The sequence below is a fragment of the Stenotrophomonas sp. YJH_SMC_80 genome (assembly GCF_059372495.1).
The window spans coordinates 1-57,671 of the sequence record NZ_JCAFVP010000011.1; the positions used below are offsets into that span (position 1 = coordinate 1).

43 protein-coding genes, 10 tRNA genes and 2 pseudogenes are annotated in these 57,671 nt (G+C 61.2%); 14 read left to right on the top strand and 41 right to left on the bottom strand.

The window, feature by feature from the left end; all coding sequences use genetic code 11:
- The 8 genes and pseudogenes from AC5P99_RS16160 to AC5P99_RS16195 all read left to right on the top strand — a co-directional run.
- A partial coding sequence (locus AC5P99_RS16160) for an IS3 family transposase (protein WP_495213347.1) occupies nucleotides 1-113 on the top strand: 113 nt, incomplete at its 5' end.
- 14 nt (nucleotides 114-127) lie between these two features.
- Nucleotides 128-952: a Y-family DNA polymerase gene (locus AC5P99_RS16165; RefSeq protein WP_495213348.1), complete on the top strand. Its 825-nt coding sequence runs from the start codon at nucleotides 128-130 to the stop codon at nucleotides 950-952.
- 107 nt (nucleotides 953-1,059) lie between these two features.
- Nucleotides 1,060-1,898 (top strand): annotated as a pseudogene (locus AC5P99_RS16170) (metallophosphoesterase); the annotation flags it as partial.
- Nucleotides 1,899-2,170: 272 nt separating this feature from the next.
- Complete coding sequence (locus tag AC5P99_RS16175; RefSeq protein WP_099497892.1) at nucleotides 2,171-3,634, top strand: DcaP family trimeric outer membrane transporter; 1,464 nt, start codon at nucleotides 2,171-2,173, stop codon at nucleotides 3,632-3,634.
- 111 nt (nucleotides 3,635-3,745) lie between these two features.
- Nucleotides 3,746-5,095, top strand: a complete 1,350-nt coding sequence (adiC, locus tag AC5P99_RS16180; RefSeq protein ID WP_099497325.1) for an arginine/agmatine antiporter — start codon at nucleotides 3,746-3,748, stop codon at nucleotides 5,093-5,095.
- Between the two features lie 30 nt (nucleotides 5,096-5,125).
- Nucleotides 5,126-7,414, top strand: a complete 2,289-nt coding sequence (locus AC5P99_RS16185) for an Orn/Lys/Arg family decarboxylase (protein WP_062607650.1) — start codon at nucleotides 5,126-5,128, stop codon at nucleotides 7,412-7,414.
- 396 nt (nucleotides 7,415-7,810) lie between these two features.
- Nucleotides 7,811-8,716: a cation diffusion facilitator family transporter gene (locus tag AC5P99_RS16190; protein WP_062607651.1), complete on the top strand. Its 906-nt coding sequence runs from the start codon at nucleotides 7,811-7,813 to the stop codon at nucleotides 8,714-8,716.
- Nucleotides 8,713-10,032, top strand: coding sequence for an amino acid permease (locus AC5P99_RS16195; RefSeq protein WP_081113787.1), 1,320 nt, complete (start codon nucleotides 8,713-8,715; stop codon nucleotides 10,030-10,032). The genes AC5P99_RS16190 and AC5P99_RS16195 overlap by 4 nt, the downstream gene beginning before the upstream one ends.
- A 153-nt stretch (nucleotides 10,033-10,185) precedes the next feature.
- Here AC5P99_RS16195 and AC5P99_RS16200 read toward each other — a convergent pair whose 3' ends face one another.
- The gene (locus AC5P99_RS16200) at nucleotides 10,186-10,596 is read right to left on the bottom strand and encodes a helix-turn-helix domain-containing protein (protein WP_306760625.1); all 411 of its coding nucleotides are present in this window, start codon (nucleotides 10,594-10,596) and stop codon (nucleotides 10,186-10,188) included.
- Between the two features lie 237 nt (nucleotides 10,597-10,833).
- Here AC5P99_RS16200 and AC5P99_RS16205 point away from each other — a divergent pair.
- The 3 genes and pseudogenes from AC5P99_RS16205 to AC5P99_RS16215 form a co-directional block, all read left to right on the top strand.
- Nucleotides 10,834-11,184: pseudogene (locus AC5P99_RS16205) on the top strand (IS3 family transposase); the annotation flags it as partial.
- A 125-nt stretch (nucleotides 11,185-11,309) separates the two neighbouring features.
- Nucleotides 11,310-12,758, top strand: a complete 1,449-nt coding sequence (locus tag AC5P99_RS16210; RefSeq protein WP_495213336.1) for a hypothetical protein — start codon at nucleotides 11,310-11,312, stop codon at nucleotides 12,756-12,758.
- Nucleotides 12,759-13,013: 255 nt separating this feature from the next.
- A complete protein-coding gene (locus AC5P99_RS16215) occupies nucleotides 13,014-13,739 on the top strand; it encodes a MobA/MobL family protein (protein ID WP_495213337.1) in 726 nt (241 codons plus the stop codon).
- 126 nt (nucleotides 13,740-13,865) lie between these two features.
- Here AC5P99_RS16215 and AC5P99_RS16220 read toward each other — a convergent pair whose 3' ends face one another.
- From AC5P99_RS16220 to AC5P99_RS16315, 20 genes are all read right to left on the bottom strand, one after another.
- On the bottom strand, nucleotides 13,866-15,323 hold the full coding sequence (locus AC5P99_RS16220; RefSeq protein WP_495213338.1) for a YfjI family protein: 1,458 nt from the start codon (nucleotides 15,321-15,323) through the stop codon (nucleotides 13,866-13,868).
- Nucleotides 15,320-15,664, bottom strand: a complete 345-nt coding sequence (locus AC5P99_RS16225) for a hypothetical protein (RefSeq protein ID WP_049450092.1) — start codon at nucleotides 15,662-15,664, stop codon at nucleotides 15,320-15,322. Before AC5P99_RS16225 ends, AC5P99_RS16220 begins: the two co-directional genes overlap by 4 nt.
- Nucleotides 15,664-15,969 carry a helix-turn-helix transcriptional regulator gene (locus tag AC5P99_RS16230; protein WP_004146436.1) on the bottom strand — a complete coding sequence of 102 codons (306 nt, stop codon included), beginning with the start codon at nucleotides 15,967-15,969 and terminating at the stop codon, nucleotides 15,664-15,666. The genes AC5P99_RS16225 and AC5P99_RS16230 overlap by 1 nt, the downstream gene beginning before the upstream one ends.
- 319 nt (nucleotides 15,970-16,288) lie before the next feature.
- The gene (locus AC5P99_RS16235) at nucleotides 16,289-17,176 is read right to left on the bottom strand and encodes a recombination directionality factor (RefSeq protein WP_495213339.1); all 888 of its coding nucleotides are present in this window, start codon (nucleotides 17,174-17,176) and stop codon (nucleotides 16,289-16,291) included.
- Nucleotides 17,170-18,159 (bottom strand): YqaJ viral recombinase family nuclease, encoded by a 990-nt coding sequence (locus tag AC5P99_RS16240; protein ID WP_495213340.1) that lies wholly within the window; start codon nucleotides 18,157-18,159, stop codon nucleotides 17,170-17,172. The genes AC5P99_RS16235 and AC5P99_RS16240 overlap by 7 nt, the downstream gene beginning before the upstream one ends.
- Nucleotides 18,160-18,281: 122 nt before the next feature.
- Nucleotides 18,282-18,791, bottom strand: a complete 510-nt coding sequence (locus AC5P99_RS16245) for a JAB domain-containing protein (RefSeq protein WP_495213341.1) — start codon at nucleotides 18,789-18,791, stop codon at nucleotides 18,282-18,284.
- Nucleotides 18,791-19,747, bottom strand: a complete 957-nt coding sequence (locus tag AC5P99_RS16250) for a DUF932 domain-containing protein (protein ID WP_049450099.1) — start codon at nucleotides 19,745-19,747, stop codon at nucleotides 18,791-18,793. Before AC5P99_RS16250 ends, AC5P99_RS16245 begins: the two co-directional genes overlap by 1 nt.
- Nucleotides 19,748-20,088: 341 nt before the next feature.
- On the bottom strand, nucleotides 20,089-22,197 hold the full coding sequence (brxL, locus tag AC5P99_RS16255) for a BREX system Lon protease-like protein BrxL (RefSeq protein ID WP_032968948.1): 2,109 nt from the start codon (nucleotides 22,195-22,197) through the stop codon (nucleotides 20,089-20,091).
- A 5-nt stretch (nucleotides 22,198-22,202) separates the two neighbouring features.
- Complete coding sequence (locus tag AC5P99_RS16260) at nucleotides 22,203-24,728, bottom strand: PglZ domain-containing protein (protein WP_070426727.1); 2,526 nt, start codon at nucleotides 24,726-24,728, stop codon at nucleotides 22,203-22,205.
- Nucleotides 24,725-26,533: a DUF262 domain-containing protein gene (locus AC5P99_RS16265; protein ID WP_049450101.1), complete on the bottom strand. Its 1,809-nt coding sequence runs from the start codon at nucleotides 26,531-26,533 to the stop codon at nucleotides 24,725-24,727. Before AC5P99_RS16265 ends, AC5P99_RS16260 begins: the two co-directional genes overlap by 4 nt.
- Nucleotides 26,530-28,077 (bottom strand): type II restriction endonuclease subunit M, encoded by a 1,548-nt coding sequence (locus tag AC5P99_RS16270; RefSeq protein WP_197584098.1) that lies wholly within the window; start codon nucleotides 28,075-28,077, stop codon nucleotides 26,530-26,532. Before AC5P99_RS16270 ends, AC5P99_RS16265 begins: the two co-directional genes overlap by 4 nt.
- 380 nt (nucleotides 28,078-28,457) lie before the next feature.
- Nucleotides 28,458-30,350, bottom strand: coding sequence for an Eco57I restriction-modification methylase domain-containing protein (locus tag AC5P99_RS16275; protein ID WP_049450105.1), 1,893 nt, complete (start codon nucleotides 30,348-30,350; stop codon nucleotides 28,458-28,460).
- A gap of 13 nt (nucleotides 30,351-30,363) precedes the next feature.
- The gene (locus AC5P99_RS16280; RefSeq protein ID WP_049450106.1) at nucleotides 30,364-31,803 is read right to left on the bottom strand and encodes a DUF7017 domain-containing protein; all 1,440 of its coding nucleotides are present in this window, start codon (nucleotides 31,801-31,803) and stop codon (nucleotides 30,364-30,366) included.
- The gene (locus AC5P99_RS16285) at nucleotides 31,800-33,890 is read right to left on the bottom strand and encodes an ATP-dependent DNA helicase (RefSeq protein ID WP_070426723.1); all 2,091 of its coding nucleotides are present in this window, start codon (nucleotides 33,888-33,890) and stop codon (nucleotides 31,800-31,802) included. Before AC5P99_RS16285 ends, AC5P99_RS16280 begins: the two co-directional genes overlap by 4 nt.
- A 17-nt stretch (nucleotides 33,891-33,907) precedes the next feature.
- A complete protein-coding gene (gene brxC, locus AC5P99_RS16290) occupies nucleotides 33,908-37,537 on the bottom strand; it encodes a BREX system P-loop protein BrxC (protein WP_049450109.1) in 3,630 nt (1,209 codons plus the stop codon).
- A 28-nt stretch (nucleotides 37,538-37,565) separates the two neighbouring features.
- Complete coding sequence (locus AC5P99_RS16295) at nucleotides 37,566-38,141, bottom strand: BREX protein BrxB domain-containing protein (protein WP_049450111.1); 576 nt, start codon at nucleotides 38,139-38,141, stop codon at nucleotides 37,566-37,568.
- The gene (locus tag AC5P99_RS16300; RefSeq protein WP_049450114.1) at nucleotides 38,122-38,910 is read right to left on the bottom strand and encodes a DUF1819 family protein; all 789 of its coding nucleotides are present in this window, start codon (nucleotides 38,908-38,910) and stop codon (nucleotides 38,122-38,124) included. Before AC5P99_RS16300 ends, AC5P99_RS16295 begins: the two co-directional genes overlap by 20 nt.
- Nucleotides 38,911-38,912: 2 nt before the next feature.
- Nucleotides 38,913-39,413: a BrxE family protein gene (locus tag AC5P99_RS16305; RefSeq protein WP_032968954.1), complete on the bottom strand. Its 501-nt coding sequence runs from the start codon at nucleotides 39,411-39,413 to the stop codon at nucleotides 38,913-38,915.
- Between the two features lie 62 nt (nucleotides 39,414-39,475).
- The gene (locus tag AC5P99_RS16310; protein WP_223224815.1) at nucleotides 39,476-40,387 is read right to left on the bottom strand and encodes a BrxR family transcriptional regulator; all 912 of its coding nucleotides are present in this window, start codon (nucleotides 40,385-40,387) and stop codon (nucleotides 39,476-39,478) included.
- 391 nt (nucleotides 40,388-40,778) lie between these two features.
- A tRNA-Ser gene (locus AC5P99_RS16315) sits at nucleotides 40,779-40,869 on the bottom strand.
- Between the two features lie 165 nt (nucleotides 40,870-41,034).
- On the opposite strand from AC5P99_RS16315, the gene AC5P99_RS16320 reads away from it, so the two are divergent.
- Nucleotides 41,035-41,739, top strand: coding sequence for a PP2C family protein-serine/threonine phosphatase (locus AC5P99_RS16320; RefSeq protein ID WP_005408277.1), 705 nt, complete (start codon nucleotides 41,035-41,037; stop codon nucleotides 41,737-41,739).
- Between the two features lie 112 nt (nucleotides 41,740-41,851).
- On the opposite strand, the gene dnaQ is transcribed toward AC5P99_RS16320, so the two are convergent.
- From dnaQ to AC5P99_RS16335, 3 genes are read right to left on the bottom strand one after another with little or no spacing between them, the layout of a single operon-like run.
- Complete coding sequence (gene dnaQ / locus AC5P99_RS16325; RefSeq protein ID WP_005408276.1) at nucleotides 41,852-42,583, bottom strand: DNA polymerase III subunit epsilon; 732 nt, start codon at nucleotides 42,581-42,583, stop codon at nucleotides 41,852-41,854.
- Between the two features lie 4 nt (nucleotides 42,584-42,587).
- Complete coding sequence (gene rnhA, locus AC5P99_RS16330; protein WP_005408275.1) at nucleotides 42,588-43,040, bottom strand: ribonuclease HI; 453 nt, start codon at nucleotides 43,038-43,040, stop codon at nucleotides 42,588-42,590.
- Between the two features lie 13 nt (nucleotides 43,041-43,053).
- Nucleotides 43,054-43,704, bottom strand: coding sequence for a class I SAM-dependent methyltransferase (locus tag AC5P99_RS16335; protein WP_049397081.1), 651 nt, complete (start codon nucleotides 43,702-43,704; stop codon nucleotides 43,054-43,056).
- Nucleotides 43,705-43,715: 11 nt separating this feature from the next.
- Here AC5P99_RS16335 and gloB point away from each other — a divergent pair, with 11 nt between their 5' ends.
- Together gloB and AC5P99_RS16345 are read left to right on the top strand one after the other, a co-directional pair.
- Nucleotides 43,716-44,480, top strand: a complete 765-nt coding sequence (gene gloB / locus AC5P99_RS16340) for a hydroxyacylglutathione hydrolase (RefSeq protein WP_005412427.1) — start codon at nucleotides 43,716-43,718, stop codon at nucleotides 44,478-44,480.
- The gene (locus tag AC5P99_RS16345) at nucleotides 44,477-45,676 is read left to right on the top strand and encodes a lytic transglycosylase domain-containing protein (RefSeq protein ID WP_043033713.1); all 1,200 of its coding nucleotides are present in this window, start codon (nucleotides 44,477-44,479) and stop codon (nucleotides 45,674-45,676) included. Before gloB ends, AC5P99_RS16345 begins: the two co-directional genes overlap by 4 nt.
- Nucleotides 45,677-45,903: 227 nt before the next feature.
- Here AC5P99_RS16345 and AC5P99_RS16350 read toward each other — a convergent pair whose 3' ends face one another.
- From AC5P99_RS16350 to AC5P99_RS16430, 17 genes are all read right to left on the bottom strand, one after another.
- Nucleotides 45,904-47,859 carry a peptidyl-prolyl cis-trans isomerase gene (locus AC5P99_RS16350; RefSeq protein ID WP_005408271.1) on the bottom strand — a complete coding sequence of 652 codons (1,956 nt, stop codon included), beginning with the start codon at nucleotides 47,857-47,859 and terminating at the stop codon, nucleotides 45,904-45,906.
- Between the two features lie 146 nt (nucleotides 47,860-48,005).
- A tRNA-Asp gene (locus tag AC5P99_RS16355) sits at nucleotides 48,006-48,082 on the bottom strand.
- Between the two features lie 106 nt (nucleotides 48,083-48,188).
- Nucleotides 48,189-48,265 (bottom strand) — tRNA-Asp (locus AC5P99_RS16360).
- Nucleotides 48,266-48,350: 85 nt separating this feature from the next.
- A tRNA-Asp gene (locus AC5P99_RS16365) sits at nucleotides 48,351-48,427 on the bottom strand.
- Nucleotides 48,428-48,511: 84 nt separating this feature from the next.
- Nucleotides 48,512-48,588: transfer RNA gene (locus tag AC5P99_RS16370), tRNA-Asp, on the bottom strand.
- Nucleotides 48,589-48,614: 26 nt separating this feature from the next.
- Nucleotides 48,615-48,689, bottom strand: a tRNA-Val gene (locus AC5P99_RS16375).
- Nucleotides 48,690-48,700: 11 nt separating this feature from the next.
- On the bottom strand, nucleotides 48,701-48,973 hold the full coding sequence (locus tag AC5P99_RS16380) for an HU family DNA-binding protein (protein ID WP_005408270.1): 273 nt from the start codon (nucleotides 48,971-48,973) through the stop codon (nucleotides 48,701-48,703).
- A gap of 217 nt (nucleotides 48,974-49,190) precedes the next feature.
- The gene (gene lon, locus AC5P99_RS16385; RefSeq protein WP_088436039.1) at nucleotides 49,191-51,641 is read right to left on the bottom strand and encodes an endopeptidase La; all 2,451 of its coding nucleotides are present in this window, start codon (nucleotides 51,639-51,641) and stop codon (nucleotides 49,191-49,193) included.
- 143 nt (nucleotides 51,642-51,784) lie between these two features.
- Nucleotides 51,785-53,074 carry an ATP-dependent Clp protease ATP-binding subunit ClpX gene (gene clpX, locus AC5P99_RS16390; RefSeq protein WP_004154600.1) on the bottom strand — a complete coding sequence of 430 codons (1,290 nt, stop codon included), beginning with the start codon at nucleotides 53,072-53,074 and terminating at the stop codon, nucleotides 51,785-51,787.
- Between the two features lie 126 nt (nucleotides 53,075-53,200).
- Nucleotides 53,201-53,827, bottom strand: a complete 627-nt coding sequence (gene clpP / locus AC5P99_RS16395) for an ATP-dependent Clp endopeptidase proteolytic subunit ClpP (RefSeq protein ID WP_004146318.1) — start codon at nucleotides 53,825-53,827, stop codon at nucleotides 53,201-53,203.
- A gap of 76 nt (nucleotides 53,828-53,903) precedes the next feature.
- The gene (gene tig / locus AC5P99_RS16400) at nucleotides 53,904-55,199 is read right to left on the bottom strand and encodes a trigger factor (RefSeq protein WP_005408268.1); all 1,296 of its coding nucleotides are present in this window, start codon (nucleotides 55,197-55,199) and stop codon (nucleotides 53,904-53,906) included.
- A gap of 193 nt (nucleotides 55,200-55,392) precedes the next feature.
- A tRNA-Leu gene (locus AC5P99_RS16405) sits at nucleotides 55,393-55,477 on the bottom strand.
- Nucleotides 55,478-55,616: 139 nt separating this feature from the next.
- On the bottom strand, nucleotides 55,617-55,916 hold the full coding sequence (locus AC5P99_RS16410) for a hypothetical protein (RefSeq protein WP_049433212.1): 300 nt from the start codon (nucleotides 55,914-55,916) through the stop codon (nucleotides 55,617-55,619).
- Nucleotides 55,917-56,162: 246 nt separating this feature from the next.
- Nucleotides 56,163-56,238 (bottom strand) — tRNA-Lys (locus AC5P99_RS16415).
- 197 nt (nucleotides 56,239-56,435) lie between these two features.
- Nucleotides 56,436-56,511, bottom strand: a tRNA-Lys gene (locus AC5P99_RS16420).
- Between the two features lie 78 nt (nucleotides 56,512-56,589).
- Nucleotides 56,590-56,666 (bottom strand) — tRNA-His (locus tag AC5P99_RS16425).
- 193 nt (nucleotides 56,667-56,859) lie between these two features.
- The gene (locus AC5P99_RS16430; RefSeq protein WP_088435499.1) at nucleotides 56,860-57,597 is read right to left on the bottom strand and encodes a BPL-N domain-containing protein; all 738 of its coding nucleotides are present in this window, start codon (nucleotides 57,595-57,597) and stop codon (nucleotides 56,860-56,862) included.
- Between the last annotated feature and the right edge of the window lie 74 nt (nucleotides 57,598-57,671).

The window sequence follows — 57,671 nt, forward strand, 5'->3', positions numbered from 1 at the left end:
CGGACGTGTTCGACTACATCGAGATGTTCTACAACCCGATCCGCCGGCATGGTTCCGCTGGCGGCGTGTCACCGGTAGAGTTTGAAAGGCGCTACGCGCAGAGCGGCAACTGAGTGTCTACAGAACTCTGGCCGGTCCACCCACTGTTGTGCTTGGCAATGGCGATGGATGCTGTATCGCCCTGTCGCCAGAGGCGAAGGCCTTGGGATTGAAAATGGGTATGCCCATCTTCCAGGTCCCCAAGGACATCAGAAAGCAAGTCCTCGTCAGGTCAGCCAACTTCGCGCTGTACGGGGATCTGTCAGCCAGGATTGTGACGATTCTTCAGGATCTCTTCCCCAGGGTGGAGATCTATTCGATCGATGAAAATTTCGTCGACCTGGAAGGCCTCAAAGACCCTCTTGCGGCCTGCCTGGAAGCACGCCAACGCATCCTGCAATGGGTGGGCATTCCCTGCTGCGCTGGCCTGGGTGCCACACGCACCCTGGCCAAGGCAGGCAACAAGCTCGCCAAGGACCAGTCCAAGCGTGCCGTCCATGCGGGCTCCTTGGCCGTCTTCCATGCCACCGCACAGAACGTCAACGCTCTGGCCGTCGAGGATGTGTGGGGAGTGGGCAGGCGCTACGCCGAACGCCTGGCAGGCGAAGGGGTAAGAACTGCTGCAGATTTGGCCGCACTCCCCACCGACCATGTTCGTGCGCACTATGGGGTAGTTCTGGCCCGCACCCAAATGGAGCTGCGGGGAATTCCCTGCAGCGATCTGGAACTAGAAGAACCCGAACGCCAGCAACTTTTTCTCGCTAAAAGTTTTGAAACGGCTCCAACCCCGGACACCCCGGACACAGTGCTGTTTCACAGGGGTTTTTTGTGCAGTCCGGGGTTGTTTTTGCCACTTTGCAACCCCGGACCTCGGACTGCATTTCCCGGCTTTCTGCGTACCGGTTCGCATTAGAGAACCATCCTAGACGCCGCTGCCACCATCTCAACCCGCCGCCTGCACGCAACTTCACTCAGCCGCTTGCGCTGCGTCCGCCGACGACGCCTGCGCTGGCGATCCCGCCGGCGGCGCCGCGCATCGTCGCGGTGTCGGACATCCACGGCCAGTACGACCTGCTGGTGCGGCTGCTGCGCGCGCACCGGGTCATCGACGCACAGGATCACTGGACGCTCGGCACCGACACGCTGGTGGTGGCCGGCGACGTGTTCGACCGCGGGCCGCAGGTGACCGAGGCGTTCTGGCTGCTGTACCGCCTGCAGCAGCAGGCCGCGGCCGCCGGTGGCGCGGTGCATTTCGTCCTCGGCAACCACGAGACGATGGTGTTGTACGACGACCTGCGTTACGTCAATCCCAAGGACCTGCGCAGCGCGCAGCTGCTGGGCCGCAGCTACCCCGAGCTGTATGCCGCCGACAGCGTGATCGGGCAGTGGCTGCGCACCCGCCCGGTGCTGCTGCGCGTCGGCGACACGCTGTTCCTGCATGGCGGCATCGCCCCGAAGCGCTGCCACTGGCACTGGATCCGGCGCGCACCAATGCCGCCTACCAGGCCTCGCTGGGGCGCCCGCGCGCCGAGGTCAAGGCCGATCCGGGCACCGCGCCGCTGTATGACGGCAAGACCAGCCCGATCTGGTACCGCGGTTACTTCGACGGGCGCCTGGACACGCCTGGCGTGCAGGGCGTGCTCGATCAGCTCGGCCTGCAGCGCATCGTGGTCGGGCATACCTCGATGCCACACGTCAGCACGTTCCATGACGGCCGCATCATCGCCATCGATGCCGACATGAAGGAAGGCAGCAATGCCGAGCTGCTGTTCATCGAGGACGGCGCGCTCAGCCGCGGCCTGCTCGATGGCTCTCGCGTTCCACTGGCGCAGGGTGTTATTGAGGAATCCACGCACTGAGCCGGCACCGGGCGTCGCATTTTGCGACAGGCCCGGCGCGCCGCACCCGGCACTTTTCCGTCACATATCACTCACACTCTCACTTGCGAACGCCGATCTCAGCAGGACATCCGGGGTTGACCGGCGAACAAGCGCAATCAGCGCACATTTCACGTTTTTTCACGGAGTGATTCACACCTCCGTCATCACTTTTCGGATAATAGGCGGATGCAGACACCGCGACCGGCTTCGACCCGGTTGCGCGTGGTGCTTTTTTCTCCTTGGATCGGGCGATGAAACCACGAACACTTGCCATTGCGATGGCCCTTGCATTGGCACCCGGATGGGCCAGCGCACAGGATTCGGTAGCCACCCTGCGCGAAGAGATCACGCAGGTGCAGAACCATCTGCAGGCCTTGACCGAACGCCTCAACGCGCTGGAGCGCGGACAGGGCACCCAGGCACAGAGCGGTACCCCCGCGCCTGCGACAGCGCCACAAACGGCACCCGCCTCGTCCGTAGTCACCACCCCGCCGGCAGCCGCCGCCACATCGATCGCGCAGCTGTCCCCGTCGCGTTCGGCGGCCACCACGCAATCGGTGCTGCCGCCACGTGATTCGGTCGCCGACCCGTCCACCGCGGCATCCCGACCGGACAATGCGCCCTCCCCCACCGATCCGGAGCTGAAGGGTTTCTTCGCCATCCCCGGCACCGAGACCATGATCCGCCTGGGCGGTTACGCCAAGCTCGATGCGATCGCCGATGGCCGCGCCGCGGGCGACACCGAACAGTTCGTCACCTCCTCCATTCCGGTGGGCGGTCCGCACCGCGACGTCTCGCATTTCGACATGCACGCCAAGCAGACCCGCTTCAGCTTCGAAGCGCGTCGCCCGACCAGCCATGGCAACCTGCGCTTCTACCTGGAGAACGACTTCTTCGGCAGCAGCGACAGCTATCAGTTCCGCCTGCGCCATGCCTACGGACAGCTGGGCAACACCTACGCCGGCTATGGCTACTCCACCTTCATGGATGCCGACTCGCTGCCCGATACGCTGGATTTCGCCGGCCCCGGCGGCGCCGGCTACCTGCTGGTGGCCGGCATCCACCACAGCTTCGCGCTGGGCAAGGGCAACAGCCTGACCATCGCCGCCGAAGACCCGGATGCACAGCTGGCCAACACCGGCGATTCGGACATCAGTGCCGACCGCTTCCCCGACGTCAGCCTGGTCGCACGCATGGAGCGCAACTGGGGGCACCTGCAGCTGGGCGCGGTGGCGCGCAGCCTCGGCTACGACGGCGACGGCCGCAGTGACCGCACCTTCGGCGGCGGCCTGCAGCTGAGCGGCTCGTTCGCCGTCGCCGAGCGCGACCTGCTGCTGTTCGGGCTGCTCGGCGGCAAGGGCATGGGCCGCTACACCGCCGACCTGACCGGTTCGGGCCTGGACGCGGCGATCAATGCCGACGGCCGGCTCAAGGCACTGCCGCTGTACGGCGGCTTCTTCGGCTACACCCACTACTGGTCGGAGATGTGGCGCTCGAACCTGATCTACGGCGAACTGCACATGGACGACGCTGACGCGCTCGCCAATGATGCATTCCGGCGCAGCCGCTATGGCGCGCTGAACCTGATCTGGAGCCCGGCGCCGTCCTGGACGATGGGCATGGAACTGCTCTATGGCCAACAGCAGCTGCAGGACGGACGCAGCGCCGACACCCTGCGCCTGCAGGGCAGCCTGCAATACAGCTTCATCAAGTAACCCAGCCCGCAGGCCGGACCCGCCCTCACCGCCCGGCCGCCAGCAACGCAATCCCACCCACGCCCTTCCCTTCCGGACAGACATCGGCAATGCCGGTGAAAGGAGACACCCATGGCAGGTCAGAAAAAAATCGGCGTAGTCGGCGCGACGTTCCTCGTCGCCGGCAACATGATGGGCTCGGGCGTGTTCCTGCTGCCCGCCAGCCTGGCCAAGATCGGCACCGCCTCGATCTGGGGCTGGCTGATGACCACCGCCGGCGCGCTGCTGCTCGCCTTCGTGTTCGCCAAGCTCGGCAAACTGGCCCCGCAGGCCGGCGGCCCCTACGCCTATGCACGCGACTGGTTCGGCCCGTACATGGGCTTCCAGACCAACACCATCTACTGGTTCGCCAACTGGATCGGCAACGTCGCCATCCCGATCGCGGCGGTCGGCTACTTCAGTTACTTCTTCCCGATCCTGTCCGACCCGATCCCGCGCTGCATCGCGGTGCTGGTGCTGGTATGGGCGTTGAGCTTCGCCAACGTGATCGGCCCGGCGTTCGTCACCCGCGTGCAGACCGTGACCACCAGCTTCGCGCTGATCCCGATCCTGGGTATCGCGATCTTCGGCTGGTTCTTCTTCGACCCGGCCATCTTCAAGGGCGCCTACAACGTCTCGGGTGAGTCCAACTTCGGCGCCATCTCCAGCGCCGCGGCACTGACGCTGTGGGCCTTCATCGGCGTGGAGTCGGCCTCGGTGACCGCCGGCGTGGTCGAGAACCCGGAGAAGAACGTCGCCCGCGCCACGCTGGCCGGCGTGTTCCTGGCGGCGGTGGCCTACATCGCCAGCTCCTCGGTGATCATGGGCATGGTCCCCAACGCCGACCTGCAGGTCTCCGACGCACCGTTCGCGCTGGCCGCGGCCAATGCCGTCGGTGGCTGGGGCGGCGCGCTGGTCAGCCTGTGCGCCTTCATCGGCGCGGCCGGCTCGCTCGGCGGCTGGATCCTGCTGACCGCGCAGAGCGCCAAGGCGGCCTCGGACGACGGCCTGTTCCCGAGCATCTTCAGCAAGATCAACAAAGACGAGGTGCCGGTCAAGGGCGTGCTGATCGTCGCGGTGCTGATGACCCTGGCGGTGCTGATCACCTCGACCTCGAAAACCGCGTCGGCGCAGTTCGACGTGATCACCTCCGCTGCCGTGGTGCTGACCCTGCTGCCCTACATCTACTCGTGCGTGGCCTGCTACTTCGTGGTCGAGCGCTCGCACACGCTGGTCCACACCGGCGCGTTCTGGGTGCTGACCAGCATCACCGTGGTCTATTGCCTGTGGGCGATCTTCGGCTCCTCCGGCAGCATCGTGCAGTACGCCTTCCTGTTCGTACTGTTCATCACCGTCTTCTATCCGTTCTTCAGCGAGGACCGTCGCAAGCAGAAGCTTGCCAAGCTCTCGCCCGTCGCTGCCCCGCGCAGCGCATCGAACTGAATCCCCCGATCGGTAGAAAAGGAAACCACCATGTACTTCAAGTCCCTGGACTATCCCATCGTCATCATCGACGCGGACTACGAGTCGCCGCGCATCAACGGCATCCTGATCCGCGCCCTGGCCGACGAGCTGCGCCACAACGACCAGCGCGTGCTGTGCGGCCTGACCCTGGATGACGCGCGCGCCGGCGCACGCACCTACGTGGCCGCCTCGGCGGTGTTGATCTCCATCGACGGCACCGAGGAGAACGACGACCAGTTCCAGCAGCTGCTCGCCTTCCTGCGCGAGCAGAGCAAGCGCCGCGCCGACCTGCCGGTGTTCCTGTACGGCGACCGCCGCACCATCGAGAAGGTGCCGAGCAAGCTGCTCAAGTACGTGCACGGCTACATCTTCCTGTTCGAGGACACCAAGAGCTTCATCGCCCGCCAGGTGATGCGCGCGGCCGAAGACTACATGGCCACGCTATTGCCGCCGTTCTTCAAGGCGCTGATCCACCACGCCGCCGAGTCCAACTATTCCTGGCATACCCCCGGCCACGCCGGTGGCGTGGCGTTCACCAAGTCGCCGGTGGGCCGTGCGCTGCACCAGTTCTACGGCGAGAACACGCTGCGCAGCGACCTGTCGATCTCGGTACCGGAACTCGGCTCGCTGCTCGACCACACCGGCCCGATCCGCGATGCCGAAACCGAGGCCGCGCGCAACTTCGGCGCCGACCACACCTTCTTCGTCACCAACGGCACCTCCACCGCCAACAAGATCGTCTGGCACGGCACCGTGGCGCGCGGCGACATCGTGTTCGTGGACCGCAACTGCCACAAGTCGCTGCTGCACTCGCTGATCATGACCGGCGGCATCCCGGTGTACTTCACCCCCAGCCGCAACGCGCACGGCATCATCGGCCCGATCAGCCTGGACCAGTTCTCCGGCGAGGCGCTGCAGCGGATGATCCAGGCCAACCCGCTGGCCAGCAAGGCGGCCAAGCCGGGTGCCAAGCCGCGCATCGCGGTGGTCACCAACTCCACCTACGACGGGCTCTGCTACAACGCCGAGAAGATCGCCGACAACCTCGGTACCGCGGTGGACTTCCTGCACTTCGACGAAGCCTGGTACGGCTACGCCGCGTTCCACCCGTTCTACGAGAACCATTACGGCATGGCCAAGGGCAAGCCGCGCGAGCAGGACGCGATCATCTTCACCACCCATTCCACGCACAAGCTGCTGGCCGCGTTCTCGCAGGCATCGATGATCCACGTGCGCAACGCGGCCACCCGCGAGCTGGATGCGGAGCGGTTCAACGAATCGTTCATGATGCACACCTCCACCAGCCCGCATTACGGCATCATCGCCGCGTGCGACGTCGCCTCGAAGATGATGGAAGGCGAGGCCGGCCGCTCGCTGGTGCAGGAAATGCACGATGAAGCCGTCACCTTCCGCCGCGCCATGCTGCATGTCAGCCAGGACCTCGGCCGCGATGACTGGTGGTTCAAGGTATGGCAGCCGGACGGCGTGGAACGCAGCATCGGCCAGGCCGACAGCGACAAGCCGCTGACCACCTCGCGCCCGGACTGGTACCTGCGCCCGGACGCCCATTGGCATGGCTTCGACAACCTCGCCGACGACTATGTGCTGATCGATCCGGTCAAGGTCACGCTGCTCACGCCCGGCCTGGCGATGGACGGCACCATGGGCAAGCTGGGCATTCCCGCCGCGGTGTTGAGCAAGTTCCTGTGGACACGTGGCATCACCGTGGAGAAGACCAACCTGTACTCGGTGCTGTTCCTGTTCTCGATGGGCATCACCAAGGGCAAATGGAGCACCCTGGTCACCGAACTGCTGGCCTTCAAGGACCTCTACGACAGCAACGCACCGCTGACCCGCGCACTGCCGAGCCTGGTCGAGGAGCACCCGGTGGCCTATGCCGACTGGGGCCTGCGCGACCTGTGCGCCGCGCTGCACGCCTTCAACGACGAGTTCCGCGTCGCCGAAGTGATGCGCGAGATGTACGTGGACCTGCCCGAGCCGGTGATGACCCCGGCCGAAGCGTACAACCACCTGGTGCAGGGGCAGATCGAGCGCGTCGACATCGACCAGATCAGCGGCCGCGTCGCCGGCACCATGCTGGTGCCGTACCCTCCGGGCATCCCGACGATCATGCCGGGTGAACGTTTCGGCGCGCAGGACGAGCCGATCATCCAGTCGCTGCGCATCGCCCGCGAGCAGAACGCGCGCTTCCCGGGCTTCGAGTCCGACGTGCACGGCCTGATCATCGACAACAGCGGCGCGCAGCCCAGCTACAAGGTGGAAGTCCTGAAGCTGTAACGGCCGAAGCGGTGCGGGTGAAGCGACAAGCTCCCTCCCCCCTCCCCGCCCGCGGGGGAGGGGCCAAGGCGAAACACACGCCCGCTGCTGCAAGGCGTACGTCCTCCTGCTTCGTGGGGTTGCGAAGCGCGGCAGTGGCAGTGGTGGTGGTGATCGCCGTGGCCCTGGCCCTGGCCCTGGCGGTGATGATGGCCGGGCGCTCTCCCTTCTCCCGCCAAGCGGACGAAGGTGCCCGTCAGGGCGGATGAGGGTGCTTTGTGCTTTGTGCTTTCGACCTCGGGCCGGCCGCCGCCGGGCCCGGCGCTGCCGCCCGCCGGCGAAGCGGCTACGATGCGGGCGATGCCCGCCCTCCCCCTGCACTGACGGGAACCCACGGATGCACCACGACTCGCCCTGATGACCAGCACCCGCCAGGAGCAACGCGTACTGCAACTGTCGATCGCAGGGACCGTGCTGGTCGCTGCGATCGGTTTCTTTGGCGGCATGCTGGCCCGCTCGCAGGCCATCCTGTTCGACGGCATCTACAGCCTGGTTGACGTGGCCCTGACCCTGGTCGCACTGGCGGTGCTGCGGCTGATGAACAACGAGCAGAGCCCCCGCTTCCAGTACGGGTTCTGGCACCTGGAGCCGATGGTCGAGGCGCTGGGCGGCGCCATCCTCAGCCTGGCCTGCATCTATGCGATGGCCAATGCCGTCATCGGCTTCAGCGGTGGCGGCCACGAGACCCGGGTCGGCCCGGGCCTGGCGTGGGCCGCGCTGCTGGCGGTGGTCGACCTGGTCATGGCGGTATGGATCGGCCGCCATGCGCGCCGCCTGGAGTCCGGGCTGCTGGCGCTGGACGCGCGGGCCTGGCTGCTGACCGGGCTGATGAGCCTGGCGGTGGTGCTGTCCTTCGTCATCGCGCTGGCGCTGCGCGGCGGCAGCCACGCGCACTGGATCCCGTATCTGGACCCGCTGGTGCTGGCCGTCATCAGCCTGGCCGCGCTGCCGGTACCGCTGCGCGCGGCCTGGAAAGCCGCCCGCGAGGTGCTGCAGGTGGCGCCGAGCGAACTCGATGCGCAGGTGCAGACGGTGATGGAGCAGTTCGTCGCCGAGCATCGGTTTGAAGGTTTCACCAGCCATGTCGCCAAGATGGGCCGCATGCAGTTCATCGAGATCCACATCCTCACCCGGCCCGATACGCAGCTGGGCAGCATCGGCGACGTGGACCGCCTGCGCGATGAGATCGCCACACGGCTGGACGCACGCTCCGGCCGCTTCTGGCTGACCATCGACTTCACTTCCGATCCGGCCTGGACATGAGCACTACCGCACCACGGAAAATGGGCCTGACCATGGCCACCATGCTGGTCGCCGGCAACATGATCGGCACCGGGGTGTTCCTGCTGCCGGCCAACCTGGCCACGGTCGGCAGCATTTCCTCGGTCGGCTGGGTCATCGCCACCGCCGGCGCGATCGCGCTGGGGCTGGTGTTCGCCCGGCTTTCGCAGATCAACCCGCAGCCCGGCGGCCCGTATGCGTATGCCCGCGATACCTTCGGCAACTACGTCGGCTTTGTCAGCAACTACGCGTACTGGTTCGGCAACTGGATCGGCAATGTCGCCATCGCACTGGTGGTCACCGGCTACCTGAGCCACCTGTGGCCCTGGCTGGAGGGCATCTACCCGCGCCTGGGCTTCACCCTGGCGGTGATCTGGCTGCTGAGCCTGGCCAATGCCCGCGGCGCCCGCTGGATCGGCGCGTTGGAGACCGGCACGCTGCTGCTGGCGTTGATCCCGATCCTGAGCATCGCCATCGCCGGCTGGTGGTGGTTCGATGCGGACATGTTCATGGCCGGCTGGAACGTCAGCGGCATGGAGGACAGCGCGGCGATCTCGCGCAGCGCCTCGATCGCGCTGTGGGCGTTCATGGGCGTGGAGAGCGCGGCGGTATCGGCCGACGTCATCGACAACCCCAAACGCAACATCCCGCTGGCGACCCTGCTCGGGCTGGCGCTGGCGGCGGTGATCTACATCAGCTGCTCGCTGGTGATCATGGGCATGCTGCCGATGGAGGCACTGCGCGACTCCTCGGCACCGTTCGCCGATGTCGCCAAGCTGATGATCGGCCCCTGGGGCGTGGTGGTGATCGCGCTGTGTGCGATCTTCAAGTCGATCGGCGCGCTCGGCGGCTGGATGCTGCTGGTCGGGCAGTCCGCCAAGGCGGCGGCCGAGGATGGGCTGTTCCCGCGCGTGTTCTGCAAGCTCAACCGCCATGGCATGCCCGGCACCGGCCTGATGATCGTGGCGGTGCTGATGAGCGGCCTGCTGCTGGTGACCTCCTCGCCGACACTGGCCCGGCAGTTCGACCAGCTGACCAACATCGCGGTGCTGCTGACCATCATTCCCTACCTGTTCTCGGCCGGGGCCCTGGCCGCGACCACGCTGGAGCGCAATGAACGGGGCTGGCTGCGGGCCGGCTGCCTGCTCACCGCCGCCGCCGCGGTCGCCTACTGCCTGTATGCCCTGCTCGGCGCCGACGCCCAGCTGCTGGCCTACGCCACCGTGGCGATGCTGTTCAGCGCCGCGCTGTACCCGTTCTTCCGCAAGCGGATGCTGGAGACCGGCAGCGGCCGCTAGCGGCGCCAGCCCCCTCCCCTTCGTGCGCCGGCGGGCCAGCCCCTACAATGGCCCCTTTGTGGCAGCCCGCTGCCCGGCAATCGAAGTGGAATCCGCGTGACCGAGAAAAAGCCCGAACACATCCCGTTGATGAAGCAGTAGGGTGTAGGACCACTACTCGGGTGTGCTGACCCGCTCCCTGATCAGGGCCAGGATCGCCTCCCGCTCGGCAGGAGGCATGCGGCTGACCAGCAGGATCACTTCGGCCAGGACATTGTCCACGGCATGGAAATAGGCCACCGGCAGGCCCAGGGCCTCAGCGATCTTGGCCATGGTTTCCTGGTCGGGCTCATGCCGACCGGTCTCATACCGACTGACGCGCGGCGCGCCCGTATTCTGGTCGTCCAAGCCCAGCACCCTCCCCAAATCTGCCTGCGTCAAGCCAGCAGCCACCCGCGCCGCCCGAAGGCGACGGCCGAATAGCGTGGCGGGAGACTTGGGCTGCATGGGCGGACGACAGGAGGCGACCGCATAGCCTGACCCAAACCCCCGGTAAAGGTCATTTGCGATTATCGCAAAATGCATGCGACGATTCCCTCTGAGCTACTACCCAAGGGGGAACCATGAAATCAGTTGCTCTTACGCCCGTACTTCTTGTTTGCTTCCTGGCCGCTTGCGGCAAGCCCGAAACTGCCGCCTCCGCCTCACAGCCCGAAGGCAAACCAGACGCCCCGGTGGCCGGCCATACTCCTAAGCCCAAGGCAGCAAGGAACGTGCCGCTGGAGCAGTACGTCGAAGTGTCCAACGGCATCTACAGCTTAGGCGTTGCTGGCGGCGGTGGTGCACAGGAAACCTGCACCGGGCTTAATGCTGCATTCCGACCAGGGCAGTCAATTCACCGGCAACGAATGGCAAGCGTTCCTGAAGGCTCATGGCATCGTCTGCAGCATGAGCCGACGCGGCAACTGTCATGACAACACAGTGGCCGAAAGCTTCTTTCAACTACTGAAGCGGGAGCGAATCAGGCGCAAGATCTACCTGACCCGGGACGCCGCACGCAGCGACGTATTCGACTACATAGAGATGTTCTACAACCCCAAGCGCCGACATGGTTCAAATGGAGGTATCTCTCCGGTAGAGTTCGAACGGCAAGCGGGAAAATCTGGCTTGTAGGTGTCTACAAAAGCCGGGGCGATTCAATAAAACGAAGTGGCGCAGCCTTATTCAGGTGCGCCACAAGGATCGGCGACATAGCGATCATCAAACACTATACACAACCAAAAGGATGGTGGTTGAAAATGGAAGACAGCAACATCGAACCAGGGAAGTATAAGCCGCGCTTTAACTTCGAAAAAGACCAATTAACAGATCAATCAGCAACTGGAAGCATAAACGAACTTTTGGAAGAGCTCAACTATGAGATAGCGCATGCATCAGATGGCAGCAAAGCCAAACACTCTAATGCTTCAGGGAAAACAATAACTCGCAAGGAACTTAAAGGGGTCATTGACTCCATAAACTCCACATTGGGACAAGAGATTCCTTCCGGGAACTGCACACTTCCAATCTCGACCCTAAAAACAATCAAGCTCCTTTACATCAAGAACGACTCCAGCGACACCCAGCTGCTTCAAAGAATATCGAAACCAGGAACCATTAAGGCCACCTTCGAGCACTGGACAGAACGTAACTCTCCAAGAAACGAAAAGACCATAAAAGCAGCGTCCTATCTCATGTCCACACTTAAGCTTGAGATCGACGAGGAAAGACTTAACCAAATCCACATCAATAGACTCACACCATCGAAACTCCTTGAATACTACGCCAGACACATCAAGGAGCTTATAGAACCCATCTACATGGCTTTCGATGGCAATGATGAAGCCATTGCAAGCGCCTTTATGTTTGGCGCACATCAAATAGAAAGCTATCAACCCTCAACTATCCTGCCCAGCAAAGAATCCGCCCCCCTCCACGAAAGGCTGTACATCTATTTGCTAACGCTCCCATTCCTGCACTTCGTTGGAGAGTATCAGCAGGTTGTCGAATCAGAATACGGCGAGTTGAGCAAATACAAGATAGAGCCACTCTTCGCTCACGCCATCTCCTCACCGACGGAGTGCGATGCCCTATTGCGACCTGTCACATCACTCGCAGCCATTCACTTCTTCCTGCAAACCCATGCGAATGAGCTGGCACGCTTGGTTCACCAAGCCACTGGTTACGAGTTGAGATCCAGCGAGATCACAAACATAGCCGACGAAACGCAGAAGGTTCTGCATGCCTATGTCTTCCACGAATGGCACAGAACAGATCTTGACGTCATCAACATTTCAATGGCGGACTGTGTTGCAGCCTTATCAGCCATCACGATCCAAAAGAAGATCAAAACGAAGTACACGCCCTACTGGAAGGGACAGAGCTCAAGCGATAAAACGGCATCTCGCCTACTGAGTCACCTGGACACCTCAAGAGACATCGAAGAGCTATATGAAGAGGACTACATCCCGCAAGGCGCGATGCTCACCCTCTATCATCGATATTGCATCGCCTACGCATTACTTTTCGGTCGCAGCAACCGCATGGAAGCGTTTATGCGATTCCAGATCGCATATCTGAAGCACATGTCCATAGCTCACTCTCATTTCGATCTTGAAGCAGGCAACGAATACGAGAGAAAGATCAACATGTTTTGCGAAGACCTTATTCAATATATCGAAAATCAAGCCACTTCGCACACAATGTAATTTTTAACTCACATCACCCTTATACATATGTAGAAACTCACTTACATCCTTCGAAGCAACAACACGAAGAATGAAAGGAATCGAAGGGAATAGAAATAAAATAGAACTGACAATAGATTACAGGCAGGGTGTGGTACGCGCACTTACCCTTTCTATCTAATCACAACAATCTTCGATCATGAGTATCTACCGGTAGCCGACAAGAATCACTCTTGTCGGCTTTTTTATTCTCCCAAGAGAAAGGGTGATACAGCAATGGCAAGCTTCCATTACAGCATCAAAAGTGGAAAGAAAGGCAGCGCACGCAGGCACGCCAACTATATCGATCGTAAAGGATCTCATAGTGACAAGAAGGACCTTATCCAAACAGGACATGGGAACATGCCCGAATGGGCAGGAGATGATCCGAAACGGTTCTGGAGCGTTGCTGACAAGCATGAGCGTGCCAACGGAGCAGTGTACCGAGAACACGAAATCACTCTTCCGAGTGAGCTCAGTACTGAACAGCAGGTCGAACTTGCCGACCGGCTTGCAAAGAATCTCGCAGGGATCAAACCCTACCAGTACGCGCTCCATGCACCTGAAGGAAAACTCGGTGGGGATCCGAACCCGCACATCCATCTGATGTGCTCGGACAGACTGCCTGATGGCATCCCCCGTACACCTGAACAGACCTTCGCCCGCTACAACGCCAAGAATCCTTCCGCAGGCGGATGCCGCAAGGATAGTGGCGGAAAGAGCCCAATGGAGTTGAAGCAGCAGGTGACTGCACAACGAAAGCTTGTAGCGGACACCCAGAATCAGTTCCTTGCTGAGAACGGATACTCCGCCCGTGTAGACCACCGCAGCTTGCGCGACCAGGGCATTGCCAGGCCCCCGGAGCGCCACCTCGGCCAACGCTTCGTAAAGGAGATGGCAGATGCAGAGAAGTCACAGTATGCTCAATGCCGTAAAGAAGCGCAGGTAGCTTCAGACACTTAAAATCAGACAGCGGCCAGTACCTCACCCAGCGATTCTGCTACAAAGTCGCAGAATCGCAATGACACCTGCTGACCACGTTAGAAAAGCCCCGACCTATCGCCGGGGCTCCCTTGGTACAAAGACTGCTTACAGCGCCCTCCGGTCAAAGTAGTGATTCATCAAGCGAAGATACGTCCTCTTGTCCCGGTACCCACTGCAGATCTGAATTGCTCCCTGGCCTTCAAGAACCGAGATGGCTGCATTCAGCCTTGCTCGGTTACGTACAGGTCCACAGCGCAAAACCTGGTTCTTGGGAACGCACGTATCCGAATAAATCCCTCTCCACCACTTGGCATGCAGATACCGATCCAGAGCTTGAGCATCGGCCTGATCCTGCGATACCACGAACGCAGGTGAGAACAGATGCTTGTACTCATCAACATGCCACCGAACGATCTCGAAGGCACGATTGATCGTATCGAGGGTGATGTCACCTCCCTCTCCACTGAAGTACTGCATCGATGCAGCGAGTCGTGCCACGATCTCCATGATCTTTGCCGCGAAGTCATTGATATCGCTCAAGTACTCCCCGTCGCGCAGCAAAGACTCAGTTTCTGATGCCAACTCTACCCAGCGTGCCCTGGCATCGATGGAGAAGGACACCACTTCACGAGCAACGGCGCCCGAGGCTGAAAGCTCCTTGTACTTCAACAACAGCTCCGCGACCCGCTCATGGAATGCCGGCAAATGCTCCCACACCGGTTCCACGTCCTCGATTCGCCGATAGCCCATCATGGAGCGAGGCCACGCGACCAAGTAACGTGCCCAATGCCCACTCCCCTTTGCGACAGAGCCTCGCCTATTGAGGAACTGCTTGAGCGGTTCATACTGGGTCATGATGCTCACAGACACACGCGGATTCATCGCAATCAGATGCTCGTTCTCCGCACGATCCAACGGCATCATTCCTGGTGAATCCCAGAGACGATTGAGTAAGCCCACATTCGCCATTGCCTCGCTCTTGAACAGCATGTGACCTTCATCAGTCGTGATGGCTATGGACTCACCATCACCCTGAACGGCCTCCATAATGGCCTTGGCCGTGATGTCCTGCCGCAGGAAGCAACGCAAGCGAGGCTGCAGTGGTTTCTTTTCTGCATACTCCTTCAGCTGAGACTCGAGTGCTTCCACAGACTTACCTGCTGCAACTGCTTTACTGATCGCGCTCTTCAGCCCCTTCATCTTGGCCGTCCAGAGTCCATAGTCGATCTCATAAGCCACAGTCTGCTGCTTGAACGCAGCCATCGCCTTCGTGTCTGCATCGCGGAAAGGCGCCTGCAGCAGCTCGAACACCGTGGACTTGCGCTCACCAGACTCAGCCACAAGCATCAAGTTCTGGGTTACAGGCTTGATCTGTCCGGTCGGCAACTTGACATCAATCAGACCTTGGCACGCCATCGAAATGGCATTGATAAGACCCATGCCAACCATGGCGTCGGGAACTTGCACGTTGCGAAGGAGCTCAAGGCCTGCCTCACGAGCAACATGGTGAAAAGTTTCCAGAGGATATTTGGGGGCATAACGCTGCCGATGGATAGTCATCATGCATCCTCCTCTGTCGTGCCAACAGCGGTCTGTTCTTCGGCCTCGACCAACAGATGGCCACAGCTCTGGCACCGAGCAGCATCGCCCTCCGCATGGCGACGAGAACGCTCCTCCTTGAGCAGCTTGCGGAACTGAATCAGGGTCAGATCATGCTTGTACGCAGCATTGAACTGCTCTACCAAGATCTTCTTGCGCATCTTCTTTGCGATGTGCTGTTCCAGGATCGGATAGGCCTGCCTGAAGTCCTGCTCCAGCTTGCCCTTCCCCTTGGTCGACTGTTCACTCAAAGCGTGCGTGAGCGCGTCAAGCGGCGAAGAGTGGACTGCAAAATTAGCCATCATCACTTCTCCTCCTTCGCACGACGGAACTTCACTGCACGGCCTTCTACCCATGCCATTGCCTCATGCGTCCAGTAGAACTTCGGGGACAGTTCGCTGTCATAGAGCGGAATGCCCTTCGGGAAGTCCGGATCGGTCTTCATCAGCTCGTATGCCTTGCTCCTGCTGACGCGGAGCAGCTTGATCAGCTCCTTCAGACGCAGCGTCGGACTATCCGGCCAACCTGCTTTCCCAGCACTGTTGTTCTCTTCGGCCAAAGTCATGCTTTTGTCTACGCCCTGGCGCAGACTGGACGTCATGTGCTTCATTTGTTGATTCCTTCGTTGTGTTGAACGTTTCAGGAAGGAATCCGGCCGGTTTCCTATCGAAGGTGATTGGCCTCCGACGTGATCAGTGTCGATATGCTGCTGTTGGGGGTACAGGGAAAAAAAATCCAGGTTTTTTCCAGGGACGCGCACAACCGACCAGATCAAAGAAAAATCAAACACTTACATACCAGGGAGCTTTCGCTCCCTGGCATGTCTCGTCCTTTGCGCCCACAAACCGGTCCGTTCCATCCGATGTCCGCTCAGGACCTGAACTGCCTCTTGTCCGTACCTGATACAGATCCGTACCGGTACGGCTCTCCTACGACACCAACCGAGACGCTTGCGCTTTCAGTCTGTCCTTGAGACTTCCGTTCGCTGATACCTGCACAACTTCACCCTGGCCTGATGGATAGAACTCCTCGACCACGGCCGGCACGTCTTCGTCCAGGTCCTCGAAGGCCCCGTTAGCGAAGCCCTGTCTCGCCGCCTCATCCAGTGCAGCTTGGTCGATCCCCGCTGCAGCTCTTGTTGCGTGTCGCTCAATCGCCTCTGCGACAGCCTGTTCGAGCGTCAGCCCGCTCCGAACCACCAGATCGACGTAGTAGATCGCTGATCGATAGCTCATCGTCGTGGATTTGCCCCGCAGCTTCAGCTCGAGCGGCAGACAAGACAGCCTTCCGCCCGACACTGCACTGAGGTAGTGCAGCCGTGCTGCCAGTGTGCGGATGGTGTTGTATGAGGTGGTGCGCAGAACAAAGCTACCCATCGCATCCCCCTCGCCGTCCCCAATGACCACATTCAAGCGGGCATAGGCTTTGCAGCCCCCACTGGCAAACTGGCACCCATCCGGACCAGGACAAGGCAACGTCTCCATGCCTTCAGGGCCAGCTCGCCGGCAGGTGTCTCCGTTGCCTACACACAGCGGTCTTCCGTTCTCGCGATTGAACAGCGAGTAGTCAGCCCGGAGGTTCAGGGTTGGATCGTCGAAGAGCACGCGCACCGGGATGGATCGCAGCTTGTTACCCTCCGATGCCTTCCGCAGCTCTTCATCCAGCGGGTGCAGCACCCAGCCCTCCCGGTTCTGTACCTGGCTGGTGAGGGTGAACTGATCGTCCTTTTCGGGCAGCCGCTTGCCGTTGCGCTCTACTACCCGGCCGATGGAAATACGCCCAATCACCGGCGGCGTTATAGCCAGTCCCTTCAGCATGATGTGACCTCTTTGATCGTGGTGTTGATCCGGAAACGGCGCGAACCCGGACGGACTACCGTGTAGGCCGCAGCGATCTCCGGGTGCTCGGCTGCGAGCCGCTTGGTATCCAGTGACGTGCCATCCTTGCTACGGCGGTAGATGACTTCTCCCAGTGAACCGAACCGGGCAATGGAAGCGTCCCCCATGGCTTGCTGCAGTGTCTGCTTGAGCAGTTCTACCTGCTGTTCCTGCTCTGCAACTGCCTCAGTGAACGAGACCAGGTTGGTGAAGGTCTCGACCAATTCCGGGTCCTGACTGAAATCGACAACGGTGTCCTTGCCTGGGTACAAGCTCCGCAACGCCCTGGCCGCTGACTCCGAGCCATCGGCTGGAGGCTCGATGTCATTGATGACGTGCTCCCAGAACCGGGCCTCCAATACCACCAAGCGGCTGATGATCTCTTCGTCTCGCTCAATACGGTGGATCCTTAGCGCCTGGCCACACAGCAGCACTGCCACATCTGCTGCCTGCTTCCCCGTCACTGCCAACTGATGCTGTACCTGCAGCTGCACGTACTCGGGAACCCCGTCTTTCCACAGCCGAGAGCCGAACTCCCCTGCTGTCTTGCACTCAAGGATTTGGACCCCCGGGGAACCAATTACCTCTCGATCGAGGTTGGCCAGCATGTGCGGAAAGGTCGGGTGCTGCAGAACGGCGTTGACCCGGCGTACCCGGTTCCCCGTGCGCTCCTGGTAGGCCGTGGCCACCATGGGTTCGAGCATGGTTCCCCAGTAGCGGGGATCCTCTTGTCCAGGGGGGATCTCTTCCATCGGCTTGCGCCCCGTCTTCTCCTGCCACAGCTCCAGCTGGCTCTTGTAGGGGTTCAACCCGACGGCGGTGGCAGCATCCGAACTACCGATGCCGCCATTGCGGACCTCCAGCCACTGCTGGCGATCCAGTGAACGCGTATCAACCAAACGCAACGCGGTGTGCTTGCTCATTGGCAATCTCCGGAATAGAAAAGGCCGCCTTGATGGGCGGCCTTGGTCAGGTCTTTCATTTCAAGCTATCGATGTGGGCAAGATGAATGGGCGAAGCGACAGCACTGATCGCTGCAGCTCTGTCAGACCATGCCTTGAGAGGCCATCGAGACCACCTCATGGCTGGTGACAACGAAATGGTCCAACAGCCTCACGTCCACGGTGTCCAAGGCAGCCTTCAGCCGCGCCGTGACTGCCCGATCTGACGCAGAGGGCTGCAAGCTACCGCTTGGATGGTTGTGAGCCATGAGTACCGCCGATGCATTGTGTGCAAGTGCCCTCTGAACCACGATCCGAGGATGGACCTCGGCTCCATCAATCGTCCCTGAGAAAAGCCGCTCAACTGCGATGAGCTGGAACTGCGTGTTGAGAAAGGCGACCTCAAAATGCTCGCGGTCTTCACCCCCCAGACGTAGCCGGAAGAACAATGCGCTCTGGGTTGCTCCTCCCAGCACTTCCCCTGGCAACGATGCCCGTTTCTGCAGGATCTGCAGCGCCCTCGCAATCGTCCTGTCCTCACGTACCCGGATCCTGCTCTCCTCCTCATTGGATCCGGCCCCTAATGTGGTCATGTGATAGGCCTGCGCTTCCATCAGGCCACCAACTTCATCACTTCATCCCACGCGCGCTGCTTGAGCTGAGCTCCAGCACCGAACCATGCCGCATCACGGCGGTGATCATCGCTACGAGCTCGTCGGTGGTGGTCAACGTACTCCGTGACGCTGTTGAGTACGCCCCAGGCCGTTGCACGGCTGGAAGGCAACAACGCGCCTCGACCGCCGCCCTCATACAGGGCACGGACACTGGCCAGCGCCTGCTCGTTGACGACCTCAGCGGTGGTGCCCTGGCCTTGGTAGGTAAGCACCCGTCGCAACAGACCATCGACCGTATCGGGGTCAACTGGACGGTCACAGATGGCTTTCATGCGAGACACGAAGTTGTCCCAGGTCGAGACGGTGATCCCCAACTGGCGCTTCACAGCATCCGGGTCGAACTGACTGCGGTGCGGGACCTTGATGGCTCCGCTGCTGTCTCCCAGAGCGATCTGTAAGGTGTTGTTGCACACCACCCGCACCGAGGTGAACTGCGCCGTGGTGGCCAACGTGCCGTCACAGGCAGTAGCAAGCAAAAGATAGCCATCCACCCGGTCACGCCCCTTCAGCGACGTGCTCTGGCCCGTACGAGCCATGGCCCAGAACTTCTTGCCACCCTTGAGCACACCCGCCGTCTCCAGTTCAAAGCCACTGTGCTGCGTCAGATTACGGTAGAACTCCAGGATCTCTCCCGGCTGGACCACCTTGAACCGCTTGGAGACGACTGCCAACGGCTCCCTGGTATCGGAGCGATAGAGCACTTTCTGCTCCGGGAAGGAGTGGATGGCACCGATGGCATTGCTACCCGTGATGAAGCGGACCTCGGAGTCCTCGATCTGCCAATCCATGCCTGCCTGACGCTTCCAGACCTCAATGGGCTGTTGCTGTTCAAGCTTATTGCCCAGACCGTGCCACGGCTTAGCACCGGCATAGGCCATTGTTTCAACCAGATGCATCGTATTTTCCTCGCTTCTTACGGCACAAACGCACAAGGCCCGGACGATGCCGGGCCTTGTGCGTATGCCAATGCAGTATCAATTAAAAGGGTCGATGTCTTCACTGCCCGAAGACAGAGCACATCGAGCAACCGCAGCGATGATGGATGCTGCGACGACCAAAACACAGTACAGACAATCGGATCTTTCTTTCATACAGCCATATCCAAAGCAGATGCATCATCGCGGAGCATCTACACGCGAAGCCAGCAGCCGCCAGCCTCATCAAAATGATATGTGCTTGAGATTTTTTACAATCATATTAATAAAATTAAACTGAATTTCTTTTATGGAAAATCAGGTCAAATATTTATTCCAACCCTGAATATATCAACCTTGGTCTCAAGACATTTACGCAAACTGAGATCATTTACGCCTACCTCGAACCACCCTCCGGGCTTTTGGAAGAAGTCCAACCCCCGGCCAATCTTGATCACCCAGCCGTTGTCGATACGAATCTCTCGGTCGTGCATGTTCGGGTTCAACTTCACTTCCAGCTCGACATCCAATTCCAGCAGGCTCTGCTTCAACTCATCGAGCTTCTCAGCGATGTCGGCCAACTGGGTCTTATCGTCGTAGCCGGTGATCAGGCTGATCTTCTTCACGGTTCCAGCCTTCAGCACCGTTTCGCAGAAGCGCACGAAATTCTGAATCTGGTGTTGCAGACGAATGTACGGATCTTCGATCACGACAGACTTCGCGCCTTGGAGGTAGGGGCCGAGGATCGACTCATAGCTGTACCCGGTGTCGCCATAGAGGATGGTGAAGTGCTGTTCCTTGAGCTCGATCGGTGACGGCCCAACCGCAATCGAAGCCGGGGCCGGTGATACCGGGGTCGGGCCCGCTGGAGTCTCCAGTGCAGCAGGTGCCGCTTGTGCAGTGGGTTGCACTTCGACTGCCTCAGTCGGCTGCCCATCCGCCTGATTCAAGCGACGGCGAGCTGGCTCCTGTGTTGCCGATGCATCTTTGGACTCAGGGCAGAAGACCACCACCTCCTCACCGCTGGCCTTGAAGTAAGACAGATTGATCCGGGCAAACTCGTCATCCGGTTTGCGCTTGTTCATCTGCTCCTTGACGCGGCGGCGGCACTCCGTGGCATAGGCCACGTATTCCTCGAACTCCTCATCCGTCGGCGGCCCGTTGGGGTGCAGCACCTTCAAGAATGCACAGACGGTCTTCTTGATACCTTTCTCGTCGCGCCCCTCGATTGATTTACCGAGCCGAATGCGCTTGCTCACTTCCTCATACCGATTCGTGTGCTTGAACTGGTAGTGGAAGGCCTCGGCCAAATAATCAGTGATGAAGCCGTAGTTGCTGGTCAGGAACTCGCTGCTGTTCTTCGGCATCTCCCAGCCTGGAATGTACGCGGCGAAACGGTCCATCACGGCCAAGTCGAGCTCTGGCGGCAACGGCTGGAAAAGATCGTGCTCGTTAGAGTTGACCACCTGCTGCACGGACACGTCGATGTTGCCAACGAAGCTCAAACTGGCATCAGCAATAACCTCAGCCCCGCGCGAAAAGCGCCCGTTGGCCATGAAGTCCTTCATGATCTGGATGGTGTCCGGATCGCGCACTTTGATCCCGCCAACCTCGTCAAAGGCAACCGTGTCCCAGAAGCCAACCAAGCCCACCTTGCGGCGCGCGTTGTTGTAGAACAGCGTTGCCTTGGTCGCTTGGCCGCCCGAGATCAAGGTGGCGTAGGGCGAGAATTCACTGAAGAAATAGGACTTGCCGGTGCCGCGTGGTCCCAGCTCGATGTAGTTGTAGTTGGGCTCAACCAGCGCAGCCAACCTGGCGATGAAGTGCATCTGCACGCGCTTCGAGAGCTTGCTGGGTTCCAGTCCCACAGAGCGTAACACCGCCGCGAGCCACTCATCACGCGTGAATGCCCCGCGCCCCTCTGCATAACGGTCGAAGTCAAAACGAGTCAGCTGGATCGGCCGCAGATCCTCAATGGAAAACGCATAGTCGTCTTCATCTATGTCGTTGTGCGCCAGGGTCACCTCCGCCCAAATGCCACCTTCCAGCAACCTGTCGTTGTCGCGGTAGAATTTTTCACCAATCGCGATGCGTTGCGAGTTGAAGTTCTCCAGCGATGCCCAGTGGCGCTTTTCTTTTTCGACGTAACGGACATGGACCTTGTCGATGAAGCGATGCTTGCCCTTGGTGGCGACCTTGGACTGCGCGGCGTTGGCCTCGTCCGGCCTAACGTAGTTCTCCTGCAGTGACGACAGCACGGCCTCCATGCCAGCATCCATCTCTGCCTGGTCATTGCTGGCGCAATACTTGGCAAGGAGGAACTCCAGGACGAACGTCGGGACGTTGGTGCCTTTTTTGATTCGATGCAGCAGGTCTTTGCGAAGCACCTTGCCGTCGAATGTGGCGTTTAGTTTTTGGTCGAGTTCGTCCATAGGGCTCATTCCGTATAGTCGGTTTCAAGCGCCAGATTGCTGTAGGCAGCCAGAGTCGTTGGGTTCAGCGCTTTGACCGAGAACTTGCCTCTGAACTCATCATCCATTCGCAGCGCAATCTGCTTGCGCTGGCCTGGCATCAGGGTCAAAGTTCTGGTCGCGGGGTTCACATCGCCACCTGGGCGCGGCTCTCCCACCACATTGCCCTTGCTGTCTTGCGCTTCCAGCAAGATCTCCACGCTCATGTCTTGCGAGAACATGTCGTCGGCCACCAGTATCACTTCGATGACCGGCAATCGCGTAGTTATTCGTTTGGCGCCGTTCTTGTAGCTCAACTCCACCACCACCTTGCGCAGTTCCGCATGAGCAGCGGTATCCAACCTGGCCACCAACACCGGCACAACGGCCTCGGCCAGGGATGCTCCGCCGTGGAAATACAGGTGCCCTGAGCGATAAGGCGCCATGCTGCGCGGTAGTGCCACTTGGGTGAAATCACCGCGAATGCCGACCTTCTCTGCACTGACAACCAAGCTGTGACCATCCGCTGTGCCGTCGCCCAGCATCATGCGGTCATGGGCATTCACCGGCCACTTGCCTTGCGGTTTCACGCACACATCGCCAGCTTCTGCTTGCGCGTTCAGGAAGAAGCCGTGGTCGGTGACGATGACCGCCTCTTTGAAGCCCATGCCACGCAGCTTATGCAGTGCCACGCGGATCAGCTTCAGCGTGCCAGGGATCAGCCCGAGCGTTGTCTCTGGGTTGCTTTCCAGTTGGCTGTCGATTTCCGTGGAGCGAAGCACCAGCAGATCGACGGTCTCCGCGATCTTCGGCTTACCACGGACAAAATCATTAAGCGGCATTTCCGCGAAGCGATCTCCATACCGCTTGGCCAGCACATTCATGCGCTGCGGGACGTTGCCCACCGGCGCCCCCGCCAGCTTGGGCAGGAGTGAGTCGCTCTCCAGCGCCAGGGTCAAACCCGTGCGAGCGCCCGGCAGCAAGCTCGCCATGCCCACTAGGGTGATGGTCGGCAGCTGTGCGTAGGCCGCTTGCAACTCGACGGGACCGTCTTCCGCCAGCAGCTTTTCGAGGGCCACGCCCAACTCGTAACGCAGGGCGTCCACCATCAGGTAGGCCACTTTGCGTCCGCTTTCCTTGAGTCGATCAGCTACCAGCCGATCAAAGGCATCGGCATTGGCCAGGCGCCCAGTCGGCGGCCATCCCGTAGTCTCGACGTGCTTCACGAACACGCCCTGGACCTTTTCGGCCAGGCGCCGATAGCGCGCTCGAGCCTGGCTGATCACTTCATGCATCAAGCCGTGCTGGTCGAGGAAGTCGCCTGCGGCTTGCTCAAACTCGCGCTGCAAGCGATCTGCTTCACGCAGACTGCCCAGGTAGAAGTCAATCAGCTCCGCTTGCGAGCGGGCGTGATCCGGTAGCTGGCGCTCAAAATCGTCGCAGGCCTCAACCAGGCTCAAGCCAGACCGCACCAGCTCCCACTGGGCCTGGCTTTCGCCCTTGCCGAGCCATACCGAACTCTTGTGGCGGGTCAGCACACGGCGCGTGGCATCGGTGTCACCGCTGACAATGCCCTTGATCGCAGTGCGCAGGAAGGTCCGCTCTTCGAAGGGGAAGGTGTCGCGTTCGCCCAGGTCTTCAATCGCACCGCACAGATCGGTCAGGTTGAGCTCCGCCTCGGTGGTCTCGGCGCGCTCGATGTATATCGCGCGTGACTTCGGGTCGCTGCGCAGACGGTCGCACACATCCTCGACGATGGGTTTGGCTTCCATCGGTGCGTGCGGCACCCCCTTCAAGGTGTCCGGCAACGCCACCGGCAAATCAAACACGAACTCGCTGAACAGTACGTAGCGCCACAGCTCATCCGCCAGGGCGGACCAGGTCTTGCCGCGCGTTTTCACGCTCAGGCCCAGAGTGGCTCGGAGGAAATCAAGCGCCTCTTGCACCCAGCCCTCCTGCCCCTTGAGTGCCTCGGATTGACTGGCACTCGGGGCCAGCAGTGCGGCCAGAATCTCGCGGCCCGACTCCACCCGCAATGTGGCTCGCAACTGGGGCCAACTCACACCGCCGCCAATGGCGTCAATCACCGCATACTGCGGTCGTGGTTCGCGCACAAATAGGCTTCGAATTTCTGTCGCGTAATCTGGCTTAGCACGCAGGCACAGGCTCAGATACTCGTCCCCATCATCTTGCGGGAACACCGCGCCGCATTCTGCGTATACGGCGAATGGATCAGCTTGCTTCTGCTCGTCGGTTTCTGGGCGCTTGGTGGGCACATAGATCAACACACCTTCCAGTGGCGCCTTGGGTTGCCCCACCTCGCGCAGTGCCAGCAGCGCAGCCTCGCGACTTTCGATGCTGCTTTCAGATGCATCGATGACCCGAACCTTCTCGGCTGCTAGGTCGAAGCACTGCTCGCGGTAGCGCTTGTCGGCGTCATACACCACCAAGGCACCCGCTTGCTTAAGGCGCGGCCGCAGCACGCTTTCTCGAATGAATTCTGCAATCGTCATTTGTTCTCCCGCAGGCTCAGGATGGACATCACCTCCTTGAGCATCTTGTCTGTTCGCGCCGTAATGGCGGCCTCGTTCCAATCATCTCGGCTGGCCAAGTCGGCATTCAGGTACAAGCCGTTGCGGTAGCCAATGAAATCACCCTGATCGTTCTTGCGATCGCGCTTCTTCAAGAATTCCATCGTGCCGAGCTTGGAGTTGTAGCCACTCAGGGTCAGGTTGCCGAGCTGGTGCGCACAGCGCTCGCGAATGGCAGCCGCAGTGCCTTTCTGGTTCCCTTCGAGCATCGTCACCCAGCCCGGCCCCAAGTTTTCGGTCTTCGGCAGGATGTGTTCGACGGTAAAAACGGGGCGATCATTGGCGTCATGCACCCACAGGTCGCGTTTGTTTTCACGGGTTTGGTGTGTCTCTTCCAGCTTGCAGAGCATGAACCGCGTGGCGTCGTAATTCTCCAGGTACACATCGCCCTTGAGGCGCGACTCGCAAACATCTTGTGGGGCTGCCCGTCCCAGCAACCAATTACTGCTCTGCTGGATGAAGCCGTCCAGCGCCGTGATCTCGCCACCGCGAATCTGCGTCAGCAAGTGGCTGACCAGTTCCATGAACATCGGGTCGAGTTCGCGAGTGGGCGGCATATCGGTGAGGTTGCGCCAAAAGAACCACTTGGTGAGCAAAGCGGCCAGACGGCTCACCGCATCACCCTCAGTCCATTTCTGGCTCTGCGCCACCTGGCTGGCCCACAGCAAAAATGCGTAAGCCGGCGCGGCTCCCAGGCGCTGCAAGTCTTGCAAGGCCGCTGCGGCAGCGTCGCCCCATTCCGCACGCGCCACGGCGGGGTTGAGCAGTGCCGAGTAGGTTTTGCCCTTGGCTTGCAGCGCGCCGAACAGCCAGACCGGGCGCTTGCGCAGCAGGGTGTCGTAGATCGTGATCAGGTTCGAGCGCGTGGCGCGGGTGCAGCCTTTGACCTCGACCCGCTTGAGGTACTTGAACATGTTGTACAGCTGACGCAAAAAGCGCTCCTGCACCGCCGGGTCGGGCAACTGGTCGATCAGGTCTTTCCACTCGTCAAACGCTCGGTCAATGCCGTAGTCCGGGCGCTTGTCCAACTCGGCCAGCAGGTTGTTCTTGATGATGTCGATGGCCGAGAGCGGGCTGCCCCGGTTGTTGATCGACTCGAACAACATGAATGCGTCGGAATGGCTACGCACCTCGATCTTGACCAGCATGGCCGCTTTGAGCTTTTCCAGCAGGGCCAGTGCGCTGTCCTGGCTGAGCCCTTCCAGTCGCTCACAGAAGTAGCGGTAGGCGCGCGCAATGCGGCGGTTTCCGAAATTGCTCAAGCCCTTCGGCGCTTTCACCTGCTTGGGAAACAGATCGCTCAGCACCTTCTGGAAATCTGTCTTGTTCTGCGCTTGCTCGCTGGGCTCCAGACGCCACTGGCCAGAAGTGCGGACGAAGATGCGGCTTTCCAGGTTGTCCAGCTCCACCAGCAGACGGCGATCCGGATTCGGAATGGCATTCAGCTTGTCGTAGAACGCACAGAACAACAGGCTGATGGTGGTAAACCGCTGCTGGCCGTCGATCAGCTCAAGTCGGCCGCCGGCCATGCCATCTTGCTGGGTGTTCACGCAGATGATGGAGCCCAGAAAGTGCCCACTGGGCGACTCCTCCAGGTCGTTGAACAGCGCGTCCCAGTTCTTGCCGCCCCATACATACTCGCGTTGGTACTTGGGAATGAAGAACGACGTGGTCCCATCGGGGCTGAAGTAGAAGCTGACCGGCAGCGCTTTGACATCCTGAATCATTCATCACCCCCGGCCTTCTTCTTGCCGCGCGCCTTCTTGGGTTTGGCCTCGGGCTCGATGTAGAGATCCTCCAGCCCATGCGCGATAGCCAGAGACTTGTCAGTCTTGCACTTCTCTCGAACACGATCGGGCCAGTAGTTCATGGCGAGGTGCGCCCAGTCGTAGTCGCCTTTCTCTAGCTTGGCCCAGGTGTCCTTGAGCACCTTCTGCCATGGCTTGTGCCGGAACAGCGGCCACAGCGGTGCGGCGCTGATCTGCACGCCGTCGTCGTGGTTGGGGTTGTAGGTGGGCGCCAGCTTGAGCAGGGTGTCGCGCAGCTCGATCAGTTCCAACTCGAAGGCTTGCAGCGCCTCGAACTGCTTCTCGTCGTCACGAGTGCGGGCAGAACCCATATTGCGCAGCACCGTCACGTCGCCACCGACTTGTTTGAGCTTGGGCTCAACGAAGTCATTGATGGCGGTGTACAGCGTCTGGCTGGTAAGGCTGGGGTAATAGACCCACAGGGTGTAACTGCCGGACGTCGTGGACAGCGGCCAATAGATGGGCGCTTTGCGGCGACTCTTGGAGTAGCGCTGTAGATGAAAGGCGAAAAAATCCCGTTGCAGCCAACGGCGCACGTCTTCCGGTACGGGCACCTCGACGCGAACAAGAATTTCCTCAATCAAGCGCGCGAGGTCATGCGGGTGCCCTCGGTCGTCAACCAGGATGCCCGCATACGCATGAAAAGGTGCGGTACCGTCGGGGAGCATGCCGGGGCTTTTCGCCGGTAGTGGTTCGAATGGTTCTGGCTCAGCAGGCGTAGCGCGCTCACCCGTAGCCAGGCGCCAGTCGAAGCGGCCAAAGGCCACGCCGACGGCCCAGCTCAGTAAGCCAGCCGTTTGGTCGATTGGCGTAGCGCTGTCATCGTCCTCGCTCTCCTCGTCTCTGCTGGCTTCTACATCGCCCTGGTTGGCTTCGACGTGGCTTCCCTGCACGGTAGTGCGGTCGGCTTCGCTAAAGCCATAGAGATCAAAGGCAATGGCGTCGATCTCTGACTGAATGCGAGCCAGCTCAGCTTCAATGGCTGGTGGGTCGTAATCGCCCAGGCGAGCGCGCAGTGCACCGGGCAGCGCAAACGCGTGAGACGTCTCTTCGATGGTGTCCAGGGTGCGCTTTAAGCGCCAATACTCCCTCCCCAATACAGCCAATAAGTGCTTCGAATCCGTTGAGATATCGGGTATCGGCGTCCGCTGGACTGTCCCGATTTCGTACGAACGTGCAGCCGCATCCCCCGCTGCAAGCTGCAAACCTATCAATCGCAAGAAAGGGGCTGATATACAGACAGAAAGCAAACTCAACAGATCATCGTCATTATGCTCTTCCAAGAATGCAGCCGGTCCCTTATGACCGAAAACAGCACCGGCAGGCATAGCCCGCATACCGAGTTGACTTGTTGTTCGAGCCGGCCAAGTAATGCCTGGCTGTAAGTAATAGGATTCTCGGTGAAGAACCCAGTCCGCATCACCGTTCAAATATGGGTATTTCTTGAGGACTTCCGCTTCCATTTCAGCGGCGTTATTGGCCCAATTCACGAGAAGCGGGACGTCCGAGTAAACGGGAGAGTACCCACCGCCTTTAGCGTAGGGAAACCAGAGTCTCTGATCAGCACTACACTCCCACGAAGTACGGACAAATCTGAAGTTGTCGCTAGTGGCTGCCCCTTTGAATATTCTCCGACCATTCGACTCGAAAGGAGGGGTTTGGCCGAATGCCTCTAGGAAACACTGAGCCTCCCAATACGAAAATGGAGAACTCGGAACCATCGAGAATACAGATGTGTCACGGACATAAACCCTAGCATCTAGGCCGCCAGCTCTCACTGCCCGGACTACTGAGGCCAACTCTTGCTCCTTTTCAGAGCTTGCCAATAATCTCAAGAAGATCGTCACGCGGCTTTCTCCAATACGTAAGCGGCGGCTTCGACCATCGCGTCGTCCATCACGCCATGCCCCAGGTCGGCCATGACTACTGGCTTGGCAATACCCAAGGCCACCTGCTCACGCCACTTCTGGAAACTGGAGAGGAAGAAACAAGTGCGCGAGGTGATGGCGCCGATGCGACCGCCGGGGCGCAGCAGTTCCAGGCCACGCTCCACCATAATGGCCAGCAAATCGTTCTTGCTGCGCGGATAGGCTTTGGCGAGTTGATCCTTGGTCTTGGCAGCCAGCGCGCCAAACGGTGGATTCATCACCACCACATCAAACACTTCTCGGCACAGATCGATGAGCCGCAAGCCTTGTAGCGCATCCTGCGCAAATAGGCGCCCTTGGTACGTCGACTTTGCCGCCTGGGCAAACTCAGTAAGTGCCTCGCGTAGTCGCTCCTCCGCTTGCTGCCAGTTCTCCTGCTCCTGCACAGCAAACAGGCCGGTGCCTTTGCCCACATAGACCTGCCGAATCAAATGCGGCAACTCGCGCTCGACCTGGAGCAGCACTCCGAGCTCCGGCAGGCCCTTGAGCAGTCGCAGGGTCTTCTCGAACAGCTCGGCGTCGCGCTGATCGAGGTTGGTCACGAACTGCTGGCGCAACTCACGCTCTGCCGGCGGTGCAATCGCGGCCACCACATGCCCCCGCCCGATCAGCGGGCGGTCTTTGGCTTTGACACCGGCATCGTGCCAAGCACGCTGTGCCCGCAGCCATAACGCCAATGAAGCGATTTGCGCGGCACGCGGGTCGATATCCACGCCATAGATGTTGTGTTCGATGATCAGGCGCGGCACATCTCGCAGAAATGCAGCCTCATCTTCGTAGGTCTGGCTCATTGGCTTGAGTGCAGCCTGGGGTTGGGTCGAAACATCCAGCGAGCCGGGGCCGTGCTGCTGCTCCCAGGCCCAGGCCTCGCGATAGATCTCAGCGAACAGGTCAAATGCATACAGACCAAAGTGCATGGAGCCGCAGGCCGGGTCCAGCAGCTTCAGCGTGCGCGGATCGCGCAGCTTGGTAGCGGCCTGGCGCATTTCGTCGGGCTTGACCAGCAGGTACTGACAATGCTCGCGCAGATCGGTATCGCCTCCCGTGGCGTTGAACCACAGCCGACCCAAGGTGTTGTCCACCAGGAACTCGACCACGTAGCGCGGCGTGAAGAACTGGTTGCGTACCGCCAGCTCGCGGCTGTTACGCGGCGCCTGCGACGCATCGCGCATCGCCTTGCGCTCTTCTTTGGAGTTGAAGTACTGGTAGATCCAGCCGATGGTTTCGTCCTCGCTCCATAGCGGGGCGATGTCGGCATCGTTGATCAGGTTGAGCACCTGCAGCAGCGCGGCTTCGCGCGGGAACAGGCGACCCTGCGGTGAGTAGCGGTCGAATAATCCAGGCAAGTCCTGGCTCAGCTCATCGAACACACTGAACAGGTAGGTGCGATAGGCATCGCCGGTTTCGCCCAGGCCGGTGCCAGCCAGCCGGGCGTAGAGCTGAAAGCCCTTGGCCTGGAAGCCGTTGCCGACCGACTCAACCAGTAGGCCACGCGCCTCCGCCATGCGCAGCGCCGCCAGGCGGTTGAGCACGGTAAAGGCTTGCTCGCGGACGATGCGGTCCAGCCCCTGGGTAGCATTCATGTCGCCACTAGCGGTGTAGTGGGCCAGGGTGTCGCGCAGGATGCGGGCGGATTCGCGCTGGGCGTCGTTGATATGGCGCAAGCTGGCTAGCTCCGCCACGGTGCCCGCGTTCGGGTCCATGCCATAGTCGTTCTGCAGCTGGCGGGTGAATTCCTCTTCCAGCACCCGGCGCGCATCGTTGACGAAGCGCTGGAGGCGGTTTCTTGTTGTTTGGTCGAAGGCCATGTATGCCTGTCTCTTAGAAGTCAGCGGAGAGCTGCTGCTCTTTTTTCTCGATGAATTTCACAGCACGCCAGCCGGTCTTACCCTGCTTGTTGGTACGCCGAATGGCCTGACAGGTGACGTCGTATTGCACCTCAGGAGTAAAGGTCTCTGCCATCTCTGGGGCGACGAAGACGTCATCTCGGCTGGTGCTGATGAATGCAAATGTTTTTCCCTCCTGCCTATTCAAAGTGCCGCTAAAAATTTCAAACAGGCCAGGAATGGTTTGAACCTCTGATATTCGCCAATCCAGAGCTTGGCCTTCAACCTCTGCACGCCCAATCTCCACTACAGTACCTGGCAACAAGCTTGCCACTGTGGGAAACTTTTTATGCAAAAGCCCGAGGCCGGTAGCGGCGCCGGTCGCTATATAGCTGAGCCCCTTTTCTGCATTGATGTGGTCAATGACACCGCGAGTGTAGGTAAGGTTTTGTCGGTCCAGTTGTTGAAGCAATGCACGTGCACTGGACTCAGCTTTCGGCAGCGGCTGTAGAGAGTTATTGGCGAGTGCGTCTTGATACCAGTCACTGGTAAGCAGTTGATGCAGTTCCTGGGGCACCTTATAGGCGTGCTTTTCCCTGTACTGCAGTGCCAGGTTCGCCTGTAGTGCTGCCTCATTGAAACGGCCCGCAAGCGCGAGGCGCTGTGCCAAATGGATTCGAACCCTTGCGACTTCCTGCTCCTCCCGAGCCAGCTGGGTTGCATGGGCATAACAAGTCAACGCATCCTGTGGGTGCTCAACTTCCAGGATCTCGCCTAGTAGCGCCCATGGCCAAGCCGCGCGCGACTGTCGACGTAACACTGGCGTCAATCGCTTGATCGCAAGGTCTGGCTCGCCGTTGGCCAGGTGCAGTTTGCTCTGGTAGTAGTTGAGCCATTGGTCGTTTGGCTCATTCTTTAGCGCTTGTTCCAAAACGCCAAGACCCCACTCATTCAGCGTCGGATCCGACTGAGGATCGACAGCCTTAGCCACTGTCTCACGACAGACGGCACGTATGAAGCGTTTATACAAACTATCTACAGTCTTTCCTGCCTCATTGACGAAAGGCTTCTTGTCCTCTTCTGAAAAACTTTCGTTTCCCACCCAGCGGGCAAAAAGAAGAAATTCAGACCAATCCTTGGATGCCTTCCCCGCAAGGCGAAGAAATTGTGAAAAAGCACTATCGCCACGCAGTGCGTCAGCCATGTGCGAGAACTCGCGCATGTCCGGTGACAGTTGGCCAGATAACGCCGCAGGAGATAGCTGCTTTGTCTCGTAACGATCGACGATTTCTTTTACATGGTCATACAGCGCCCATGCGTAGGCTCGAAGAAACCATACGTCACCATTGTTTTGGGGGTACTCCGACCTGGCCAAATCCAGGGCTTCTGCATGCCGTTTTTGCTTGCGAAGTGCAAAGATTTCACTGGAGCTCACTGGTTTTCCTCTTTTTGCGCCGTCATCAAGCGCTGTACTTCCTCATAGAGGCCGTGGCTACTGCCTGGGCCGCCGACTTCCTGAGCAGCCGTCCAAGTAAAGGCGCCGTCGTAAGTGAAATCAATCTCACCTTTGCGACAAGCATCAGCAAAGCTCAATCGCAGCCGATACGGCATCGACTTTTGACCGATACGTTGAATTCCCGATTCGGCAATAGCTTTATCCAGACCATCCAGAAACTCTTGTATGAACTGGCTTGGCTGCTCCGTGCTGGATTTGGCAGCCAGCACACCAAGCGATGTGAGCGCATCCTCCGCCAATTGACTATCTGATAAGGCGCCAGGAACAGATCCAGAGCGACTGACCTGTAATTTGCCATTGTAGTAATACTGAACTACGGCGCGTTTGCCATTGCGCGAAAGGGTGTAGCGCTCGCAATACTGCAAGTGCTGCAACTGTTCAATTTCGATGCCTTGAGCCCCCCACACCAGGCGTAACTGCTGATGGGTTTTCATCAAGGGGGCAATAGCGGGTGTGAACGAAAGCCTCTGCCAGTCTGGATCAGTCATGAGCTCCTGAAGTCCAGCCTTTTCAGGTTTTTCAGACGCGCCTGATGAGCCAGTCCAGGCGATGTCACCGGTGGGTGTGAAGTCAGGGGGATTCACGATGATCAGTTTCTTGGCTGCTCGCGTGATGGCCGTATAAGCCCAACGAAAGAACGATGCATTGCGAGAGCCCCTGCCGGACCCGAAGTCAACAAGGACAGTATTCCATTCCCCGCCCTGCGCCTTGTGACAGGTCATGGCATAGCCGTACTTGACCTGGAGCGCGTTGAAGTACGGGTCGTCACGGATAACTTTGCGGAATTCAGCCGACTTTGGATGCAGGTCAGGGTGGCGCTTTCGAAAATCTACCAAAAGCGCCCGCTGCTCCAACGGGGTCAATTCACGGTTAGGCGAATCTAGCAAGTTCTCTAGTACCAGGCAGTTTGTCTGGATGACGCTGCCATCCGCATCACGAAAAGCAACGGTGATATTGCGGAACCACAACTCAACATGGTGGCCTCCCTTGAGATTTACTGGCACACGTTGTGCGTCTGCTCCCACCTCTATGACCTTGACCAGATCGCCATTGCTGAGTTCGTGCGTTGTTGAGTTTTTGTTTATTAACAGCGTTTCGCCCACCTGGATAGGCAGACTGGCATCGCCCCAACGACGATCTCTGATGTTACGGTTGTAGTCCAGCGCATTGGCGTTAGAGTGCACGACTGCGACGTTAGAAGTTTTTGTCTGCAACCATTGAACGACCAGATCGACGGCTCTTTGGGCATCTACCTGTTCAATATCCTGTCCATTGGGCTGCAGTGAAAATTTATTGAACCGCTCGGCCAGCATCGCGTCGCGCAACTCCGTCGCGCGGTCGAGAATGGCACTGCCCTGCGCCTGACGCATGACATTTTTCAAATCGAACGAATCCACCTTCAACTTGAATTGCTCACTCAGATACGCATCTGACAAGGCCGGTGACGCATTTTCTCCAACCGGAGGTAGCTGCGCAGGATCGCCGACGAAAAGCAGCTTGGTAAGGTGATTCTTTGTGCGACCTGATCTGTTCATTCGGGCAAAGGTCACGATATCCAGGAGCAATCGGCCTGAACCGAACTGCATGAAATCACCGTGATTCTCCTTATCTCCAACCATTGACGATTCGTCGATCACAAACAAGGAAACAACCGGTTCTTCCTCCTTCAACGGGAAGATCATCCGCATCCCCGGGTCGTTAGCCGTCTCGGCCCCTTCATTCACCTCCAAATTGGTAAGCATGTAAATCGCCCGATGGATAGTCGACCCTTCGTATCCAGAGTTTCCAGTGATTTGCTTGATCTTGTTGCCCAGAATTCGGGCTGCCCGGCCTGTCGGTGCCAGGAGGCTGCAGGAAAGGTTCATCTCCTCTAGAGTTTTGACCAGTTGGGCAACAAGTGTGGTCTTACCAGTGCCTGCACTGCCACGCAGGACAAAAGCATCTCGAGTGTCATCAAGAAGAAAGGTTCTAATGGCATCCAGCGCGGCGGACTGCTCTCCGGTCAATTGTATTTCCATGCAGCTCACGCGCCCTGACCATGCATCACAAAGTTGATTTCCGCCTCTACATAAAGGCCAAGCTGTGCCTTGATTTCCTGTAGCTGTTGGATCAGCGCATCAATGTCCGCAGCCGACGTCATCGTCACGGGAATCGCGATCGACTTTGTCAGCTTGGCCGGACCTTCTTCTCCGTTTTTGACGCGTTCTTCCTCCATGCGCTGGCGCAGACGTTCCTGGCCCTGCCGCTGGATCGACCGCTTAAGATCGTCGAGGGTGCTGTTGATGTCGTAGTCGCGAGCCAGCAGTTTCTTAAGTCCGGCCAGATCCTGGGTGGCTGACAGAGCAAGCCCATCCAACCGGTTCACGGCGTTGCCGCGCTCCTCCTGGGTGAGTTCTTCCCACTCAGTGATGCGCTGCAGATCCTCGACCCCTTCCTTCAAACGCAGCTTTTGCTGATCGGAGAGCGTGATGACCGCATCGCGCAAACGGCCCTTCAGATGGGTTAGCTGCGAATTGAAGTCGGTGGTGTGTTTGTAGAAGTCTTCTTTGCCCAAGCGCTCTGACAGGGTTCCCAAGTCTTCGGCAAGTTCGCGGCGCAGCTCTCCTGGCACGCCAGTGTCCGGCAAGGCTTCGATGTCGCGACGATGAGCTTGCAAGTCACGCAAGGTAGCGTCGAGCCCATTGTCGAACGCTCGCTTCACTTCCAGCGCCCACTTGAGATTGTCGTAAATGGCGGAGGTTTCGGCACCCAGACGCTGTGGAGCATCTGACGCATCTGTAAACAGAACATCGGCAATGTCCTGGTTCAAAGTACGGATGCGTTCGCTACCCGCCAGCCCAAGGCCGCTGAGCTTTTCAGCCAAGGAGCCGTAATCGTGCTGGAAGCGCGTGAAGTGCTTGGCCGCCGCCTTGCTGATCTCTTGCTCAAGCGGGATCACCATGTCACCGACCAGTTCAGTGAGCCGCTCTGCCGCCCGACCGAGCGTTTCGATGGACGGGCGCTCGTCGCGCAGGGCCACGCCGATCTGCTTGAAGGAGTTGTTGGTCTTCAGGGCATCGATGGCCTGTTGCCCAGCGGCCGTGACTTCGCGTCCCGAGACCTTGAGCTTGATCTCTCCAGCCATAAGCATGGCCGCGACGATGTAGCGCGTGGTGTCCGGCGACCAGCCGAACGGGGCGCTGCTGAAGTCGTCGAGCAGGCGCTTGCCATCGACCGTGCCGCGCTTGTCGATGTAGTCGTGGATGCTGATCATCGCTTTATGGTCGGTTTTGAACGAGGCACGACCGGCCACGGTTTGCACCAAACCGAGCGGGTCCAGCGCGCTGCTGATGGCCGCGGGGTTGGCGACCTTCAGGAATTTCTCGGCGGTGTCGGTTCCGGCACGTACTGGGGCTTCTACGTACCGGTCGAACACCTGGTCAGCAACGTCGGAGAGCAGCTTCTTGGCGGCCTCCAGCAAATCAGCATCCAGTGCCGACACCGCCGTGGCCTGGCCGCGGAACACAAACGAGCCGGCTTGCAGAGTTTGTTTGATCTTGCTCTGGAGCTGGGTCGCCAGCTTGGCAGCACGGTCGAGCTGGCCGGTGCAGTAGTCCTTTACCTCTTGGTCGGGCTCGTTGCGGTGCAGCTCGGCAATGCGCTGACAGCGATAGATTTCGTTCGCCAGATCGTCGAGTTCGGAATTTGCGCGAGCCAAGAGCCCGATGACGTTTCGACCCGCCCGGCTGCGGGAATCATCCAGCATCCGGTTCTTGGCGGTGTCGTAGTCACTGGCTGGCACCAACTCAACAACGGTTTGGATGGTGCTCTGATCACCGGCCAGGCTGGTGATGGCGCTGCCGGCCTGGACCTTCAGGCCCGTTGCGACGGCCATCGTGCCGTGGAGGCTGACGCGAGGCAGCGGATCGAAGGACTCGCGCAGCGCATCGTTGAAGATGCGCTTCACATCCACGGTGCGCAACGCAATCGCGCCTCGCTCCTGCTCGATATCCCGCAGCTTCTCGCTGAGGAACACGAGGTTGCCATCTTTCTCGCCGAGCGGCACATGCACATCGTTCAGCATCTCTTCGACGGCTTTCTTGACCGTGTCGAGCTGCGAAGGTGCCGTGACGGAGGGATGCATCAGGCTGGCGACGTTCTGCACCGAGACTGGCAAGTTGCCGAGGATCTGCAACACGGCGACGGACTTGGCGATGTCCTGATGTAGCTGTGAATCCGGGAAGCGAATCTGCACTTTGCCGACCGCCTGGTGGATGGACGTGAAGGCACGGCGAATGTCCTTTTCCAGTTCGTCGTACAGCGTCACCGTGGTGGCCAGCCAGCCCACGGGCTGATCGGCCATGGCCTTGGAACCGCCTTCACCTTTCAGGACATCCTGAATTACCTTGATCGCAGAGCGTAGACCGATGCCGCCGGTGGACTTTGCGAGCGCGCCGAGTAGGTGCAGCAGGATGTCGAAGTGCGCCGGCAGGAACGGGTAGAGATTGGTGAAACTCTCTTTGCTGAAGTCTGCGTCGTAGTACTTAGCGTCCTGCAGCTTGGTGTTGTGTCGCAGCGCCTGACCATGGGCATCGAAAAGCTTGCCAAGCTCGGTCTCGCCCGCTGGCGATTTACCGAGCAGACGGCGGTAGCAAATCTCTTTGATGTCGCTCGATTCAAGGTCGATCTGAATCGGGAAGCGGTCTTTCAGCTTGTAGAGCTTGTCGGAGTTCAGCGCGGCGCGCGGGTCGTCTTCCGTCAGCGTCTGCTGCGCTGTAGAGATGATCCAGGCCTTGCCGTCGCCCAGCCTCTTGAGGTTCTTCGCCAGGCCATCAAGGTTGAGGATCAGGTTGTCGCGTGAGGCCACGTACTGGCCGACTTCGTCGACGATGAAGATGATGTTCTGCTTACCACTCTTCTCGCGGACGATGTCGATCATCTCTTGCACGCGCTGGTCTTCGAACTGGAAGAAGCCTTCGGTGCTGGACGAGAATGACTTGGCCTCCGGGAAGAGTGCCGGGTACATCTCATGGGCGATTTTCGGGATCAAGCCGTCGATGGCCAGTGGGTTGTTCTGCACGCGAGCCCAGGTGGCACCTGGCAGCGCCTGGGCGATACGCTCATGGAGTTCGGGCGTGCGACCGTCCTTCTCGACCATGCGCTCAAAAGCGGCAACCTTCAGGTTGCGCGAGTAGCCAGCCCACTGCAGTACCTTGAAGTAGAGGACGGTGGAGACGTCTTCCATCGTGGCGCCAGCGAGCATTTCACTGGCGAGGTCCAGCATGACCACTGCAGCCGGGAAGCGCTTCGCTACAGTGCTGAGGAGCGCCTTGGTCTGTGGCTTGTGCAGGCGGTCTTGCAGGTAGTTGATGAACGGCGTGCCGTCGATGGTGCGCTGATCATCAAACGCCAAGCCGAGATACTTGGTGAACGAGCTCTTACCGGAGCCGTAGAAGCCAGAGACCCAGACGCCCACCTCATTTTCGCCACCGGACTCCATCGCAAGCTGCATGCGATCGAGGAGCTTGCGGAACTGCTCCTCAATACTCTCGGTGACCACGTATTCAGAGATCTCAGCCTTGAGGCGGCCTTCTTGCGAGGCGCCATAGGTGATGACCTTTTCGATGGTCCGGTAGATGTCCTTGCTTGGATCGAAGAGTGAGCGAATGGTCATAGGTTTGTCCCAGGGTTCTTTTGTCTGTTCAGCCGCCGACGTGGACGGAGCGGTAATTGCCGTCTTCCGGGTAGAAGCCGAGAAACTTCAGGCGTGTCTTGCCGGTTCGCACGCCGGGGTACAGAAAAATCGTCGGTACGTGAAACTTGCCCTGGAGCTGGCTTTCGATGGCGCCGATGCGCATAAACGGATGCAGTGCCTCAAGATCCGTTACCAACAGCAGCGCGTTCTGCTGGGCTTCGAGCGGCTGCAGGGCATCCTCCAGCCGCTTCAGCAGGCCGTTATCCGCCGTCAGGATGTCCGCCAGCGCCTTGTTGGTACGTGGCCAATCCAAGGGCGCTGACTTGTCCTCCATCACGCACAGCGACCAGAACGGGTCGTCTTTCAGTAGGGCCCAGATCTGTTCAGCGATGGAGAACGTGTGCACGTCCCAGCCTTCCTGGTGCAGCTTGGCCACCCAAGCGGGCGTTTGCCGCTTCACCTCGAGGATCTGCTCTGGTGGGAAGACAAGGTAATAAATCGGCTCGAAGCTCGCATGGCCAAGCTCGCGCCCGTGCCGGATGCGCTCGCGCAACTCGTCGAAATCAGCCTTGAGTGAGGACATCGCAGAGCGCCTCCATGTCTTGTTGTTTCCAGCTGATGCGGATCACGTCGCCAGCAGCCTGGACGATGAGCAAACCCTTCAGCGAGAGTCGTTTGATTTCTTCCAGCACGTCTTCGCGCGCCAAGCCAAATAACTGCCAGTCTTCGTGAGTCAGCAGGGCGTTATCACCGACACAGGAAAAATGCAGTTCGTAGGCCAAGTACGCGGCCACGGCTGGCGAAATACGGAACGGCAGGATGCGACGGCTTGAGCGCAGTCCACGTTCGAGCATTCCGTAGTCGGCGCAGCATCCGGTCAGATAGGCGGAGACACGCCGTACAGTGGTTTCCGACCAGCGCTTGATGGTCTTGCCGTCATCAATGCCGCGCTCGACAAAGGTCCGCGCGTCTTCATTGGTGATCTGTGTGTATCCACCGGCGTATCGAGCCCAGTAAACATGGCGCACGAAGTCGCCAAGGATCGGGTTGGCCCGACTCGTAAAAACGAGCATGAGCTGCGTCAGGTCAGCCGTGGATATCGTTGCGGACAGCCGCTTGAGATGTGCTGCTGGTGCACCACCTGCCACGAGATAGCGTGGAGCGAAGCATTCGACGACGATGTTGCGAAGTCGGCGCGCGGTAACGGTGGGGAATCGACCCGATTCCAGTGCGACCTGATGCAACTGGTTCGCCGACATGCCAGGCGACCACAGGTCGAGCAGCGTCTTGGTTTCGTTGACGAGCCCAAGGCCTGCTTGCAACTGAGTCGTGTAGGGCGTGTTGTCGGCCACGATCACCCCACCAGATACGGATAAGTTTTGGCGTTCTGTGTGAACGCCGATAGATAGGCCGCAGCGATAGCCTTCAGTGTGTCGGTGGAATCGAGATCCTTGATGCCCCCGACCGCCGTTGGACCCACGCTGGAAGTGCCGCCCGTGGCAGCCAATCGCTTCAACGCATCAAGCGCAGCCTCTTTGCTTTGTGGCGCCTGGCTGGCGAGTTCTTCTCCCACGCTACTTTGCACGGTCGCGTGCAGGTCTTGCTCGACCTCTTCGGGCAACCGGAACAGGTGGTAGCTACCCACGCTCAAATGCTCGTCGTGCAATCGTCTGGCTGCTTCCAGCACACCGTGGTACTGAGCGAGGCGAGACGTTTTCGAGAAGACCGGCTCCAGGAAGAGCTTGTTTGATGCCTCATAGAACGCCGTTGGCCACCAGGCGTACTGAGCACGCTCGCCAAGGAAGCCGACAAGCATCCTCATCTGCAGCAATGTCGGTAGGTAGGATTCTTTCATCTCAATTCTCGTCATTCGTTTGTTCTACCGACGCGACCGGCGCCGGCAGTGGTAGCTATTGTTCAGTCACATTCCGCTCCTGCTCGGGCCGCATCCAAGGGTGCATACCCTGGTGCCAGCACGGCGTTCTTGACGCCGTACAAGGCCAAGTGGTCCTTCAGCCATAGTCTGTACTCCGGCCCACGAAGGCTGTGGTCTGCGGTGCAGTCGACGCTCCACTTGCGCAGGATGTAGCCGGCAGTCGCTGCCCGAAGCTTCATCTTCACCATGCCGCCAGTCATGCCGTAATCCATCTCCGCGATCTCGGGACGGGGTTGATTGGGGTGCGGCACCAACTCCAGTTCCACGATCCTGGTCCACTGGATGTCCTGATCACTCATCTCGTGGGGCGCCACTAGCTGCGCCTTAAGCGCCACGGGGCACTTGATCCGGTTAATGACGAAATCCCGGAATTCCTGCGATTTGCGGTCGAAGGCGCGGACGAGCCAGCGCAAGCCGTTGTCGATCAACGCGAACGGGACGATCTCCCGCTCGGTGCGACCACTGGAGATGGAGCAGTACTCAATGCCGAGCGGACACTCCTGGTGGATCGCCCGGGTCACGCTCGCTAGCACGTCCAGATCCGGATGCGCGAGCCGTGACGGGCTCTCGCTCATCACCCATGCCTTGAGCCGCATAGGCTCACCGTCGCCAAAGCCCTGGGTCAACCACGACAGCACCCGCTCCGGAGGGAAGTCGAAGATGGGCTGGAAGTCCGGCCCCAATACGTAGGACTTGACCTTGGAGTCGTAGTCGATGTTGCCCGAGGCCAACTCCTTGTACAGCGCCAAGTCCCTGGATGCGGCGGCGGACTGGATGCCAAACCGCGTGACCAAGTCCTGACGGCGTATCTCCCCGATGAAGCGCACGCGCAATTCCACGAACGCGAGACGATCGCGCTGTGGCTGGGTCAAATCTGTGAAGCGTTCGTTCATCATCCGTGTGCACCCGGAAAGATCGCACATCCGGGTCAGCAATTCCTTGTGGATCCATCGGTGAAAGCCTGCTATCCATCAGCAACTACCCGGACACTAGCATGATGATCGCACAAGGGTTGCATTTTGATAACCATCTTCCTTCGAAGCCCATCTCTACCTGAATAAGCTCGACTAGCGGCCATCAGGCCACAACAGGTATCAAGATTAGCTGCCATAAGCACTGGCATGCGAACGCTTTGACCAGCAAGGCCGATGCGCGCCGCTTATAGGCTCCAAGATGTCCAGAATGGTCCAGCAGCAGCCAGCTTCCCATGGCATACCAGATGGCATACTAGCTAAGCCAGAAATGAAAAAAGCCCTTGAAACTCAAGGGCTTAGTTCAATTATCTGGCGGAGAGGGGGGGATTCGAACCCCCGAGGCGCTATAAACGCCTGCCTGATTTCGAGTCAGGTACATTCAACCACTCTGCCACCTCTCCGGGTGGTCCCCGGCGGACCGGGGACGCGCATCATACGAGGAAGTGAGGCCGACGACAAGTCATTCCGGCCAACGAACTGAAAATTTCCTGGGCGCATGCCTTGCCGGATGCCTGCGGCCACCCGATGATGCCTGTCTCCCCCGGCAATACCCCGCCCTGCCTACCATGATCGAATTCGGACACCTCACCCACCCCGGCATGCGCCGCGAGCTCAACGAGGACACCTACTACGGTGACAGCGAGCTGGCCCTGTGGCTGGTGGCCGACGGCATGGGCGGGCATGCCTGCGGCGAAGTGGCCAGTGCACTGGCACGCGAAACCATCGTGCGCGAGATCCGCCGCGGCGCACCGCTGGCACAGGCCATCCGCACTGCCGACGAAGAGATCATCCGCGCCTCGCGCCGGCGCAACGACACGTTGCCAATGGGCACCACCGTGGTCGCCGCGCGCGTGCAGGGCAACCGCTATGAAGTGGCCTGGGTCGGCGACAGCCGCGCCTACTTGTGGCGCGACGGCCAGCTGGCGCAGCTCAGCCAGGACCACAGCGTGGTGCAGGAACTGGTCGCGCAGGGCAACCTGACCGCCGAACAGGCGCGCGCGCATCCGCATCGCAACGTGGTCACCCAGGCACTGGGCGTGACCGATCCAGCCCACCTGAACGTGGCCACCACCAGTGGTGAGCTGCGTCCGGGCATGCAGCTGCTGCTGTGCAGTGACGGTCTCACCGAGGAAGTGGATGACCGCGGCATCGCCCGCACCCTGGCATTCGAAGATGCCAGCGCGCAGGAATGCGTGGATACGCTGGTCGCCGCCGCACTCGACGGCGGTGGCCGTGACAACATCAGCGTGATCCTGGTGCGCTGCCATTAACCGGTAGAGCCTCGCCATGCGTGGAGGCGGTAGTGCCGGCCGCTGGCCGGCTCACGCGGGGGAACCTGGTATCAGGACGATGCCGGCCAGCGGCCGGCACTACCTCGATGTATTACGCGCTGGCGGGCTCTTCCACCTTCGGGCCATCCCACAGTGCGTGGCCGGCCTTCTTGCGCAGCCGTTCCAGCCGCGCAGCGTGCGCTTCCAGCTCCGACGGCGTAGCCACCACGCGCGGACGCGGCAGCAGCTTGCTGGTATCGAAAGCCTGCAACGCCGCGCCGGCACCGCCGCCATCGTCATCGCCCAGGCCGAAGCCGATCTCTTCCTGGCCCGAGGTCAGTGCGATATAGACATCGCCCAGGATCTGCGCATCGAGCAGGCCGCCGTGCAGCGCACGGTGCGAGTTGTCCACGCCCAGCCGCTTGCACAGCGCATCCAGCGAGTTGCGCTGGCCCGGGAAGCGCTCACGCGCCATCGCCAGGGTATCAATGACCGTGCAGCGGTCGGCGATCTTTCCGTACTGCGGCCCCAGCAGCGACAACTCGTTGTCGAGGAAGCCAAGGTCGAACGCCGCGTTGTGGATGATCAGCTCGGCGCCATCGATGAACGCCAGGAACTCATCGGCGATCTGCGCGAATTCAGGCTTGTCATCGAGGAACTCCAGGGTCAGGCCGGTGACTTCCTGCGCGCCCTGTTCGAACTCGCAGTCCGGCTTGATGTACTGGTGGTAGTTGTTGCCGGTCGGGCGGCGCTTGAACAGCTCCACGCAGCCGATTTCGACGATGCGGTTGCCCTTCTTCCACTCCAGGCCGGTGGTTTCGGTATCGAGGATGATCTGACGCATGGGCTCAGTTTACCGGGCTGGCGTCGCGGATCTGGATCGCCGCGTTGCGGGCCAGGGTATCCACCCGCTCATTGTCCGGGTCGCCGGAGTGGCCCTTCACCCAACGCCAGTCGATCTGGTGCCGCAGCGTGGCCGCGTGCAGGCGCTCCCACAGCTCGCGGTTCTTCACCGGATCACCGCCAGCGGTCTTCCAGTTCTTGCGGATCCAGCCGGGCATCCACTGGGTCAGGCCCTGCCGCACGTACTGCGAGTCGGTGTAGAGCACGATGTTGCACGGCTCGGTCAGCGTCTCCAGCCCGGAAATGGCCGCCATCAGCTCCATCCGGTTGTTGGTGGTGTGCGCTTCACCGCCACTGAGCTCGCGCTCGTGGCCCTTGTAGCGCAGCAACGCAGCCCAGCCGCCGGGGCCGGGATTGCCGAGGCAGGATCCGTCGGTGTGGATTTCGATGGTTTTCAATACAGCTCCAGAATCAGGTAGCAACGGTGCCGTGCCAGCGCACCGGCAGCGGTTTCGGCCCGGGCAGGGCCAGCGTGCGTTTCTCCGCATGGAACAGGCAGGCCGCGCGCAATGGCGCCCAGCCCCCCGGGCGACGGCTGCCGGCACCGCGCCAGAGCGGGCCGAGGTAGCGCATATCGTCGCACTCCAGGCCATGGCGGCCGAGCAGCAGGCGGATCCGCTGCGGCGTGCGCACCACCAGCCCATGCTGCCGCCAGTGCGTGCGGTAGGGGCTGAACGGATTGAGGCTGCTCAGCCACAAATGGCCGCCCGGCATCAGTACGCGCTCGCACTCGTCGAGCAGCAGGTCGGCATCGCCGGTGGTGACATGCTGCAGCACGATCGCATTGACGCTCTCGTTGGCCAGGGGCAAGGGCAGCCCGCAGCGGGTATCGCCGTCATAGCCCGGTCCCGACCCCTGCCGGTACAGGCGCAGGCCACGCCCACCCAGCTGCGCATCCTCCAGCCAGGCCGCACTCGGCGCGATCCACAGCCAGGGCTGCGCGGGCAGCGCCGACAGCTGCGGAAGCAGCAACTGCCGTTCCAGAACGCGCAGCGCCGCCGCCGGCTCACTGTCGAACCACGGGGTCTGGCTCGCTTGACGGGTGCTCTGCAGCGCGGGCATGGTCCAATTCTATGCGACTGACTGCCCTGCCCGCATTTGCGGATAACTACATCTGGACGCTGATCGCCGACGATGGCACTGCCGTGGTCGTCGACCCCGGCGATGCCGCGCCAGTGCTCGCACTGGCCGATCAGGGCCTGCGCGTGGACACGATCCTGCTCACCCACCACCACGACGACCACATCGGTGGCGTGCCCGCACTGCAGGCTCGTTTTCCCGGTGTACGGGTCATCGCGCCGGTCGAAGAGCGCATCCCCACGGCCACCGAACGCGTCGGCGAAGGTGAACGCGTTCAGGCACTGGGCCGGACGTTCCACGTACTATCCGTGCCCGGGCATACCCGCAGCCACATCGCGTTTCACACTGCTGAACATCTTTTCAGCGGAGATTCGTTGTTCAGCCTGGGCTGTGGACGTCTGTTCGAAGGTACGCCGTCCCAGCTGCTGGCATCGATGCGCAAGCTGGGTACCTTGCCCGCGCAACTGCTGCTTTGTTGCGCCCACGAGTACACCGTGTCAAATGCCGTCTTCGCGCGGCATGTCGACCCCGCCAACGCTGCCCTGTGGCAGCGCCAAGAGGAGGCTTTGGCCATGCGCCGCGATGACCGTTCCACCCTGCCGGTAACCCTGGCCAACGAATTCGACTGCAATCCCTTCCTGCGTGTGCACGCGGCGCCGATCCGTGCGTCGGTCTCGGCACACCTGGGCCGTGACGTCGTTGACGACGTCGACGTGATGGCCGGTCTCCGGCACTGGAAAGACGGCTTCCGCGCATGATGCGCCGAAGTCTGCCGCTGGCCCTGGGCCTTGCCCTGGGGCTGGCCGGAACCGCGGGCGCACAGTCGCTGGGCGCCGGCATCAGCCAGAACCTGACCGCTGCCGCGGCCCTGCCGCTGGATCCGTCCGCGCTGCCAGCAGCCTCGGTGCGTAACGGCCAGGAGATCTTCACCAGCTTCCGCGACGGCCTGGCCGAACCCAGCTGCGACGCCGAGGCCACCAGCCCGCGCTGGCAGAAGCAGTTCGCCCACGCCCCATCGCGCCTGGCCAACCAGGATGACGATGCGCTGGTGCTGTTCGGCTACGTGGTCGAAGAGCTGCGCAAGGCCGACCTGCCCACCGAGTTCGCGCTGATTCCCTTCGTGGAAAGCGGCTACCGGCCCAATGCCCGCAATGGCAGCGGCCCGACCGGCCTGTGGCAGTTCATCGCCACCACCGCGCGCAACCATCGCGTGCCGATGACCAACGGCTATGACGGCCGCCTGTCGGCGGTCGATTCGACCCAGGCCGCAGTGCGCTACCTGAAGACCCTGCACGGCATGTTCGGCGGCGACTGGCGCCTGGCCACGATGGCCTACAACGCCGGCGAGTACCGCGTGCTGCAGTCCATGCGCAAGGCTGGCATGAACGCGCAGAACGCCAAGCCTTCGGCGCTGCCCGGCCTGTCGCCGGTCACCCATGCCTACGTCGAGAAGCTGCATGCCCTGGCCTGCGTGCTGGAAGACGTGGAAGACCAGCCTGGCGTGATGGCCTCGCTGGACCGCACCGTGCCGGTGCTGAAGGACCACACCCTGCCTGCGGGCACCAGCGTGCAGCAGTGGGCCGCACAGCGCGCCCTGGACCCTGCCAGGATCGCCCGCCTCAACCCGGCCCTGGCCTCCGGTGGCCGCCCCTCGGGTACCACCCGCGTGCTGGCGCCGGTCTCGGCCGCAAATGCGACGGTAGCGGAGGCAGCGACCGCGCTGGTCGCCACCACCGCACCGGTGGCGGCCGCTGTACCGACGCCGCAGGTCACCAGAACCGTCGCCGCGATCGCCGACCGTCCGCGCAGCCGCCGCCACACCGTGCGTGATGGCGAGTCGGCCTGGACCATCGCCCGCCGCTACGGCATGCCGGTGAAGGCCCTGCTGTCGCTGAACGGCCTGAGCGGCAGCAGCGTGCTGAAGCCTGGCGCGGTGCTGCGCGTCGAGGATTGAAGCAGGCGCGATTCCGGCCGCGCCCTGCCCTGCTTCCTGTAGAGCCGAGCCCATGCTCGGCTTTTTCATGCCTGCGCCCAGCGGATGCAGTCGAGCACGGCTCGACCTTACAAAAGGCGGTCGAGCAAGCTCGACCACTACCAGAGGCCAAGCGCGCCACAAACGACGCGAAGACAAAAAAAGGCCCGGCATTGCCGGGCCTTCTTCGATCCTGCCCGCCGCGAGGCTTACAGGTTCGCTTCGGTGGTCTGGATCACGAACTTCTTGCGCATCGCCTCGACATAGGCCTTGGCCGCAGCCATGCCATCGATCTGGCTCAGCTGGTCCTTCAGCTGCTTCTGCTGCTCGGCGGTCACTTCCTTCACGTCGCCCGGGTTCACCTTGTTCACCGCGAACAGCAACGCATGGCCGTTGACATCGACCTTGCCGTAGCTCGGCTTGCCATCGGCCGGCACCGGCGCGCTGAAGATCGCGCGGTTGATTTCCGGGGTCGGTACCGGCTGGCTGCGCGGCAGGCCCGGCATCGGGCTCAGCTGCAGCTTCTCGCTGGCCGCCAGCGACTGCAGGGTGGCGCCCGCCTTCAGCTTGGCCAGCACGGCATCGGCCGCCTTGTCGCTGGCCTGGCGCTGACGGTCGGCACGGATCGCAGCGATCACCTGCTCGCGCGCCTTGTCCAGCGGCATGGCCTGTTCCGGGGTGTGTGCGGCCACGCGGATGACCACACTGTGGTTGGTCGCGCCGCCCAGCGCGATCGGGTCGCTGGCGGTCCCGTCCTGCACCAGCACGTCGGAGAAGGCGGCACGCAGCACGCCCGGGTCAGCGGCGATGCCACTGGCGGTGGCACGGGTGATCGGGCCCAGCGTCTGCAGCGGCAGGTTCACTTCCTTGGCCGCGGCAGCCAGATCGCTCGGGCTCTTGTTGATGGCGTCGACCAGACGGCCGGCCAGTTCGTTGAAGCCGCGCTCGCCGTCGGCCTTCAGCTGCTCGGCAGCCAGCGTGTCACGCACTTCCTCGAAGGACTTGCCCTGGCCGCCACGGACCGCAGCAACCTTGATGATGTGATAGCCGAACTCGGTCTTGACCGGACCAATCACGTCACCGGCCTTGGCAGCGAACAACGCATCTTCAAACGGCTTGACCATCGCGCCGCGTTCGACCCAACCCAGGTCACCACCCTGGCCCTTCGAACCCGGGTCTTCCGAGTTGGCCTTGGCCAGTGCAGCGAAGTCGGCGCCGGCGGCCTTGGCTTCGGCGGCAATCTTGTTCGCCTTGGCTTCGGCACCGTCGCCGGTGATCAGGATATGCGAGGCCTGGCGCTGCTCCGGCGTGGTGAACTTCGCCTTCTCGTCTTCATAGCGCTTGCGCAGGGTGGCTTCATCGGCGGCGGTCGGTGCCGGCAGGTTCGCACCATTGATCTCGACGTACTCGAGCGAAACGCTCTCGGCCTGGCGGAAGTCCTTGCCATGGCTGTCGTACCACTGCTTGATCTGCGCGTCGGTCACCGGCGCGGTATCGGCCGGCACTTCCGGCAGCGCGGCCAGTTCGACATCGCGGGTCTCGCCCAGCAGCTTCAGCAGGCGCTCGGTCTCGGACTGGGTAACGAAGCCCGAGTTCTGCAGGCCCGACGGGATCACCGACTGCTGCAGGCTCTCACGCACCAGTTCCTGGAACTGGGTCGGCGTGCGCGGCGGATTGCCACCGGCAAGCGCCAGGCGGTAGTTGTTCTCGTTGAACTTGCCGTTCGAATCGAGGAAGGCCGGGATGGTGGCGATGTACTCGCGCACCGCGCCATCGCCGATCACGACACCGGCCTGCTCGCCGACCAGGCGCACGACCTGTTCGTCGATCAGCTGATCGAGCACGGCCAGCTTGTTTTCGGTGCTTTCAAACGCGCGCGGGTCGAAATTCTCGCCCTGCTGCTGGCGCTCACGCATGCGCTCCTGCTCGAAGCGGGTGCGGAAATCCTGCGCGCTGATCTCATGATGCTGCCACAGCATGCGCACCGGCCACCACGACGGTGCCGAACGCCACCAGGTCGGCGGCGCGGAAACCTTGGCCACGTTCTGTGCGCCAACGCCACCGAGGTAGCTGTTGTCGATCACGAACAGGAACGGAATCATCAGCAGCCCCAGGATCACGGTGACGATCCAGCCTGAGGTCTTGTCGCGGAGTTTCTGCAGCATGGTGAGGAATCACAAGGCCTGATTGGCGAGCCCGGCAGTGTAACCCGCTTCGTCGCAGGGACCAAAAGCAGCACCGGCGTGGCCTGCGCACCGCTTCCGACGGCACAAAGAAAAAGCCCCCGGCTTGCGCCGAGGGCTTTTAGAGTTGGCGGAGCGGACGGGACTCGAACCCGCGACCTCCGGCGTGACAGGCCAGCATTCTAACCAGCTGAACTACCGCTCCGCGCTGAAACTTTGCAGGCGCCCAGTATATCCGAAGACTCCCTGGAAACCCAGCCCGGTGAACACTTTTTTCAAAGTTTTTTCACAGGGACTTAAGAATTCTGCAATGGCGGAGCGGACGGGACTCGAACCCGCGACCTCCGGCGTGACAGGCCAGCATTCTAACCAGCTGAACTACCGCTCCGTTCTTGCAAAACTTTTCGCCTTCTTCCCGAACCTTCCGGGGAGAAGACAAGGCCCCCGGCTTCAGGCCGGGGGCCTCGATGTAGTGGCGGAGCGGACGGGACTCGAACCCGCGACCTCCGGCGTGACAGGCCAGCATTCTAACCAGCTGAACTACCGCTCCGTATTGTTGCTTTTTTTGCTTTCCAGCCGGCCTGGACCGGGAAGAAAACAAAGCCTCCAGCTTTTGGCCGGAGGCCTCGTTGAATGGCGGAGCGGACGGGACTCGAACCCGCGACCTCCGGCGTGACAGGCCAGCATTCTAACCAGCTGAACTACCGCTCCACACTCAAACTTTTACCGCGGTGCTGTGGTGGGTGCTGAGGGTTTCGAACCCCCGACCCTCTCCGTGTAAAGGAGACGCTCTACCGCTGAGCTAAGCACCCCAGCGAGCCGCTTAGTTTACAGCATCCTTCAGGGCCTTGCCAGCCTTGAACGACGGATTCTTCGAAGCAGCGATCTTGATGGTGTCGCCGGTCTTCGGGTTGCGGCCGGTGCGTGCAGCACGGTCGCGGACCTGGAAGGTACCGAAGCCAACCAGGGTGACCGCATCGCCGTCCTTCAGCGCCTTGGTGATGGCAGCAACGACGGCATCGACAGCGCGGCTGGACTCGGCCTTGGTCAGGTCGGCAGCTTCAGCAACGGCATCGATCAATTCGGTCTTGTTCATTCTCTACAACTCCTTTGGCGGTGGGTTCCGCTTATTCGACAGGGAAGCAACCGCATGCCTTCTGCATGCGGCCACCATGTGGAAACGGTTCGCCGATTCAGTCATCGCTGACAGCGATCACTCATTCGCGAGTGCTGCTTTTATACCAGTGGCCCTACCCCCACGCAAGCTGGAAAGCCAGCAATGACGCGGGTTTCGGGCCATTGGACAGCGCGCGTCAATGCTTGACGCGCGCGCTTCCACTCGGTTTGGCCTTGCTGCGCACCGTGACACGCTGCGCACTCTTGCGCGCCTTCTTCGGTGCCAACGGACGCTCCAGCGCCAGGTCCAGGACCTCTTCGATGTACTTCACCGGGACGATCTTCAGATCGCGGGTGACGTTGGCCGGAATGTCGGCCAGGTCCTTGCGGTTCTCTTCCGGGATGATGACCGTGCGGATGCCGCCACGCAGTGCCGCCAGCAGCTTTTCCTTCAGGCCACCGATGGCGGTGACGCGACCACGCAGGGTGATCTCGCCGGTCATCGCCACGTCGGCACGCACCGGCACCCTGGTCAACATCGACACCAGCGAGGTGACCATTGCCGCACCGGCGCTCGGGCCGTCCTTCGGGGTGGCGCCATCGGGCACGTGCAGGTGCACGTCGTGCTTCTGCAGGAAGTCGCTGTCGATGCCGAAGCCGACCGCGCGCGAACGCACCACCGACAGCGCCGCTGAAGCCGATTCCTTCATCACGTTGCCGAGTTGGCCGGTCAGGATCAGCTGGCCCTTGCCCGGCACCAGCGTCGATTCGATCTGCAGAAGATCGCCGCCGACCTCGGTCCAGGCCAGGCCGGTGACCAGGCCGATCTCGTTCTCTTCCTCGGCACGGCCGAAGTCGAAGCGACGCACGCCCAGGTACTTGTCCAGGTTCTTGCTGGACACGCTCACCAGCGCCTTCTTCTTCGCACCCTTCTTCGCCTTCGCCGCCGGCTGCGGGCCGGCCAGCGCGATCTCCTTCACCACCTTGCGGCAGATCTTGGCGATCTCGCGTTCCAGGTTGCGCACGCCCGATTCGCGCGTGTAGTAGCGCACGATGTCCTGGATGGCATCGCTGCCGATCTCCAGCTCTTCCGGCTGCAGGCCGTTGGCCTTGACCTGCTTGGGCACCAGGTAGCGGGTGGCGATGTTGAGCTTCTCATCCTCGGTGTAGCCGGGGATGCGGATCACTTCCATGCGGTCCAGCAGCGGGCCGGGAATGTTGAGCGAGTTCGAGGTGGCCACGAACATCACTTCGGACAGGTCCAGGTCCACTTCCAGGTAATGGTCGTTGAACGCGTTGTTCTGCTCCGGGTCGAGCACTTCCAGCAGCGCCGAAGACGGATCGCCACGGAAGTCCATCGACATCTTGTCGATCTCGTCGAGCACGAACAGCGGGTTCTTGCTGCCGACCTTGTTGAGGTTCTGCACGATGCGGCCCGGCATCGAACCGACGTAGGTACGACGGTGGCCACGGATCTCGGCCTCGTCGCGCACGCCGCCCAGCGACATGCGCACGAACTTGCGGTTGGTGGCCTTGGCGATGGACTGGCCCAGCGAGGTCTTGCCCACGCCCGGCGGCCCGACCAGGCACAGGATCGGTCCCTTCATCTGCTTCACGCGCGACTGTACCGCCAGGTATTCAAGGATGCGTTCCTTGACCTTCTCCAGGCCGTAGTGATCGGCGTCGAGGGTGTCCTGCGCAGCCTTCAGGTCCTTGCGCACCTTGCTGCGCTTCTTCCACGGCACGCCCAGCAGCCACTCCAGGTAGTTGCGCACCACAGCGGCTTCGGCCGACATCGGCGACATCTGCTTGAGCTTGTTCAGTTCGTTGCGCGCCTTGGCTTCAACGGCCTTCGGCATGCCGGCTTCGGCGATCTTGCGGGCCAGTTCTTCCAGCTCGCCCGGTGCGTCGTCCAGGTCACCCAGTTCCTTCTGGATGGCCTTCATCTGTTCGTTGAGGTAGTACTCGCGCTGGCTCTTCTCCATCTGCGACTTCACGCGGCCGCGGATGCGCTTCTCCATCTGCTGCACGTCGATCTCGCCGTCGACCAGGCCGACCAGCATTTCCAGGCGGTCGCCCACGGCCAGCGTTTCCAGCAGGCGCTGCTTGTCGGCCAGGCGCACGCTGATGTGCGCGGCGATGGTGTCGGCCAGGCGCGCCGGCTCATCAATGCCCGACAACGTCTGCAACAGCTCCGGCGGCAGCTTGCGGTTGGTCTTGACGTACTGCTCGAACAGCGACATCAGCGAGCGGGCGATGGCCTCGACCTCGCGCGCTTCGCGCTCGTCAGTGGCCTCGATCTCCACCGCCTGGCCGTGCAGCGAGCCGTTGCGCTCGTCGACGTGGGTGACCTGTACGCGCGACAGTCCTTCGACAAGCACCTTGATGGTGCCGTCGGGCAGCTTCAGCAGCTGCAGCACCTGCGCCAGCGTACCGACCTGGTAGAGGTCGGCCGCATGCGGGTCATCGGTTTCGGCCGACTTCTGCGCCAGCAGCAGGATGCGCTTGTCCGCCTCCATTGCCTGTTCGAGCGCGTGCATGGACTTGTCACGGCCGACGAACAGCGGGATGACCATGTGCGGGAACACCACTACGTCGCGCAGCGGCAGGACCGGCAGGTCGAGGGTTTCACTTGGGGAACGGGCCATGGGGGCTCCAGGGAAGGGGGAAAACCGCCTCCGGGAGGGCATCTTCCGGAGACAAAAAAAGCCGATGGCCCCGTTATGGGGCCATCGGCTTTCAGATGCAAGGCATTCCTTGAAAATCCTTTCCAATCAACAACCTGGAAGGATCACTCGGCGCCTGCGGCCTTCTGTTCAGGGGCCGCCGGGGTCTGGTAGATCAGGTACGGCTCGGACTTGTGCTCGATCACCGACTCGTCCACCACCACCTTGCTGACGTTTTCCTGCGACGGCAGGTCGTACATGGTGTCCAGCAGGACCGATTCGACGATGGTACGCAGGCCGCGGGCACCGGTCTTGCGCTTGAGCGCCTTGCGGGCAATGGCCGACAACGCGTCCGGGCGGAACTCCAGCTCGACGTTCTCCATCTCGAACAGCTTCTTGAACTGCTTGGTGATGGCGTTCTTCGGCTCGGTCAGGATCTTGATCAGGGCCGGCTCGTCCAGCTCCTCCAGGGTCGCCACCACCGGCAGGCGGCCGACGAACTCGGGAATCAGGCCGAACTTGATCAGGTCTTCCGGCTCGACTTCGGCCAGCACCTTGCCCACTTCCTGCTTGCGCTCGCTGCTCTTCACCTTGGCGCCGAAGCCGATGCTGCCGACGTCGGTGGAACGGGCCTGGATCACCTTGTCCAGCCCGGCGAACGCGCCGCCGCAGATGAACAGGATGTTCTTGGTGTCCACCTGCAGGAATTCCTGCTGCGGGTGCTTGCGGCCGCCCTGCGGCGGAACGCTGGCCACGGTGCCTTCGATCAGCTTCAGCAGGGCCTGCTGCACGCCTTCGCCGGACACATCGCGGGTGATCGACGGGTTCTCGCTCTTGCGCGAGATCTTGTCGATTTCATCGATGTAGACGATGCCCTGCTGCGCCTTCTCGACGTCGTAGTCGCACTTCTGCAGCAGCTTCTGGATGATGTTCTCCACGTCCTCGCCCACGTAACCGGCTTCGGTCAGCGTGGTGGCGTCGGCCATGGTGAACGGCACGTTGAGCAGGCGGGCCAGGGTCTCGGCCAGCAGGGTCTTGCCCGAACCGGTCGGGCCGACCAGCAGGATGTTCGACTTCGCCAGTTCGACGTCGTCGTTCTTCTGCCGGCTCTCGATGCGCTTGTAGTGGTTGTACACGGCCACGGCCAAGGTGCGCTTGGCGCGGTTCTGGCCGATCACGTACTGGTCGAGCACCTCGAGGATCTCGCGCGGCTTCGGCAGCGAACTGCGCGCCGACTGCGCCTTTTCCTCAAGCTCCTCGCGGATGATGTCGTTGCACAGCTCCACGCATTCATCACAGATGAACACGCTCGGACCCGCAATCAGCTTGCGCACTTCATGCTGGCTCTTGCCGCAGAAAGAGCAGTAGAGGATCTTGCCGGTGTCCGTGGAACGACCTTGGCGGTCTTCGCTCATGCTTCGCTTACCCAGTTACCCCACCCGCTGAACGGGGGTTCGATTCGAGAATAGCACAGGGCCGAGGGGACACCAGTCCCGCCCGACCCTGCAGGAACGAGGCCTCCATGGCCCCGTGAAGGCCGGTCAACCGGCCTGGATCGACTCATCCGGACGACGCTCCAGGACCTGGTCGACCAGACCGTAGGCCTGCGCCTCGAAGGCGCTCTTGAAGTTGTCGCGCTCGGTGTCGCGGGCGATCGTCTCCAGCGACTGGCCGGTGTGCTTGGCCAGCACCTCGTTCAGGCGCGAACGCAGGGTCAGGATCTCACGCGCGTGGATGTCGATGTCGGTGGCCTGGCCCTGGTAGCCACCCAGCGGCTGGTGGATCATCACGCGCGAGTTCGGCAGCGCATAGCGCTTGCCGGCTTCGCCCGCGGCCAGCAGCAGGGCACCCATCGAGGCAGCCTGGCCGATGCAGGTGGTGCTCACATTCGGCTTGATGTACTGCATGGTGTCGTAGATCGCCATGCCGGCGGTGACCACGCCACCCGGCGAGTTGATGTAGATGTTGATGTCCTTTTCCGGGTTTTCCGATTCCAGGAACAACAACTGCGCCACCACCACGTTGGCCATGTGATCGTCGATCGGGCCCACGAGGAAGATCAGGCGCTCCTTCAACAGGCGCGAATAGATGTCGTAGGCACGCTCGCCGCGGCTGGTCTGCTCGACCACCATCGGAACCAGGTTCAGGGCTTTGGTTCGGTTGTCCATTACGTGAGGTACCTATCTTGGGGGGCAACAACCCCGCGCCGGCAAAGGCGCGGGGCATCCGGTGATCCGCCCGGGCTTACTGGCGGATCGCGTCCTGGAACGACAGCTTCTCTTCGGTGTGCTGGGCACGCTCGGCGATCCAGTCGATCACCTGCTCTTCCATCACACGGTTCTGCAGGCCAGACATCAGCTGGGGGTCGTTGCGGTACATCTCAATGACCTGCTCCGGTTCTTCGTAGGTCGAAGCGATCAGACGCATCGTTTCGTTCAGGCGCTTGGCTTCCAGGCGCAGGTCGTTGATGCGGGCTACTTCACCGACCAGCAGGCCGACCAGCACGCGCTTGGCGGCCGCTTCCTTGAAGCCTTCGTGGGCATCGGCCGGGATCTCGCCGACGTTCTGGCCGTTGCGGCGGATCTGCTCGACCTGCTGGGCCAGCATGGCGCGGGCTTCGTTCTCGACCAGGCGCGGCGGCATTTCCACCGAGGAATAGGCGGCGATCAGCTGCTCGCCCACTTCACGGCGCAGGCGGTTCATCAGGGCGCCCTTCAGCTCGCGCTCCAGGTTGGCGCGGATGTCGCTGCGGAACTGCTCCACATCGCCACCCTTCACGCCGAAGCTCTTGATGAAGGCTTCGTCGACCGCCGGCACGACCGGCTCGGAGACTTCGGCGACCTTGACGGTGACCTGCACGGTCTTGCCGGCCAGCACCGGCACGCGCCAGTCAGCCGGGAACTCGACGTCCAGGGTCTTCTCTTCGCCCTTGGCCAGGCCGACCAGGCCCTTTTCAATGGTTTCGAACATCATGCCCTGGCCGAGCACGATCGAACCCTTCTCGGTGCCTTCGGCCGGCAGGCGCTCTTCACCAGCCTGCGACCAGGTTTCCACCGCGACCAGGTCACCGTCCTGCGCGCCACGGCTGACCGGGGCCCAGGTACGACGCTGGTTCTGCAGGTTCTCGATCATCTGGTCGATGTCGGCGTCGGTGATCTCGGCGGTGTGGCGCACGACAGTCAGCTTGCTGACGTCGATGTCGCCGAAGTCCGGCACCACTTCCACGGTGGCCACGAAGGAGAATTCACCCTCGTCGCCCTTGTCGATGCGCGGGCTGCCGACGATGCGCAGATCGTGCTCGCGCACGGCCGCGTCGAAGGTTTCGCGCAGCAGGCCGTCCAGCGCCTCGCCACGGACCTGCGCGCCGAAGCGCTGCTCGATCACCTTGGCCGGCACCTTGCCCGGACGGAAACCCTTGATGCGGGTGGTACGGGCGATTTCGCCCAGGCGGCCGACGATGTGGCTCTGCAGACGGTCTTCCGGCAGCGAGAAGCTCAGGCGGCGTTCCAGGTTGCCGGTGGATTCGATCGAAGCTTGCATGTTGACTCCTGCCACCGGTGGCCCACGCCCCCGGCTCGATGATTGGGATGAAACGGTTGTAAGGACACGACGTCTGGGACGCGCCTGCTTGCCGCAGCCCTTTAGTTTCGCCCAATTCGGCCTGCACTGCCAGCGCGTGCCGGTCAAGGGGGGGGGCAGCGGGGCCCGATCAGGGCGGGGGACAGGCCGGCACTGGTGCGAAAGGGGGGACTCGAACCCCCACGCCTTGCGGCACTGGAACCTAAATCCAGGGCGTCTACCAATTCCGCCACTTTCGCGTGGCCGGCACAGGCGTTCATTGTCGCAGGCGCCGGCTGGAATCGGAAGGCCTGCACAAAACTGAACATGACAGGCGGGCACATCGTCCGCGCCAAAGGCCGTCCCGAAAGTCAGGCGACCGTTCGGGACGGCAGCCACTCAGTGTTTCGCCGCGGCAGGGGGCGCAGATGCGTCAGCGCCCTGCCCAGCCGCATCCACCTTGCGGATGTCCACGCCACCATCATCGGTGCGACGCAGGTCCACAGCCTCGCTGGCGGCCCCACCCTCCGCCAGCGATGCCGGCTGCGCGACTCCGGCGATCGGGCGCGCCGGAACGGCCCCGGTGCCCGCATCGCGCTCGACCGTCTTCGCCGGGTCACTGCCAGGTGCGCAGGCCATCAGCGCCAGCAACGCGAAAGGAACCCACGCCATCCGGCACAGTCGGTTGATATCGGTCATCAGCTTCTTCCTTCTTACATGCGCCCTCGGCGCGGAAGATCCATTGGGTGCGATGAAAGAGGCAATGCGGTGAGAAGCAGCGCACAGCATTGAGAACACTGATGACGCACATGCCCCTGGTTTCAGCACCGCTTCAGTAGATCCGCGCCATGCGCCGCTTCAGTAGATCCACGCCATGCGTGGATGAAGCGCAACCCGGCAAACAGGCAAGAAAAAAGCCACTTGGCGAACCAAGTGGCTTTCGTCTGGTGGGCTGTCAAGGATTCGAACCTTGGACCTATTGATTAAGAGTCAACTGCTCTACCAACTGAGCTAACAGCCCGAAATCGGGGCGCGAATTATGACCCGATCCGCTCGGTGGGTGCAAGCACTTTTTTCAACATCGTTGAAACCAGCGCTGCAGTCCCGTTGCCGCTGCAGAGCCCCGCCAGGCGGAGCGCTTCAGCGCGTGATCCATCGAAATGACGGGCTCACACTTATAAGAAAAAAGCCACCTGGCGTACCAGGTGGCTTCTGTCTTGGTGGGCCGTCAAGGATTCGAACCTTGGACCTATTGATTAAGAGTCAACTGCTCTACCAACTGAGCTAACGGCCCGTGAAACTCAGACGCACATTGTAGCGTGCATTCTGTTTATTGCAATACCGCTCCGGCGCGCCGATACGGTTGAAACAGTGGGGTGGCTGAGGGGATTCGAACCCCCGACCACCGGAATCACAATCCGGTACTCTAACCAACTGAGCTACAGCCACCACTGAAACTTCTGCTCCCCTGCCGATGCTGCCAGCAGTGGAACCTGATGCGTTGCGACCGGGTGGGACCAGAAGGCCGTCCCCTGAAGCGAGTCCGGCATTTTCCGGGAGTCGCGAAGGAATTGCAAGCATTTCTTAACATTGATGTGCCGGTCGCCATTCCGGCCCGCGTCGCGCTGCGCACGCGCCCGCCTCAGCGCCGATCCTCATCCAGCAGTGACTTGAACAGATCGGCCGACGGCATCTGCGAAAGCGGGATTTCCGCCATCTTGAACCACTGCGTCGGCGCTTCCGGATGGGGTCCCGACAGCACCACCCTGCCCTTCCCGTGGCGATACGACGCAGCCGCAATGTCGCCATTGGTGTAGCGGGAAATCACCTTGAACCCTTGGTCGCGTGGCGCCTTGGGCAGGTAGGGACCGTCCTGGAAGTACACCGTCTGGCGACGCCCGTCCCAGACGACGGGAATCACGGCATCGTCTTCATCCTGTACCGGGAATCCCGGCCTGCCGGCCTCGGCGTCCAGGTCCTGCGCCAGCAGGCCCAGATGCGATGCACCGGCCAGGTAGGCCCCCATGCATAGGCCGATGTAGGTTCCGCCTGCATCGACGAAACGACGGATGACTGCCACCCCCTCTTCGCCCACCGCCGCCATCGCGGCGTCGATGTCCTGCCCGCCCCCCGGCTGCACATAGGCCCGGTAGCGCGACGTGGCCAGCGAATCGACATCGACGGCCTCGCCCGGGCCGACGAATACCACGTGATAGTCCGGACGCGAACGATGGATGGCCTGTTCGACGGCCTCCGAACACCCTGGGCAACCGGCCTCGCCGCGGTAGACCGCAATCACGGGGGCGTTGGCGGACGCCTGCACGGCAAGCCCCAGGCCCATCGCCAGCAGCAGACAGCGCGATCGCGCAACGGTGTTCATCAAGGGATGGCTCAGCGCAGTCACCCCGGCATGGGGCAGGCCGACTATGCCTCGGCCACGACGGACCAGATTGA

Coding starts and splice junctions, on each gene's coding strand:
- AC5P99_RS16185 (WP_062607650.1), top strand. CDS start 5,126: ATGTACTTCAAGTCCCTGGACTATCCCATCGTCATCATCGACGCGGAC.
- AC5P99_RS16175 (WP_099497892.1), top strand. CDS start 2,171: ATGAAACCACGAACACTTGCCATTGCGATGGCCCTTGCATTGGCACCC.
- AC5P99_RS16275 (WP_049450105.1), bottom strand. CDS start 30,350: ATGGCCTTCGACCAAACAACAAGAAACCGCCTCCAGCGCTTCGTCAAC.
- AC5P99_RS16220 (WP_495213338.1), bottom strand. CDS start 15,323: ATGATGACTATCCATCGGCAGCGTTATGCCCCCAAATATCCTCTGGAA.
- adiC (WP_099497325.1), top strand. CDS start 3,746: ATGGCAGGTCAGAAAAAAATCGGCGTAGTCGGCGCGACGTTCCTCGTC.
- AC5P99_RS16345 (WP_043033713.1), top strand. CDS start 44,477: ATGATGCGCCGAAGTCTGCCGCTGGCCCTGGGCCTTGCCCTGGGGCTG.
- AC5P99_RS16380 (WP_005408270.1), bottom strand. CDS start 48,973: ATGAACAAGACCGAATTGATCGATGCCGTTGCTGAAGCTGCCGACCTG.
- AC5P99_RS16200 (WP_306760625.1), bottom strand. CDS start 10,596: ATGCATTTTGCGATAATCGCAAATGACCTTTACCGGGGGTTTGGGTCA.
- dnaQ (WP_005408276.1), bottom strand. CDS start 42,583: ATGCGTCAGATCATCCTCGATACCGAAACCACCGGCCTGGAGTGGAAG.
- lon (WP_088436039.1), bottom strand. CDS start 51,641: ATGGCCCGTTCCCCAAGTGAAACCCTCGACCTGCCGGTCCTGCCGCTG.
- AC5P99_RS16270 (WP_197584098.1), bottom strand. CDS start 28,077: ATGGAAGCGGAAGTCCTCAAGAAATACCCATATTTGAACGGTGATGCG.
- AC5P99_RS16215 (WP_495213337.1), top strand. CDS start 13,014: ATGGCAAGCTTCCATTACAGCATCAAAAGTGGAAAGAAAGGCAGCGCA.
- AC5P99_RS16305 (WP_032968954.1), bottom strand. CDS start 39,413: ATGAAAGAATCCTACCTACCGACATTGCTGCAGATGAGGATGCTTGTC.
- gloB (WP_005412427.1), top strand. CDS start 43,716: ATGCGACTGACTGCCCTGCCCGCATTTGCGGATAACTACATCTGGACG.
- clpX (WP_004154600.1), bottom strand. CDS start 53,074: ATGAGCGAAGACCGCCAAGGTCGTTCCACGGACACCGGCAAGATCCTC.
- AC5P99_RS16240 (WP_495213340.1), bottom strand. CDS start 18,159: ATGAGCAAGCACACCGCGTTGCGTTTGGTTGATACGCGTTCACTGGAT.
- clpP (WP_004146318.1), bottom strand. CDS start 53,827: ATGGACAACCGAACCAAAGCCCTGAACCTGGTTCCGATGGTGGTCGAG.
- AC5P99_RS16410 (WP_049433212.1), bottom strand. CDS start 55,916: ATGACCGATATCAACCGACTGTGCCGGATGGCGTGGGTTCCTTTCGCG.
- AC5P99_RS16225 (WP_049450092.1), bottom strand. CDS start 15,664: ATGATGGCTAATTTTGCAGTCCACTCTTCGCCGCTTGACGCGCTCACG.
- AC5P99_RS16320 (WP_005408277.1), top strand. CDS start 41,035: ATGATCGAATTCGGACACCTCACCCACCCCGGCATGCGCCGCGAGCTC.
- AC5P99_RS16210 (WP_495213336.1), top strand. CDS start 11,310: ATGGAAGACAGCAACATCGAACCAGGGAAGTATAAGCCGCGCTTTAAC.
- AC5P99_RS16295 (WP_049450111.1), bottom strand. CDS start 38,141: ATGTCCTCACTCAAGGCTGATTTCGACGAGTTGCGCGAGCGCATCCGG.
- AC5P99_RS16195 (WP_081113787.1), top strand. CDS start 8,713: ATGAGCACTACCGCACCACGGAAAATGGGCCTGACCATGGCCACCATG.
- AC5P99_RS16430 (WP_088435499.1), bottom strand. CDS start 57,597: ATGAACACCGTTGCGCGATCGCGCTGTCTGCTGCTGGCGATGGGCCTG.
- AC5P99_RS16235 (WP_495213339.1), bottom strand. CDS start 17,176: ATGCTGAAGGGACTGGCTATAACGCCGCCGGTGATTGGGCGTATTTCC.
- tig (WP_005408268.1), bottom strand. CDS start 55,199: ATGCAAGCTTCGATCGAATCCACCGGCAACCTGGAACGCCGCCTGAGC.
- AC5P99_RS16310 (WP_223224815.1), bottom strand. CDS start 40,387: ATGAACGAACGCTTCACAGATTTGACCCAGCCACAGCGCGATCGTCTC.
- AC5P99_RS16230 (WP_004146436.1), bottom strand. CDS start 15,969: ATGAAGCACATGACGTCCAGTCTGCGCCAGGGCGTAGACAAAAGCATG.
- AC5P99_RS16260 (WP_070426727.1), bottom strand. CDS start 24,728: ATGACGATTGCAGAATTCATTCGAGAAAGCGTGCTGCGGCCGCGCCTT.
- AC5P99_RS16265 (WP_049450101.1), bottom strand. CDS start 26,533: ATGATTCAGGATGTCAAAGCGCTGCCGGTCAGCTTCTACTTCAGCCCC.
- brxL (WP_032968948.1), bottom strand. CDS start 22,197: ATGGACGAACTCGACCAAAAACTAAACGCCACATTCGACGGCAAGGTG.
- AC5P99_RS16190 (WP_062607651.1), top strand. CDS start 7,811: ATGACCAGCACCCGCCAGGAGCAACGCGTACTGCAACTGTCGATCGCA.
- AC5P99_RS16350 (WP_005408271.1), bottom strand. CDS start 47,859: ATGCTGCAGAAACTCCGCGACAAGACCTCAGGCTGGATCGTCACCGTG.
- brxC (WP_049450109.1), bottom strand. CDS start 37,537: ATGACCATTCGCTCACTCTTCGATCCAAGCAAGGACATCTACCGGACC.
- AC5P99_RS16245 (WP_495213341.1), bottom strand. CDS start 18,791: ATGGAAGCGCAGGCCTATCACATGACCACATTAGGGGCCGGATCCAAT.
- AC5P99_RS16250 (WP_049450099.1), bottom strand. CDS start 19,747: ATGCATCTGGTTGAAACAATGGCCTATGCCGGTGCTAAGCCGTGGCAC.
- AC5P99_RS16335 (WP_049397081.1), bottom strand. CDS start 43,704: ATGCCCGCGCTGCAGAGCACCCGTCAAGCGAGCCAGACCCCGTGGTTC.